The sequence below is a fragment of the Hymenobacter sp. AT01-02 genome (genome assembly GCF_000961955.2).
Lineage (GTDB): Bacteria > Bacteroidota > Bacteroidia > Cytophagales > Hymenobacteraceae > Hymenobacter > Hymenobacter mucosus.
The window spans coordinates 1-57671 of sequence record NZ_JZIR02000006.1 but is presented as its reverse complement, the minus strand read 5'-3'; the positions used below and the strand labels follow the sequence as shown (position 1 = coordinate 57671).

Below are 57671 nucleotides of genomic sequence, written 5' to 3'. Positions count from 1 at the left end.
GCTCCTTCGTGCGTTTCCGTACCATTCAACTGGGGTACACCATTCCGCGCAGCCTTACGGAGTCGTTTGGGGTAGGGGGCGTGCGCTTCTACGTCAATGCGTTCAACCCCTTCACCTTCACCAAGTACACGGGCTTCTCGCCCGAAGTGGGGGGCAACGATGCCGGCCGCGGCATTGAGCTGAACGTGGTGCCCGTGACGCGTTCCTACAACGCGGGTATCAATATTTCCCTGTAACAGTAAGCAGCGCTACCTCATGAAAGCGAAACATTATATCATTGCCCTGGCCAGCCTGTCGCTGACGCTGGCTACCAGCAGCTGTAAAGATTTCCTGGACACCGAACCCTTGGGCGAGGAGCTAAGCGAAAACTTCTTTGCTACCTCCGACGGCGCCGTGCAGGCCACCAACGCCGTGTACAACCAGCTGCGCGATTTCTCCGTGCACACCTTCTCCTTCGTGGGTATTGCGAGCGTGGCCTCCGATGACGCCGATAAAGGCAGCACCCCCGGCGACGCCCCGGCCATGGGCGAGCTGGACAACTTCACCGCTACCGCTTCCAACGGCCTGCTGGATGGGTTCTGGCAGGGGCACTACCTAGGCATTGCCCGGGCCAACCAGGTAATTCTGCGGGTGCCGCCCATTCAGATGGATGAAGCCCTGAAGACACGCCTGATTGGGGAAGCCCGGTTCCTGCGGGCCTACTACTATTTCAACCTAGTGCGCACGTTTGGGGGCGTACCTATTATTAATGAGTTGCCTCCCCGCGACGGTAGCAATTCCTCTAAGGCCCGTGCTACCCGGCAGGAAACCTACAACTTCATTATTGAGGACCTGAACGCGGCCATTGCGGCCCTGCCGGAACGCTCAGAATATGCCGCCGCCGACCTGGGCCGCGTAACCAAGGGTGCCGCCCAAGGCATGCTGGCCAAGGTGTACATGTACCAGAACAATTGGAGCCAAGTCCTGACGCTGACCGACCAGATTATTGCTTCCAATCAGTATAGCCTTTACAACGACTATGCTCGCCTGTTCACCCTGGATGGCGAAAATTCCAGCGAGTCTATTTTTGAGGTGCAAGCTGCCACGCTAGCCCAGGGTGGGGGCGGCTCGCAGTACTCCGAGGTGCAAAGCCCCCGGGCTCCAATCCCTACCGGTGGCTGGGGTTTCAATACGCCTTCTGAAAACTTGAACAACGCCTATGAGGCGGGTGATACGCGCCGCGACGCTACCATTATCTACGCCGGTGAAAACCTGGGTGACGGGGTCACCATTCCAACGGTGATTGACAACCCACGCTACAACCAGAAGGCCTACGTGCGCGCTACCGACCCCCGTTCGCCCAACGGCATGGGCGATGCTGGCAAGAACATCCGAATTCTGCGCTACGCCGATGTATTGCTGATGAATGCCGAAGCCGCCAACGAGCAAGGCCAGACCACCAAGGCCCTGACTAACCTCAACTTGGTACGCAAGCGGGCCCGGGGCACCAGCGCCACCGCCCTACCCGATGTTACGGTAACTGACCGTGTGGCCCTGCGCCAGGCTATCTGGCAAGACCGCCGGTTGGAGCTGGCCATGGAGCACGACCGATTCTGGGACCTGGTGCGCCAGGGCCGGGCCGGCACTGTGCTACGGGCCATTGGTAAAAACTTCGTGGATGGCAAAAACGAGGTGTTTCCCATTCCACAGGCCCGCATTGATGTTAGTGGCGGCCTCATCAGCCAAAACCCCGGCTACTAGGCCCAGCCGATGCAGGAGCGCCGGGGTGGCACATAGCCCCGGCGCTTTTTCGTTCTATTCCTCCCTTTCCCGCCCATGACGCATCGTTTTCTCTTTTCCTTTCTAGTCCTACTGCTGCCCGGCTTACTCTGGGCCCAGCAGAAGCCTGCTGCCAAGAAAGCCCCGGTTGCTACCGCTACCTTCAATCCTAAGCTGCGGCCCAAAAACCTCACCGACGAGCAATTGCTGGACTTGGTGCAGAAGCAAACCTTCCGCTACTTCTGGGATTTTGGGCACCCTGTATCGGGTATGGCGCGGGAGCGGAGCAACCGTTCCTTCGACTACGGCGACGAGGTAGTAACGACCGGCGGCACCGGCTTTGGCATCATGGCCATACTTGTGGCAGCGGAGCGTAAGTGGATTGCGCGGGAGGAAGCTGCTGCTCGCATCTTCAAAATCGTGAAGTTCCTGGAAAAGTCCGACTCGTTTCACGGTGTGTTTCCGCACTGGCTGAATGGCGCCACGGGGAAGGTAATTCGCTTTAGCCAGAAGGATGATGGGGCAGACCTGGTGGAAACCTCCTTTTTATTTGAAGGGCTGATTTGTGCCCGGCAATATTTCACCGGCACCAGCAAAACCGAACAGGACCTGCGCAACCATATTCTCTGGATGTGGGAAGGCGTGGAGTGGAACTGGCACACCCAGGGCGGCCAAAATGTGCTGTATTGGCACTGGAGCCCCAACAATGGCTGGAGCATGAACCACCAGATTCACGGCTGGAACGAGTGCCTGATTACCTACGTGCTGGCCGCGTCCTCGCCCAAGTACGCCATCGACAAGAAGGTATACGACCAAGGCTGGGCCATTGGCAATTACTTCAAGAACGGTAAGGAGTTCTACCAGACCAAGCTGCCCTTGGGGTTTGATTACGGCGGGCCCCTGTTTTTCTCGCACTACACCTTCCTCGGCCTCGACCCCCGCGGCCTCAAAGACCAGTACGCCGACTACTGGCAGCAAAATCAAGCCCACACCCGCATCAACTACGCCTACTGCGTGGAGAACCCCAAGAAGTACAAGGCTACGGGCCAAGCAGCTGGGGCCTCACCGCTTCTGACAGCTACCAGGGCTACGCCGCGCACTCGCCTACCGAAGACCTGGGCGTAATATCACCTACGGCGGCGCTGTCGGCTATGCCCTATGCTCCTAAGGAGTCGATGGCAGCGATGAAGCACTTCTATCACGATCTGGGGGATAAGATTTGGAGCGAGTACGGCTTTGTGGATGGCTTTAGCGAACAGCATAATTGGTACGCCAAGTCGCACCTGGCCATTGACCAGGGACCAATTGTGGGCATGATTGAAAACCACCGGACCGGCCTACTCTGGAAACTGTTCATGAGCAGCCCCGATGTACAGCGCGGCCTCACCAAGCTGGGTTTCGAGAGTCCCCAACTCAAGAAGTAAGCAGGCTTTCACTAGCTACAAGCGCGTGCTGACGTTGCAAGACTGACCGAACAGGCTGGACGAGCTGTCGCGGTGTTCGTCAGAACGCGCTTTTCCCATTCAACCCATGCGCTCATTTCTGCTCTTGTGCCTTGCCGCCTTGCTGAGGCTGGTCGTCCAGGCTCAGCCTACCGCCAGTGCTGGGGGGCAACGCACGTACTGCAACCCGCTCAACCTGGATTACGGCTATACGCCCATTCCCAACTTCGCCGAGGCTGGCAAGCACCGCGCCACCGCCGACCCCGTCATTACCTTATATAAGGGCGACTACTACCTGTTCAGCACCAACCAATGGGGATACTGGTGGAGCCACGATTTATACAGCTGGAAGTTTGTGCCCCGCCATTTTCTGAAGCCGGAGCACAAAGTGTACGATGACTTGTGTGCGCCGGCCGTGTTCGTGCTGGGCGACACGCTACTAGTGTATGGCTCTACCCAGGAGAAAAATTTCCCCATCTGGATGAGTACAAACCCCAAGGCCGCAGAGTGGAAGGAAGCCGTGAATCCTTTTCAGCTAGGAGCCTGGGACCCCGCCTTCTTTCTTGATGACGACGGCAAGCTCTACCTCTACTGGGGTAGCTCCAATGTGTACCCTCTCTACGGCCAGCAGATTAGCCGCCGCACTTTGCAACCCATTGGCGAGCGAAAAGAGATGTTTGGCCTCAACGACAAGCAGTTCGGCTGGCAGCGCTTCGGCGAATACTTAGATAACACGTTCCTCGACCCATTTATGGAGGGTGCCTGGATGAATAAGTATCAGGGAAAGTACTACTTACAGTATGGGGCGCCCGGTACGGAGTTTAGTGGCTATGCAGATGGCGTGCAGGTAAGTGACAAGCCCTTGGGGCCATTTACCCCGCAAAAGCATAACCCCTTCGCCTACAAGCCGGGTGGCTTTGCCCGCGGGGCGGGACATGGCAATACTTTTCAGGACACCTGGGGCAATTGGTGGCATTTGTCAACCATGGTTGTATCGGTAAAAAACAATTTTGAGCGACGCCTGGGGCTGTGGCCGGCCGGCTTCGATAAAGACGGGGTGCTGTATTCTACTACCGATTTTGGCGACTACCCGCACTACCTGCCTACGGGCCCCCAAGACCACCTCAAAAGTCGCTTTACGGGGTGGATGCTGCTGAACTACCAGAAACCTGTGCAGGCCTCTTCTACATTGGGTGGCTACCAGCCCAACTATGCGGTAGATGAAAGCATAAAAACCTATTGGAGCGCCAAAACAGGGAACAGAGGCGAGTACTTTCAAACCGATTTGGGCGAGGTAAGCACCGTACGCGCCATCCAAATAAACTACGCCGATCAGGATGCGGAGTTCCTCGGCAAGCAGTTAAATACCTACCATCAGTACAAACTATGGCACTCGAAAGATGGCAAGAACTGGAAGCTGCTGGTGGACAAAAGCCAGAATAAAACCGATGTGCCTCACGACTACATTGAGCTTGGTAAGCCTCTGCAAACTCGCTTCTTGAAACTTGAAAATATCCATATGCCCACGGGTAAGTTTGCCCTCAGTGGGCTACGAATTTTCGGGCAGGGGAGTGGTTTAGCGCCCAACCAAGTAAAAGGTTTTGTAGTATTGCGCACTGAGAAGGATAAGCGTAGCGCCTGGTTGAAATGGGCTCCTTCCGACGATGCGTACGCCTACAACATCCACGTAGGTACCGCTCCCGACAAGCTCTATAGCTGCATTATGGTGCACGGAGCCGCTGAATACTACTTCAAGGGCATGGACAAGGACCAGCCGTACTACTTTACCATCGAGGCCATCAACGAAAATGGTGTCTCCGCACGCCTCCCCGTGCTGGCGGCGCAGTAGGAGCAAGGCCCCACTGGGGCCTAACCGCGTTCCGCTAGCTGCGCCCTTTACTAGGGTGCGTTGGGCACGGGCCCTGCGCCCATACTCGTAGCGCGGTACGTAGGGCCGATCTGTTTGCCTTGTTTTCCCCTTCTGACTTTCCTATTAATTCCTTTCCCACATGAAAAGAGTTTTTCGTACCGCCCTGCTCATGTCGTTGGGGCTGCTTACACCTCAATTGCAAGCCCAGCAGTCTGCGGCTCCCACGGCTGCCCGCGTAGCCGCCCCCGATCCGAAGATGACCAAGTTCATCAACGACCTGATGCAGAAAATGACGCTGGAAGAGAAAATCGGCCAGCTAAATATGATTACGGTAGGGTTTGATGTTACGGGCCCGGTAGTAAGCAAAGACGTAGATGCCAGTATTCGCCGCGGAGCGGTGGGCTCGGTGCTGAACACCTTCACGCCCAAAGCAGCCCGCAAGCTGCAGGAAATGGCCGTGAAGGAAACGCGCCTGCACATTCCGCTCATTTTTGGCTACGATGTTATTCACGGCCACCGCACCATCTTCCCTATTGCGCTGGGCCTGGCTTCCAGCTGGGATTTGACGGCCATTGAGCGCAGCGCCCGCATTGCGGCCGAGGAAGCTTCAGCCGATGGCATCAACTGGGTGTACTCGCCCATGGTAGATATTGCCCGCGACCCACGCTGGGGGCGCATTTCCGAAGGCTCGGGTGAAGACCCCTACCTCGGTTCCCAGATTGCCCGCGTGATGGTGCGTGGCTACCAGGGCGACGACCTGATGAAGAACAATACGGTAATGGCCTGCGTGAAACACTTTGCCCTATATGGCGCCGCGGAAGCTGGCCGTGACTACAACACCACCGATATGAGCCTGGTGCGCATGTACAATGAGTACCTGCCACCCTATAAAGCGGCCGTTGATGCCGGTGCCGGCTCCATGATGTCGTCGTTCAACGACATCAACGGCGTACCCGCTACCGGCAATAAGTGGCTGATGACCGAGCTGCTGCGCAACCAGTGGGGTTTCGACGGTTTCGTTGCCACTGACTACACCGCCATCAATGAAATGACCGCCCACGGTATGGGCGACGATGCGCAGGTTTCGGCACTGGCGCTGAACGCAGGCATCGACCAAGACATGGTGGGCGAGATTTTTCTTAAGAATCTGGCTCAGAACTTGAAGGATGGCACCGTGAAGCAGGAGCAGATTGACCTGGCTTGCCGCCGCATTCTGGAAGCTAAGTGGAAGCTGGGCCTCTTCAAAGACCCCTACCTCTATACCAATGAGAAGCGGGCCAAGAACACCATTATGAAGAAGGAGTTTATTGCTGACGCCCGCGACATCTCCCGTAAGAGCATGGTGCTGTTGAAAAACAGCAATAACACCTTGCCGCTTAAAAAGTCGGGTACTATTGCTCTTATTGGGCCGTTGGCTACCCGGCAGCGCGACATGATTGGCTCCTGGAGCGGTGCCGGCGACTGGAAACAAGCCGTGTCGCTGGAACAGGGAATGAAAGATGCGGTAGGCAACTCGGTGAAGATTGTGACAGCCAAGGTGCCAACTTCACCGACGACCAGCAGATGATTGACCGCCTCAATGCCCACGGCGGTGAGCTAAACGTGGACAAGCGCAGCTCGGAGGAGATGATTCGCGAGGCGGTACAGGTAGCTCAAGGCGCCGACGTGATTGTGGCCGCCGTAGGTGAGTCGCAGGGCATGACAGGGGAGGCTGCTAGTCGCGCTGATATTGGGCTTCCAGGTCAGCAATTGGAACTGCTGAAGGCACTCAAGAAAACAGGCAAGCCCCTGGTGATTGTGCTAATGAGCGGCCGCCCCATGACGCTACCATGGGAAGACAAAAACGCCGATGCTATCCTGGAAACGTGGTTTGCCGGTACCCAAGCCGGCAACGCCATTGCCGATGTATTGTTTGGGGCTTATAACCCCTCGGGCAAGCTCACGGCTACCTTCCCACAGCATGTAGGTCAAGTTCCTATCTACTACAACCATAAAAACACTGGCCGTCCCTACGCTGGCGTTGCCCTCGATAAGTACAAGTCGCGCTACATGGATGTGAGCAACGACCCACTTTACCCGTTTGGCTTTGGCCTGAGCTACACTACTTTTCAGTACGGTAAGCCTGAGTTGAGCACAACCTCTTTACCCATGAACGGTACGCTGGAGGTAAAAGTAACGGTGCAAAACACCGGCAACTACGACGGCGAGGAAGTAGCTCAACTATACATCCGCGACATGGTAGGCTCCATTTCCCGACCCGTGAAAGAATTAAAGGGCTTCCAGAAAGTGATGCTCAAGAAAGGAGAGAGCCGTACGCTCACGTTCCGCCTCACGCCGGAAGATCTAAAGTTCTACAACACCGACCTGAAGTTTGTCGCCGAGCCTGGTGACTTCCAGGTATTCGTAGGAGGCAACTCCCGCGACGTGCAAACAGCCACCTTCAAGCTGGCGGCCCAGTAGCGAATGACTATACCTGCGCCTTGTGTGGGACAAGTGCGCGGGGGCTTCCGGAAACCAGAATGCTTTAGGGGAGCGGACTGAACTTCCGGAAGCCATATGTATTGTAGGTGTCAGAACGGCGGCCTTACTAAGGCCGCCGTTCTGTGTTTACGAATACACCCATGTAATGCACGAAGGCAAAGCATAAATAAGATGGGTAGACAACTCCTTATTGTGGTTGTTTCTTATCTGTACTTCTACTGATAGTGGATGTGAGCCAACGCGTGTATAGATATATTATAGGTGCGTTAGAAGTGTGATGTAAGTGTATACGCCCTGTGTTAAGTAGATGAAAAAGTAGCCATACCGTGTAGCAAAGGGGTTTTATGACCTTGTATTTTAAAAAACAACGCTGCTATATTTGGTGGCATATAGCTCGCTTTTCAGGAAGTACCATCCCTAGTGATTAGGTATGCTTCCGTACCAGACTACATGTTCCATTCTTAGGTAAGTCTGCCCATAAAGCACTGTACTGTCGCCACTGTTCTTGCTGCTATTGGTAGCAAATCTGCCCACTCCCACTATATCCTACCCACTTGAAAACTATCCTACTAAAGCCTTTCTCTAGGCCTCCATCGTCAGACTACGTCTATCAATAGTATCTAAGGATAGATTGTGCACCGTGTAGCCTGCTGTGGTGCAGTAGCTGGTCTTAGCATCTGAGCTATCAAAAAGCATCAAGTGGGCGATGAACGGACTACTTTGTTAGAAGTAGCGAAGCCCTATTAACTCCTGAGGTCAGTCTGTAATAGACTGCAAGCAATTTGTCGTGCATGCCTCTCTTCTAAGGAGTAAATGTATATAAGAAAAGTGCAAAAATGGCCGCGGCAACCGTCTTGTGGTGCCGCTAGTGCTGTTTTCTTATTTGCTGCCGTAGTGTCGCGCACTAGCCTCTGCTCAGCATAGTGCTACTTCCTCTCGTTCCGGTTTATGCTCTAGATCCATGTGGGAAGCATAATCAGCACACTACAGCTGAGTGAAGGGTAGGAATAATAGGAGTAGAGCAAAAGCTCTGTGCTCTGCATGTGCTTTTTAGTTGGGTATCATCCTAATTATCAGAACGTATGATTTGCCAAGAACAACACGCCGCCACTTGGCAGCTAGCAAGGGTGTGCACTATGGCCAGTGCCTTACTCGTGTCAGCAGGGCTACTTCTGCCCAACGCGCCACTAGCAGCCCAACAGATAAGCGCATTGCACGCGGCTGGTCCTAAAATAGTGGATGCCAATGGCAAAGAAGTGGTATTACGTGGCTTCAATGTAGGCGGCTGGCTACTGCAGGAAAGCTATATTTTGCAAACTGACACTCTGAATAGCCAGTGGCGCATTAAGCAAGGATTGCTGCGCACTATGCCGGAGGCGCAAATGGAAGAATTCTACCGGAAGTACCGGGCTAATTTTATTACAAAGGCGGATATTGATTTCCTTGCTAAACAAGGCTTTAACTGTGTGCGGTTGCCTTTTCACTATGATTTGTTCCTAACCGCCGCCCAGCGCCACGCCCGTAATCAAGCCCTACTTACCCCTCGAAACGTGACGGGTTACGTGGATAACCTAAGCACGTGGTACGACCAGGATCAGCTTTTTACCGAGAAAAACCTGGAAGGTTTCCGGTTGATTGATAACGTGCTCAACTGGTGTGCTGCAAACAAGTTATATGTAATTCTCGACCTGCATGCAGCTCCCGGTGGGCAAGGTACCGACCGTAATATCAACGACAACCTTGTGCCGTTAGATTTATGGAAGCGGCGCGATGCGAAAGGCCGGGCCATCTATCAAGACATTACGGTACGGCTATGGGAAAAGCTGGCGGCGCGCTACAAAAACGATTCGCGGGTGGCAATGTATGATCTTATCAATGAGCCCCATAACTTAAATGCGGCCAACGGTATGTCGGCTGATAATCAAGAGCTTAGTGCACTGTATGCGCGGCTGGTTGATGCCGTGCGGGCCCAGGGCGACCAGCACATTCTGTTACTTGAGGGCAATGGGTATGGCAATGAGTACACTAACCTCACGCCCGATAAGCTGCGGGTGCGCGACAAGCGGAACTTAGCGTACAACGCCCACCGCTACTGGTGTCCGAATACACCGGAAGCGGCAGATCCTAACCCTAATCAAATTAACTTAATTAAAAACCTAGCCGCTTTCCGCGACCGGTGGCAAGTGCCCGTGTGGGTAGGCGAGACGGGTGAAAACTCAAATGAGTGGTTTGGAGCGGCTGTAGAGGGATTGAACGCCCAAAATATTGGTTGGTGCCACTGGAATATCAAGCGCGTAGATAGCCCGGCCAGTCTGCTCCGAGTGAAACCGTATGGTAGCATTCTTACGCCCGAAGGTCGGACTGCCTTACTGCGCAATGTGCAGTTCGCCAACTGTACCCCCAACCGCGACGTGGCGGCGGCGCTTACCCAATCAGCTTCCTACTCTGCGCCTTTCGCACCTCTGGCTATTCCAGGTACAATTCCCGCCAGCAATTACGACTTAGGCCGGGCTGGCGTGGCTTATCAGGATGATTTCTCCGCGAAAGTTGACTACCGCGACAACACCTCCTGGAATCTAGGCGGCGCTTATCGAAATGATGGAGTGGATATTGTGTCAACTTCTGAAGTAGGAGGTAACACATTTGCAGTCAGTCATTTAAATGCCGGCGAGTGGCTGAATTATACTGTAGCCGTAACCTCCGCAGGGACTTATACTGTGCAACTGCGTGTGTTGCCAGATACTACACCAGGCCGTCTTACCCTCAAGCTTGGCACTGTTACCATTGGCTCAGTAGTCACCAACCAGCAGAGCCCCAGTGAAAAGTGGCAAACTCTGTCCTTCCAAGCGGCCCCGTTGCCAGTTGGCCGTCATACCCTCCGCTTAGTAGTAGAGCAACCCGTTAAACAATTGAGCTGGCTACGTTTTGCACCAGCCAGTAGCACGGGTGCTAGTGGCCAGTAGGTGGTCACTTACTAGGTTTTTGTATCTTAGTAACTCCTATGAGACCTATTCTACGCTATTTCTCGCCTAGTTTCCAGCATTTTTGCAACTATCTGCTGTTGAGCTTGCTGGTGGTAAGTCGGGGCTATGCAGCAGCTAATGCGAGCCCTGTGGCAGATACCATGCGCGTGCAGCCCAACCTAGAGGAGATATTTATTGATCCGGCTTACTATAGTGTGTTGCAAGATCCTACGGGGCAGCTAAGTTTGGCTGATGTGCAACTGCCGCGCTATGCTGCTCAGTTTCAGCGCGGTGATAGTATTCCAACCAATATGGAAAATCCTGGCGCCGCTTACTGGCTACGGTTGGTAGTGCACGCCGAAGGGCCTCTAGCTCAGCATTGGTACCTGGAGTTGTTTGATTCTCACATCAACGATATTCTCTTCTATCCCGCCACCAACACAGAGCGGGGAGCTATCCATACGGGGGCCGACCAGCGACTTACCTCGCGTAAGTTTCCTTACAAGAACTTCCTGTTTCGGTTGCCGCTCGATTCTAACCGCACCCATACCTTTTACCTACGGCTTACCTCTAATTCCAAAACTAGCTTTATTAGCCGCTTGCGCACCGAGCAGCCCCTTGCAGTCCACTTCCAAACGGAATACGGCTTGCTGGGGGGCTTTTATGGGGTGCTGCTGATTATGGTGGTGTACAACCTGTGTCTCTACCTTTTCATTGGCGAGCAAACCTACTTGCGCTACGTGGTCTATGTGCTTAGCTGCAGCCTCGTGTTCTTATCGGAAGATGGGTTGGGGTTTCAATATCTTTGGCCTGATTACCCGGCTCTAAATCAGTTGGTTATTGCTGCATCCCCAATTCTGCTGCTGCTCACGTTCAGCTACTACGCTCGTCAGTTTTTAGATGCTCCCCAGCGCCTGCCCCACTACGACCCCATCGTACGTAGTGTAGTGCTTCTAAGTGTAGGGGTGCTGCTGGTGGATACCTTGTGGTTGCACTCTGGTTGGGGCTTCTGGTTTTACCTGCTGCCCTACGGAATGCTGTATTACGCTGCCATTCAGGTATGGCGGCGAGGATTTCGGCCCGCCAGGTTCTTCCTATTAGCGCATGCGTTAGTAGCCATCAGCGTGTGCTTTCTTATTCTGCGCAAGCTGGGTATCAACAACTTCACCAATACGGCCACCGTGTATAGCATGAACGTGGCTTTTGTGATTGAAGTGGTGGTGCTTTCCTATGCCCTAGGCGAAAAGATTAAGGGCATTAAGGATGCTACCATTAGGGCCCAAGACAAGTTAGTGAAGCAGTTGCGCAAAAAGCACCAGGCTCAGGATATGCTGGTGGAGCAATTGCGGCAAAATCAGGAGCTCAAAGACCAACTGAACACTGAGCTTGAAAACCTGGTGACCCGTCGCACAGAGGAACTACGGCAGCAAAGCGAAACTATTGCTGCTCAGAACCGGGAACTGCTGCAAGCCAATGGCTTACTGGCCTTACAATCGGCGGCCATTGAAAAGCTGAACCTAGACTTGGAACGCGACCTGCACGCCGCTAAAGCTGCCCGTGTCCTATCCAAAGAAGTTGATTTTGGGGAGTTCAGCCAAATCTATCCCGATAAGGATGCCTGCCTGACGTACTTGGCCAACCTGAAGTGGGCCGACGGCTACCAGTGCCGTAAGTGCGGCCACGAAAAATTCTGTGACGGACGCGAGCCGCATTCCCGCCGTTGTACCAAGTGTCGCTACGTAGAATCGGCTACTGCATACACCCTGTTGCAGAAATGTAAGTTCTCTATCATCAAAGCTTTTTACGCTGTGTTCCTGATCTACACTCACAAGGGTAGTTATTCATCGCAGGAGCTTTCCCGGGTACTTGATCTACGCCAGGGCACGTGTTGGAGCTTTAGCCAGAAGGTAACGGAAGCCATGCGCCGTCGTCGGCAGGCTGTTGATTTTGACGAAAACGAAGGCTGGACGCACGTACTGCTAGATGCTACGGGCGCAAGCGAAGAAGAGAATATGCTGGACGATGGGGCTACTGTAGTTCGGCTGGAGAAGTGAGTAAGTGAGTAAAGGCTTACGAGAATAAATTATTTAAAATTATTACTCGTAGAAGACCATTTTCTTGATTGTTTTTTACCTGATAGGTATCAAGTCAACTAGTGCGCTCTAAACGAAATAGAGCCTATAATAGCGAGTTTTGTTTGTGTAGTAAGTGTATAGGAATCTTGTTAGCAAGATGAAAAAAAGGCTTTTTAGAACAGTAGGGGCAGTTTTTGCTATTGCATTTCCGAAACAAGGCCGAATATATTTGGGTGTCCCTTTCGGCCAGGTATGCATTGCTGCTCTGTAGTAGTACTCTGGTTCCAATATTCCACTCCCTTTTTCTAGTGCATTCGATCTAATCTCGTAGTGCTTCCACTACTGAGTTTCGTCAACAGCTTGCTGGTCTTGGTAACCAAACACTCATTAGTAATGGAGGCAAGCGTATAGGCAGGTGTCTGTACTTGGCGCCCCGATCTACTACCCCTACTGAAGTAGAGCCAAGAAAGGGATAGGTACGGCCCTAGCTTTCTTGTATGCAGTGCCAGCTAGCAAGCTGAGCAACCATCCTCTTCGCTACTCTACATGTCGCCATTTTCCCAACTAGCGGCTATTCATTATCACTCATTCCCACCATTCCCACATTCATGAACCAATACCTCTACACTCAGACCCTGTTGCGGCGGGCCTTGTGGCTGGCTGCTTGCGGTGGTCCCGTGCTGGCTGCGCCGCTTGCGGCAAATGCCTCCACTACCCCAGATGAAGGCGTTACGCGTCGTGCTGCAGTGGCCGACGTGACTATTTCGGGTCGCGTAACGCAGGAAAATGGTGACCCACTACCGGGTGTCACAATTATTGTGAAGGGTACTACCCTTGGTACTTCTTCTAACTCCGACGGTGGCTTTACTCTTACTGCGCCTGAAGGCTCAACGCTGATCTTTAGCTACGTAGCTTTGCCCGCAAAGAAGTGCCCATTACGGGTGCTACTTCCAACTTAAGCGTGAGCCTGATTGAGGACACGCGGGCCTTGAGCGAAGTAGTAGTAGTAGGCTACGGTACCCAGGAGAGAGGTAGCGTAACGGGTGCCGTATCCTCGGTATCGGCGCGGGAAATTGCCTCGCAACCCGTGGCAGATGCTACTCAGGCTCTGCAAGGGCGCGCCGCCGGTGTTACGGTAACCTCCAATGGAGGTGCCCCGGGTGGTGCCGCGGGCACATCTATTCGGGTACGGGGTATTACGTCGGCGGGCAACAACAACCCCCTCTACGTGGTGGACGGTTTCCCCCTGCCCGATGGTGGTGAAAACCAGCTGAACGCCATCAGCCCCAATGATATCGAAACTATCGATATTCTGAAGGATGCTTCGGCGACGGCTATTTACGGGGTGCGTGCTGCGAACGGGGTAGTAATTATCACTACCAAGCGCGGCAAGGCCGGTACCTCTACCATCAACCTGGACGTGTACCGGGGGGTGCAGCAGGTATGGCGCAAGCTTGACCTGCTTAATTCCCGGGAGTACGCTGTCATTAACAACGAGAACCGTATAGCTAATGGCGAGCCAATCGTAGTAGACCGTTTGCGCGATCCGCAAGCCCTGGGTGAAGGCACCGACTGGCAGGATGAAGTATTCCGCCGGGCTGCCATCCAGAACTACTCCCTCTCGGCTACGGGTGGTAGCGAAAAGGCACGCTTTGCCGTGTCGGGCAGCTACTTCCAGCAGGACGGTACCATTGTGGGGTCCAACTTTGAGCGCTTTACCATCCGGGCCAACGGCGACGTGCAGGTAAACAAGATTCTGAAGCTAGGTAACAGCATCTCGCTCACGCACCTCAGCGACCGGCAGATTACGTCCAACAGCGGTGAGTACGGTACGGTGCAGCAAACACTGCGTATCCCGGCCATTATTCCGGTGTACCGCCCCGATGGCTACTACTACGAGCCCCGTGGTCTGCAAGACAACTTCGTGGAGGAGAACCCTATTGCTGCTGCCACGCTAAACAACCAACGGTTTACGCGTAACCGTGCCCTGACTACCCTGTTTGCTGAGTTGGAGCCCGTAAAAGGCCTGCGCTTCCGTACGAACGTGGGTGCTGACTTCATCTTTGATAACTACAATGCGTTCCGACCTACGGTGCCCGAACTGCGCGTAGGCAGTGACGTGTACTCAACGCGCTACAACCTGGCAGGCTCTTCGGCTACGTCGTCGTACGCGCCGAGCTACCTCATCGAAAACACCATTACCTACGACCACCTGTTTGCCGACAAGCACCAGTTTACCTTGCTGGTAGGCCAATCGGCTCAGGAGTTCAACTACAGCAACGTGGAGGCTTACCGGACGGGCTACCTGCGCAACGACTTGCAGGTAATCAACTCGGGCCCCATTAACACCCAACTGGCCAACGCCGGTACTATCAACCCACCGTCGCGCCTGGCCAGCTATTTTGGTCGTGTCAATTACGAGTTTGCGGGTAAGTACCTATTCCAGGCGACGGCTCGCTACGACGGCTCCGGCAACTTCCCGCCCGGCGACAAGTTTGGCTTCTTCCCCGGCGTATCGGCAGGCTGGCGCATCTCGGAGGAGGACTTCTTGAAGGGCAACAGCGTCCTGAGCAACCTCAAACTGCGCGTGGGCTACGGCAAAGTGGGCAACCCCAACAACGCTGGCCGCTTCGCTTACCTGTTTGCCGTTAACTCGGGTATTCAGTATCCCTTCGGTCCCACGGGTGCCCTGCAGATTGGGGCGGCGCCTACGCGCCAGTCGAACCCTGAGCTTCGCTGGGAAACAAACAACCAGACCAACATTGGTATTGACTTAGGCTTCCTGGAAAACCGCTTCGAGGCCACCATTGACCTCTACAACCGGAACTCCCCGAACCTGATTGCTCCCGTGCCGGTATCGTTGGTGTCGGGTACGTACCAGGATGTGAACCGGAACGCTGCCTCAGCCTACAACCGCGGTATCGACTTCTCCTTCACGTCGCACAACGTGCAGGGCACGGGCCGCGCCTTAAACTGGACGACCACCCTGAATATGTCGGTCTTCAAGACGGAGTTGGAGTCACTGGGGGTAGGGCAGCCTTACAACGGCCTGGGCGCTCTGAGCGGCACCATTGTCCGCTACGACGTAGGTCAGCCCTTCGGCTCCTTCTACGGGTACGTGGCCGATGGCCTGTTCCAAACTCAGGAAGATATTGACAACCACGCTACGCAGAGTGGTGCTGCCCCTGGCGACATTCGCTTCAAGGACCTGAACAACGACGGCGCTATCAATGCCTTGGACCGCAAGTTTATCGGCAACCCTAACCCCGACTTTACCTACGGTCTGAACAACACCCTGACCTGGGGTGGCTTTGATCTGAACGTGTTTGTGCAGGGCTCGCAGGGCAATGACATCTACAACCAGAACCGCTACATTCTGGAAAGCCCGCTCTACGGCAACAGCAGTGGTAGTACCCGCGTGCTGGGCCGCTGGACTGGCCCCGGTACTAGCAACGACGTGCCCCGCGCCATTGCAGGCGACCCCAACCAGAACCTGCGGGTGAGCTCCTATTTCCTAGAAGACGGCTCCTACCTGCGCGTTAAAACCCTCACCCTAGGCTATGCCCTTCCCGCGGGCCTAACCGAGCGCATTGCTGCTAAGCAACTGCGCGTGTACGTGAGTGCCCAAAACCTATTGACGCTAACCAAATACACCGGCTACGACCCCGAAGTGGGCTCCCGCGGTGTGGACCTGGGGATATATCCTCAGCCACGAGTATTCCTGGCTGGCCTCAACATCGGTTTCTAATCCCCTAACTACTTCCCACAATGCTACCCACTAAAAAATACAAATACGTCTGCGGAGCTTGGCTACTGACTTTGGGCCTGCTTTCCAGCTGCGGCGAAGAATTCCTGGCCGAATCTCCCACTGACCAGGTAACGGATGCAAACTTCTACAAAACGGCTACTGATGCCATTCAGGCAACCAATGCCGTGTATGGCGAGCTAATTACGGCGGGCCAGTACAACGCCGCGCTATGGGGCGTAGGCGACATTTTCTCGGATCTTTCCAACACCGGCGGCGGCGGCGGCGGCGATGGTATTGAGTACCAGCAGCTTGATAACTTCAACATCCCTACCACCAATCCCGTAGTAAACCGCCTGTGGGGTAGCTGCTACGTGGGCATTGGCCGCGCCAACATTGTGTTGCAGAAGGTGCCCGCCATGAGCATTGACCCCGCCCTGCAAAAGCGCTGCCTCGGCGAAGCTCAGTTCTTGCGCGCCAAGTACTACTTTGACCTGGTGCGCGCCTACGGTGATGTGCCCCTACTGACTACTCCACCTGCAACGCTAGCGGAAGTAAACGTGCCGCGCACGCCCGCCGCCCAGGTATACGCCCAAATTGAAAAGGACCTGACCGATGCCATCGGCAACCTGCCTCCGTCCTACAGCGGCGACGACATTGGGCGGGCCACGAAATGGGCTGCTACCGGCCTGCTGGCCAAGGTGTACCTCACCGAGAACAAAATGACGGAAGCGGGCCAGCGCGCCCGAGAAGTAATTTCGGGTAGCGGCAAAGCCCTGTGGGACAACTATGCCGACAACTTCAAGGTAGCCAACGAGAACGGCAAGGAGTCGTTGTTTGAAGCCCAGTTCATTTCGGGACGTAACCAGTACACCCAGGATGGTCCCGGCTTTAGTGGCAACGAGTTCTTTGGCCCTCGCGGCCAGGGTATTGTGCCCCAGGGCGGCTATGGCTTCAACATTCCCGAGCCTGACTTTGTGGCGGGCTACGAAGCCGGCGACTTGCGCCGCGACGCCACCATCTGGAAACCCGGCGACGTTTATCCTGACGGCCGCACCCAGCCCGCTTCGCTGCCTGGCTCACCGAACGGCTACGGCGTAAAGAAGTGGTTTGTAGGCAAAGCGAACACCAACATCTGGGATTCTGAGCTGAATATTCCGGTGCTGCGCCTAGCCGAGATGTACCTGATTCAGGCTGAAGCAGAAGGCCCCACGGCTACCGGCCTGGAAGCCATTAACAAGGTGCGACGCCGCGCCTTTGGCCTGCCCATCAATACGGCTAGCGCCAAGGACATTGCTGCCGGTATTAGTGCGGCTGCTTTCAAAACGGCCGTTATCCGGGAGCGGAAGTATGAGTTGGCATTTGAGATGGACCGCTGGTTTGATATGAAGCGTACAGGCACGCTGCTGACTTCGCCTCAGCTGATTGCCAAGGGTATCAAGCCCTTCAACGTAGTGCTGCCCATTCCGCAGACGGAGCGCGATTTGAACCCCAACTTGGCGCAAAACCCCGGCTACTAATTGTTTGCCCGCCCGAAGATGCACTCCGGGCGGGCCTACTAGCCTCCCATCTCCTTATTGCCCCCTGAATTCCCATGAAAAATTCTATACTACGCCTAGCTGTATTAGGCTTATTATCAGCCCCGCTGCTGTTCTCTTCCTGTAAGATAGAAGACGACTACGAGCTGGAAGGCTCCGTGCCCCAGTCTAGCTTCACCTTTCAGGCCAATACCACGGAGTTTCCCACGGTAGTTACCTTCACCAGCACCAGCCAAGACGGGTTCCTGTACCAGTGGAACTTTGGCGACAACTCTCGTGCCTCCGGCAATACCGTGCAGCACACCTACACCCGGCCCGGCTCTTACCAAGTAGAGTTGATCACGGCCGGTAAAGGCGGTACTAGCTTCTCAGCTAAGCAAACGGTAGTAGTAGCCGATGCCTGCAACAATGCTGCCTTCAGCAAATTGGTAGATTGCGCCGGCAGCGGCACGCGCGTGTGGTCCTTCCTGGATGCGCCCGGCTCTATCGTGCGCGAGTCGGCTACTGGGGCCGTACTTTCTAGCTCTACTACCTTGCCTGCTTGCCAACTCGACGACCAGTTTTCGTTTAGCAACGGCTTCACGCTCAACTACGAAAGTGGAGGCCAAACCTACCAGAATGGCGCCTGTGGTACCTCGCGCGTGAACTCCGGCGACTTTATCTTCCGGCCCAACGGTAGCGGCAATCCGCAAATTGTGTTGAAAGGGAAGGGCGCTTTCATTGGCCTGCCCGATTCCGTATCAAACAAGACCTACGACATCCTGGAAGCTACCGACACGCGTCTGCGGTTGCGTGGCACTAACCCCGACGGCACCCGTACGGTAATAACGCTTGCTCCCTTCGATGCTACGGCGCCTATCAAGCTGCTACTAACCGGTGGCTCCTCCAAAACCTGGATGTTGGACAACACCGCCGATGCTCCCATTACGGTAGGTACTGAGGCTTCGCCTTCTACCTATTTCGCAGGGGTAAAGCCTGGCGAACTACCCGGCTGCCAGTCCGATGATGAGTTCACGTTCAGCATGGCCAACCTGTTTACTTATGATGCTAAGGCGGAAACGTTCTTTGCTGATAAGACTAACTATACCTGCCAAGCGCCTTTGTCGGGCACTTCGCCCTTCGTGTTTGGTCCGGCTGCGGGGGCTGGCTTAGCACAGTTTACTCTCACGCGCGCTGGTGCCTTCATTGGCGCCGTAGATGCATCCGTGACGGAACGGGTTTACCGCATTCTTTCCATCGACGAGAAGAAAATGACTATCCGGGCGGGTAGCGGCCAAGCCGGTGGAACGGTATTCACCATTAAGATGGTTGCCAAATAGGTGAGCATACGCTCACTTTCTCGCTCTTATTTTTGCTTCATGACTATTCAATCCTCCTTCGGGTGGCGGAAACTTCGGTTTGGGGTCGGCTTTATGCTGACCCTGAGCTTGATGTCCTGCACTGAAAAGAAAACCAAGGACGTTCCGGCTCCCGCGCCACCAACTCCCACTACGCCAGCGGTAAACGAAGAAGCGCGCGACTACAATCAGTACACGGAACTCAAGTGGAGCGACGAGTTTGACACCGGCAGCCTCGACCAAAGCAAGTGGGTGTATGAGCAAGGTGGCGGTGGCTGGGGCAACAATGAGTTGCAGAACTATACCAACTCCACCGATAACACTTTTTTGAGCGGCGGCAACCTCGTTATCCAAGCCCGTCAGCAGCAGTCGGGGAACAATGCCTACACCTCAGCGCGCCTCATTACCAAAGGCAAGCAGAGCTTCCAGTTTGGCCGCATTGATGTGCGCGCCAAAGTGCCCAAAGGCAAAGGGGTATGGCCCGCCATCTGGATGCTGGGCGACAACATCGACCAGAATAACTGGCCCCTGTGTGGTGAAATTGATATTCTGGAGCTGCGCGGCAGCCGGCCCATGGAACTGCTCTCCACCATGCACTTTGGCAACAGCGTAGCCGACCACCGCTTCAAGGGCACTACCCAAACGCTGGCCATCGACCTCTCCGAGGACTTTCATACCTACAGCGTAGTGCGAAGCAAGGACCTGCTGCGGTTCTATTTAGATGGGGCCGCTACCCCGTACTACACCTTCACTAGCTCCGATGCTAGTCCTTTTCCGTTCAACAACCCGTTCTTCCTAATTCTGAACGTGGCCGTGGGCGGCAACTTTGACGGTAACCCCGACGGAACGGCGGTGTTTCCGAAGCAAATGCAAGTAGACTACGTGCGCTACTACCAGTATAAATAAGCGACTCGCGGCGGGTGCTTGCGCATTTCGGTGGGACTTTTGGGGATTAGCCCTACCGGACCGGGCGGCAACTGCACCTGGTTGACAACAACCGGGTGCAGTTGCCTTCGAAGGGCACTACTGCGGATGCCCAGCCAAGCAACTTATTCGGGTAGCTATTTCTGGGCCGGCACTACACTAGTCCGGTTCATTGGAGGGTCGGTTTGCCTGTTAGGGGGGCAGGCCGGCCCTTTGCGCGTTCACGGGGCTTGGGCCCGATTTGGTATGCAAAATGCCGCAAGGTCCCGGCGAAAACGCTAATTTCAGGCCCTAAATCTCATTTGTTCGCATGATACAACACGCAGTACGCCATGTGGGCGTAGCAGCAGGGCTTTTGCTGTGCTCGGCCACTCTCACGCTGGCGCAGGGCAATGCTACCCAGTGGACCAAGGACGGCAACGGCTACGTGCGCGTCCAGCAAGACGAAATCGTTCAGCTCGATGCGCGCGACGCTAGTAAGTCGCTCACCCTCATCAGCAAGCAGCAGCTCACACCCCAGGGACAGAGCGCCCCGCTGAAAGTGCGCCGCTTCATCTTCTCCGACGATGGCCGTCAGGTGCTGCTCAATACCAACACCAAGAAAGTGTGGCGCTACGACACCCGCGGCGACTACTGGGTATACAACCTGGCCAGCAAGCAGCTCACCCAGCTAGGTAAGGGCCGCCCAGAGTCGTCGCTGATGTTTGCCAAATTCTCGCCCGATGGTAGCAAGGTGGCCTACGTGAGTGAGCATAACCTTTACGTAGAAAACCTAGCCGATAACCGCATCACCGCCCTCACTACCGACGGCACAGACCGCCTCATCAACGGCACCTTCGACTGGGTGTATGAGGAAGAGCTGGACTGCCGCGACGGGTTTCGCTGGGCCCCCGATGGGCAGAGCATTGCCTATTGGCAGCTAGACGCTACCAAGACGCGCAACTACCTCATGATGAACACCACGGATGCTCTGTATCCATTCACCATTCCGGTAGAGTACCCCGTAGTGGGCGAGGACCCCAGCCGCTGCCGCGTGGGCGTGGTACCCGTAGCGGGCGGGGAAACCCGCTGGATGAACGTGCCCGGCGACGCCGTGCAGCACTACATTCCGCGCATGGAGTGGGCCGGCAACGGCGAACTGATTCTGCAGCAACTCAACCGCCGCCAGAACGAGAGCAAGCTTATGCTCTGTACTACCGCTACCGGTGCCGTAAAGCCTATCTATACCGACACCGACAAGGCCTGGGTGGATGCCAAGGCGGAAGCCGTGGGCTGGAACTGGATAGAGGGGGGAAAGAGCTTTGTGTGGAGCAGCGAGAAAGACGCTGGCGCCACCTCTATACCATTGACCGCAAAGGCAAGGAGAAGCTTCTTACCAAGGGCAACTTCGACGTTATCAGTCTGGAGTCTATTAACGAGAAGGAGGGAACCATCTACTTCATGGCTTCCCCCACCAATGCTACTCAAACTTACCTGTACAAAGTGGCTCTGAAAGGCGGCTCGGCCCAGCGCGTGACGCCCCAAAACCTGCCGGGCTCGCACAGCTATGAGATTTCGCCCAACGGCAAGCTGGCCCTCCACACGTACTCCAGCAGCACGGTGTACCCCGTGTCGGACGTGGTGGCCCTGCCGAATCATCAGCGCCTGAGCGGGGGCGAAACGCCCGCGCAGGCCAAGAACCTGAAGCTACCCACGCCTGAGTTCTTCCAGGTGAAAACCGTAGATGGTGTGACCTTAGACGGCTGGATGGTGAAGCCTGCCAACTTCGACCCCAACAAGAAATACCCCATCGTATTCTACGTGTACGGGGAGCCCGCCAGCCAAACCGTCACGGACCGCTTCGGCACCGGCTCCAACCGCCTCTACCAGGGTAGCATGGCCGAAGATGGCTACATCTACGCCTCCCTGGAAAACCGCGGTGCCCCGGCTCCGCGCGGGCGCGAGTTCCGCAAGGCCATCTACCACAACATTGGCAGCCTCAACATCCGTGACCAAGCCATGGGTGCTAAAGAAGTGCTGAAAAACAGCTTCGTAGACACCAGCCGCGTGGCCGTGTGGGGCTGGAGCGGTGGTGGCTCCTCTACGCTCAACCTGCTGTTTCAGTACCCGCAGATCTACAAAACCGGTATCTCAATTGCGGCCGTTGATAACCAGCTCAACTACGACAACATCTACCAGGAGCGCTACATGGGCTTGGTGCCCGAGGATAAGCACTATTTCGTAGACAACTCACCCTTGGCGCACGCCAAAAATCTGCGAGGCAACCTGCTGCTCATTCATGGTACCGGCGACGACAACGTGCACTACAACAATGCCGAACAGATGATTAACGAGCTGGTACGCAATAATAAAGTGTTCCAGCTGATGTCCTACCCCAACCGCTCGCACAGCATTTCCGAAGGCGAGGGTACCAGCCGCCACCTGGCTGCTACCTTCACCAAATTTCTGAAGGAAAACTGCCCGCCCGGCGGCCGGTAGGGCCTACGGACTAGTTGACAATGAAGGTGCCATAACCGCTTGACAACTGACAACCACAAAACACGAGGCCCTGGGAGCGACAACGTTGTTGCTCCCGGGGCCTCGTGTTTTACACCTAGGACTGTGGCTAGAACTGTAGATGCTGGTTGAAGAACGGCAGTAGTTTCTGGTAAATCCGGCCGTCGCGGCCCATGATGCGGCTGCCGTGGTTGCCCTCGTAGCTCTCGGCCGAATGTGGAATGCCGTAGGCGGAAAGCTGCACATCGAGCATGCGGCAGGCCGCTGGGATATGGCGGAACTGGTCCTGTTCGCCCCAGTCGAAGGCCAAGCCGCGCAGTAGGCGCAGGCTGGCTAAGTGCGTGGGCAACAGGGCCAGGGGCGAGGCTGCACCCCATTGCGCCAGCACAGCGTCGCGGCGAGCCAGGCTATCGGGACCAAAAAAGCGAGGCAGGGCCGCGCCGAAAGCACCCTTGCCTGGGGCAGGTGAAAAAGCGCGGGCTGTAGCCACGATGCGGATAGCGTTGAAATCGTTTTTGAGGGCGGCACGGGAGGTAGCGCGGCTTGCCAGGTCGCTGGTTCGGGCGGCCATCCATTCGGGATGAGGCGCTACAAATCCGGGACTTAGAGCGTAGGCAGCGGCATAGGCGCCCGGTACTCCATCGCCAACCGCAAGGTGCCATTGCCGCCCATGGAGTGGCCGGCTAGCCCACGGCTGCTGGGCCGGGCCAGGGTACGGAAGTTCTTATCCACAAAGCTCACCAACTCTTTGGCGGTGAAGTCGGCCCAGGGGCCATTGGTAGCGGAGTTGGTGTAGAAGCTGCCCTGGAACAAAGTTTGCTCGTTGGGTGCCACCACAATTAGGGGGCGGATTTGGCCCTCGGCAATAGCTTGGTCCAAGAGGGTGCCGAGGCCGTCGGCGTGGAACAGCAGACTGTCGCTCCAGCTGAAGCCATGGAGGTAGTACAGCACTGGGTAGCGCTGGCCGGGGTTGGCATCGTAGCCGGCCGGCAGGTACACGCTCACCCGGCGCCGTGGGTTTTCGCCGCCGAGGTTGTCGCGCAGCAGTTTCGAGTCAAGGTACGTGACTACCACGCGCCCGCTGGCAGGTGCCTGGGCCGTGGCCGGCAGGCGCCACAGCAGCGCTAGTACGAGCAGTAGAGAAGCTAGAATACGCATCGAGAAGCAAGGTTGTGTGTTCGGCCGGGCCGCCAAAAACAACGTCATGCTACGCTTGTTGAAGTACGCTTCGTTCTCGGAAAAAATGAGAGAGGGAAGCGTATTTCAACAGGTGCAGCATGACGGTTATTTAATCGTTGGCTAACGAAGGAAACGGCTTAGTTTACTACCATTGTCATGATAGAGTGGGGGCGGCTCGTGGTTTGGGCGGCTTGGCCTTTCATCCAGAGTTGAAAGGGCTGCTCTTTATCGGTTTGGTTCATGACTACCACGGCTACTTTGCCGTCCGTGTTGAGGAAGGCGGTGGTTTGCAGTACGTCGCGGCTGGAGGCCGTGGCAATGCGCTTGGCGCCGGGGCGCACAAACTTCGAGAAGTGGCCGATATAGTAATAGATGTTGGTGTAGATGAGCTTGCCACTGCGGGTATCACCAATGACGGGGGCGTAGCAGAAGTTGCCGACGTGGTTGGGGCCGCCGGTTTCGTCCAGCAGAATGTTCCAATCCGTCCAGGCCACGGTGCCCGCATTAAAGTCACTGATGAGGGAGTTTCCGTACCGCTCGCCCAGCTTCCAATCGCCTATGTTATCAAACTTGAAGTTCTCCACGCAGCCTTCCGTGAACACCAGGTTTTTGCCGGGGTAGGTTTCGTGCACGCGGCGCAGGTTGTCGAACTGCATGCCGCTGCCAGTCCAGGTTTCGTACCAGTGGTAGCCTAGGCCCCAAAAGTACTGGCTAGCCTCGGGGTCATCGAAGAGAGTGGCGGCGCGCTGAAACATCAGGTCGCGGTTGTGGTCCCAGCCAATCAGCTTTTTGTCGCTGAGGCCCCCTTTTTTGAGGGTGGGCCCGAGGTAGCCCTTCACAAAGTCGCGTTCCTCTTCGGCAGTGAAAATGCAGGACTCCCACTTTTGCTTGGCCATAGGCTCGTTCTGCACCGTGAGGCCCCAGATGGGGATGCCGGCCTTCTCGTAGGCATTGATAAATTTCACGTAGTAGTTGGCCCAGCTCTGGCGGAACTCGGGCAGCAGCTTGCCGCCCTGCAGCATGTTTTTGGTGTCCTTCATCCAGGCCGGGGGGCTCCAGGGGCTCACGTACATCGTCAGCTTGCCGCCGGCCGCCGCCGTCGCCTGCTTGATGAAGGGCATTTTATACTTCTCGTCGTGCTTAATGCTGAAGGTTTTGAGTTCCTTGTCGCCATCCGCTACGTAGGTGTAAGTGTCGGTAGAGAAGTCGCAGCTGTTGATGTTGGTGCGTCCCAGGGTGTAGCCAATACCGGCGGTAGGACTAAAGTAAGCCTGCATAAACTCCTGCTGCTGGGCCTTGGGCAGCTTGGCAAAGGTTTCGGCCGAGGCATCGGTGAGGGCGCCGCCAATACCCACAATGGTTTGGAAGGTGTGCGTGGGGTCTACAAACACCGTAGGCTGGGTTTCTAAAGGCTGGCCCACTTCTTTGAAACTCAGCTTGTCGGTGGCGGCAAGGCGTAGCTGGGAGTTGTCGGCGGTGGTGTACACCTGTACTTGCTTGCCCGTGGCCGAGTACGCTTTGGCGGCCGTAGTGGCTTTCTGGGCGGAAACCGGGGCGCTAACACAAGAAGCCACCAGCGCGGCAATAAAGGTTTTTTGCATGCTATTCAGTTGTTGAGTATTCAGAAGGGGGATGCAGGAAGCCAGTAGCCCCGCTGTAGGCGCAAGGGCAGGGGCTAGCTGGTAGGGCTGTAGGTGCAGCGCAGTAGGAGGTACAAAGTGGTTGAGCCTATGCCTACTTCCTACCACAAGCAAGGCCAAGGAGAGGCAGAGTAGCTACCACACGTAGGTGCCCGTGGAGCCCCCGGCCAGCGTGGTAGTTACAGCTTTGCCGCGGTATCCAATGTCGAACGTTTGGGAGGCCGCGCCAGTATTGAGCACGATGAGCACTTTTTTGCCGTCAGGGTTCTTAAAGGCTACGTTTTGCAAGCTGCCAGGCACGTTGGTGGCAATGCGCACCGAGCCGGGCCGCACAAACTTGGCCGCGTGGGCTACCGTGTAGTAGCTACGTTGCGCGTCACCGTATTGCCATTGATAGTCACGGCGCCCAGGCAGGTAGAGCATCCACCGGGCGTGTGAGGCCCAAAATTCTGGTCGGAGGCTAGGTTCCACTCCAGTACATTTTTGCTCCAGTTGCGCGTCGCGCCAATGATGAGGTTGTTCACGTGCCAGCCAAAGTCGCCAGCGAAATTGTTGCTGCGGCCATCTACCCACTGCTCCGTGAAGTACACGTTCTTACTCGGGAAGGCATTGCGCACCTGGCTCATGGTAGAGATGGTGCCGTCGTAGAGGTGGAAAGCCGAACCATCCACGTACTGGCTAGCCTCGGGGTCGCGCAGGATCGTAAGCGGGTATTCGGGATGGTCGAGGTTATGGTCGTAGAGGATGATTTTGGTGGCTAGCCCGGCGGTGCGGAAAGCAGGCCCCACAAAGTCGCGGATGAAGGTCGCCTGTTCGGCAGCCGTCATTACCATGCTGGGCTCGTTACCACCGTGCAGAGGCTCATTTTGCAGGGTCACCGCATCCAATCGGATGCCCTCGGCTTGCATGGCCTGCAGGTATTTCACGAAATATTGGGCGTACACTGGGTAATATTCCGCCTTCAGAGAGCCCCCAATGTAGCTGTTGTTGGTTTTCATCCAGGTAGGCGCCGTCCAGGGGGAGCCCAGGATTTTGATGTTGGGATTGATAGCCAAGATTTCCTTGAGCACCGGAATCAGGTTGACGCGGTCCGGGGCAATGCTAAACTGCGCCAGGGTCGGGTCGGGCTGCGCGGCATCGTCGTAGGTAAACACCCTGGCGTCCAAGTCGGAGGCGCCGATGCTGACGCGTAGGTAGCTGGTGCCAATATTGCTTCCGTCGGTAGCGAATAACTCTTTGAGCAAGGCTGCCCGCGTCGGCGCACTCATCTGATTGAGCAGCTGGGCGCTACCACCCGTGAGGGTGTAGCCAAAGCCATCAATAGTCTGGTAGGTTTGGGTAGTGTCTACGGCAATAGTTGGGTTCTGACCCGCCGCGGAGCCAAAATTGAGGGCCTGCGGAGACTTGAAGAAGCGCGTCGATGCGTCGGAGGGAGCCGTGAGCCACAGCGCCATTTGGGAGACCGCAGTAGGCCCTGGGGTTGGGGGTAAGGGAGGGGTAGGAGTGGGGTCGGAGCCACCGTCGCTGCCCCCGCACCCTACCAGTAGGCTGCTGCCCAGCAGCGTGCTCAGGATTGCACGGGAAAGATTACCAGAGAATTTCATAGTATGGGGAAGGATAAAGCAGCGGAACGAGAAGGGGAGAAGCTGGGGGAGCTAGCGCGGCCAGATATCGGAGCGGAAGGGCGAAGCAGGAAGGCCCTCTTGGTTGTAGAGGGTAGCGGGGCGGTTGTTGCCCCAGGCGTAGCGCACGGCCACCGGGTTTGGTACCCCATCGGCCTGCAGAACAATGGTAGTGCCGCTTACCTCCGCCCGAGCCCACACAAAGTGCCGGTCGGGGCCGGCCACGGCAAAGGGGGGCGTAGCGCCCGGTTTCAGCACCAGCCCGCGGCCTGTATTGCCGAAGGTGAGGGTAAGGCGGTTGCCGGTAGTAGTAAGCTTCTCGAAAGTAGGCCCCGAGGCTACGACGGCAGTTTCGCCATAAGCCACCCGGCGGGCAACCAGGGCTAGGCGGTGCCCCACATCCAGCTTATTACGCGGGTGGATGTCGTCGGCATTGCCCAGGTCGAGGGCTACGGCCATGCCGGTTTTCGGAACGGAGAGGCTAGTGAAGCGTTGCGCCTCACGCAGCTCCGCCCAGGCGGTAGTAGCCGGCTGAGCCTCGTCGTACATGTAGCCCGCCAGTTGCACAAACAGGAACGGCAGGGGGCCCTGCTGCCAACGTGCGCGCCAGTCCTGTATTAGGGCGGGAAACAAGGTGCGGTACTGCGTAGCACGGTCGGCGTTGCTTTCCCCCTGGTACCAAAGCACGCCTTTCAAGGCAAAAGGAATGAGGGGCGCAATCATGCCATTGAACAATGCTGTAGGCGTGTTCTGCACCCCGCCAGGATATGGAGCCCGCGGCCGGGCGGCCGGGTCGAAAGCCGGCCGGTAGTACCACGCTCCCGCCAGCGGCACCGCTTGGCCCGCCACCATAGCCGACATATCTGCTGCCTTGCCCCAGATGCCGCCACCACCGCCGTTGTCCGTCACGCGCACTGCCACTACGTTGCGGCCGGCCTGCACCAGGCTGGCGGGCACGGTATAGCGGCGCAGCTTGTCGTAGCCCCGGGTACCTCCCACGACTACGCCGTTGAAGAACGTACTGTCCTGGTCGTCTACCTGCCCGAGGCTAAGCGTGAGGGGCTGGTTGGCGGCCGTAGGAGGAAGCATAATCTCGCGCCGGAGCCACACGATACCGTCAAAGTCACGCAGCTCGGGCGTTTGGCCTTCCCACAAGCCGGGCAGCTGCATAGTGCTCCAAGTAGCCGTGGAGGTGGCCGCGTCGGCCCAGGTAGGTTGGCCCGGCAGCAAGCCATGGTCTTGGCCAGCGGGGCTCTGCTGCCACTCCCGCAGGCGGGTGACATAGGCCGCTTCCTGGTCGGCAAATGAGCTGGTTTGGGCGCTGAGCAATGCTAGAGGAGCCCGAAAGTCGGGTAGCTGGCGCAGGGCTTCGGCGCTGGTCCAGGCTTCGGCCACGGTGCCGCCCCATTCCGCCGCAATCAGCCCTACCGGCACCTTGTATTGCTGCTGCACATCGCGCCCGAAGAAGTAGGCCACGGCGGAAAAGCCTGCTGCCGACTGGGGCGTACACACTTGCCACTCGCCCCCGGCTAGCTCTGCCTGGGGAAGGTGTTCAGCCCGGTTGGGCACTGCAAATAAACGGAGGGTAGGGTAGCTAGCGGCGGCCGTTTCTTCGGGGCCGCGGGCGGCATCGCGCAAGGGCCACTCCATGTTCGACTGGCCTGAGGCTAGCCACACGTCGCCCACTAGCACATCGGTTAGCCGAATCGTATTGGTGCCCTGCACTTCCAGCACAAAAGGGCCGCCGGCCTGCTGCGCCGGTAAGGAGAGCGTCCAGCGCCCGTCGGCACCCGCTTTCGTCTGAACTTTGCTCCCCCGGAACGTTATGCGCACCGCCTCGCCAGGAGCCGCCCAGCCCCACAGCGGTAGCTTCACGTTGCGCTGCAATACCATGTGCGAGCTTACCAGCCGCGGCAACCGCACCGTAGCGCGGGCCGGCGCCGCTAGCAGCGCTAAGGCTACAAACGCGGGAAGGGGTAGGGAAGAGAAGTTCATGTTAGTAGCAGGCAATACTGTGGGAGGGAGGCTGTCGCAGGGAAGTAATGTGGAAATTCAGCGGCGCGGGATTAGCTAGGAAATAGTGCGGGGTTTGGGAAGAGTAAGTAGAGGTAGGACAATAGGCAAAGCGAAAAACCGGCTCCGGAATTTCCGGAGCCGGCAGGTTCAACATTACTGAGCAATTACTACGCGGCGTACCAACATGCCCTCAGCGGTATCCACTTGCAGCAGATACACACCGGCCCGCAGCCCGGTTACGGGTAGGGTAAGGCGGTTTTCACCCAACGTCACCGCCCGGTTGGGCTGGTTGCTTACCACGCGGCCAGCCAAGTCCACCAGGCGCAGGTTGAGCTGCTGCCCAGCCGTGGCTGTGTACTGAACGTTCAGGTTAGTAGCTGCCACGGTAGGGTACACTTGCAGGCGCCCATCGGCCACCGAGCCGGCAGCGGCCAGCGCAACCCGAGCCGCCCCCTGGTCGGAGAACCACCAGCGCTGATTGTCGCCGCCCCCGTAGGTCCATTGGTGTACGGCCGCGCCGTCGGCGGTAGAGTTGTTCTGCACATCAAGGGCCTTGCCACTGTACTTGTTGATGATGCGGTACGTACCATCCCCATTGCCAATGATCTGCCAGTATTGGCTATCCTGGCTCAACCAATCCCACTGGTGGGCCAGGGCGCCGTCGGCGGTGCTGGGGCCGGCAATATCCAGGCTCTTGTTGCTGTTCAGGTTTACAATGCGCACGTAGCCCCCGCCAGCGTCGACCAGCTTCCACTTCTGGCTGGCCGCGCCTACCCAACCCCACTGCTGCACCCGGCCGCCGTTCACCTGGGAGTTGTTCGACACTTCCAGCGCCTTGCCCCCGTTTTTGGAACTGATTTCGTAAATGCGCCCAATGGCGGGCCCGCTCGGCGTAGCGGCAGTGCCATTGTAGTTGCCGCCGCCGGGGTAGTTGACGATGCCGTTCTGGTTGGGCGACACGGCCGCCACGGTGGTGTTGGGCACGCAGTTGGCAAACTGAATGTTAGTCAGCACCTGGTTCAGGCCAGCAGGGCCATCTACCACGTAGGGCGGGTTGATGTGCATAAAGGCCGGGTTGCTGCGGTCCTCGAAGCGCTTGTAGGTCCAGTGGCACCAGCCAATGCCCACGGAGTTGAGGTTTTTAGCCGCGTCGCGCATCCAGGTGTCGGAGTTTTCGCCAGTTTCTCCAATCCAGATGGGCACGTTATGGGTAGTGCGGAAGTTGCGCAGGTTGCCAATAAAGCGCAGGTCGTTGGGGCCGCCGCCGGTGGAGTTCACCCCATTGTCCATCTCGTAGCCCGTGCCGCTGTAGCGGTGCGAGTTGTACACCAAGTTGGTGCGGTTGGAGAAGGTAAACGGCTCCATATAGTTGTAGTCGTTGCCCCAGCCGTTGCCTTCCACCAAAATCAGGTGGTTGTCGCCCTGATTCCGGATGGTCGTAATCAGGCGCTGAAATACGTCGTGAATCTTCTGGTTGCTGGGGTAGTTATTCGGCTCGTTAATCAAGTCGTACATGGCTACCCGGGCGTCGTTCTTGTACCGGTTCGAGATAAACGACCACAGCCGGTTAAGCACGTCCTGGTTGATCTGGCGGTTCCAGAGGTCATTGGCCACAATCTGGTCGGCAATGTTGGCGTCAGTGCCTTGGGAGCCGGGCACGGCGTGCATGTCCAGCACCACGTACATATTGTTGGCCTGGGCCCACGCCAGGGTGTTGTCAATCATGCGCAGCGCCGCCATGTTGTTGGGGTCGGTGAAAAGCTGATTGGCATTGTACCAACTGGTGAGCTGGCTCACGTAGGAGTCGTAGGAAACGGTGCCGCGCATCACGCTGTTGCGCACGGCCCGCTGCGCGGGCGTCAGAAACAGCTCGTAGTGCAGGGGCAGGCGCACGCAGTTAAAGCCCTTGGAGGCAATGTAGTCGATGTCGGGCTTGGTGATAAAGTTGTCCCGGTAGTTCTGATAGAAGGTTTCAACGGCCGCGTCGCTCATGCCCGCGTTGTAGAGCGTCTTTTTCACCTTGCCCTGGGTTTGCTTGCCGTCGAGGCCGGGCCAGCCTACTTTCATCATGTAGCCTTCCTGCACGGCCCAGTTGCCCAGGTTCATGCCATTCAGGATAACCTCCTGGTTGCTGGCGTTTACAATGCGAGTGCCGTCGGCGCGCAAAAAGCTTTGGGCGGCGCCCGATTCGGCCAGGCCTAAGCCAACTGCTAGCAGGGGCAGGAAACGCAGCCAGTGCCGTCTTCTGGCGGGGGTGGGCGATAAGGTAGTGGTGTTCATGGTGGTGGGGTTTTGGTTGTGATAAAAAACAAGCACTAACAGGCCTTGGGAGCCGGAAAGTCAGTAAGAAGCGGAGTAGGTGGCTCCGCGTAGGGCGCGGCTCCTTGCTCTTGCTAGTAGCGGAGAGAAAGGAGGTATTCAGGTTAGAGAAACCCGCCGCCTACTAGGTCAGGAGTAGGCGGCGGATAGCAACGTGCTACCACACGTAGGTGCCGGCAGCACCAGGGTTGAGCGTGGTGCTGAGCGTTTTGCCTTGGTAGCGCAGGTTGAAGGTTTGGGGGGCTTTGGCGTTGTTTTGCACCACCACTACCTTCTGCCCGCTAGGCGTCTTAAAGGCCACGTTGGGCAGATCCTTGGAGGTGGTAGAGGCAATGCGCACCGAGCCGGGCCGCACAAACTTGGCCGCATGGGCAATGATGTAGTAGGCGTCTTCCCGGGTTACCTGGTTGCCGTCTATAGTAATAGCGCCGCGGCACTCAGTGCAGCCGCCCGGCGTGTGCGGGTTTTGCTGGGGGTCGGCGGCCAGGTTCCACTCCAGCACGGTGCGGGCCCAGTTGCGGGTAGCCCCGATCAGCAGGGTGCGGACGTGCCAGGGGAAGTTCTCCTCAAACTTGCTTTTCGAGCCTACCCACTGCTCCGTGAAGTACACGTTCTTGTCGGGGTGAGCATCATGCACCTTGCTCAGGGCGTCAATAGGTCCAGCGTACAGGTGGAAAGCCGAGCCATCCACGTACTGCTTGGCTTCGGGGTCGTTGAGGATGGTGAGGGGGTAGTCCGGGCGGTCGGCGTTGTGGTCGTACACGATAATCTTCGTGTCCAGCTTTGCCGCTTTAAAGGTGGGCCCCAAGTTTTTCTTCACAAACTCGGCCTGCTGCTCCGGCAGCATAAGCAGGCTCGGGTTGTTGCCAGGGTGGAGGGGCTCGTTCTGCACTGTAATGGCGTCAATGCGGATGCCCGCCGCCTTCATGCCCTCAATGTACTTCACAAAGTAGCGCGCGTAGGCATCGTAAAACTCTGGCTTTAGCGAGCCGCCTTTGGAGTTCCCGTTGGTTTTCATCCAAGTAGGCGGCGACCAGGGGGAGCCCAGGATTTTGATATTGGGATTGATGGCCAAGATTTCCTTAAGCACCGGGATTAAGTGCGCCTGATCGGGCGCCAGGCTGAACTTGGCTAGCGTCGGGTCGGTCTGCCCGGCAGGTAAGTCATCGTAGCTGAACACCGTAGCATCCAAGTCAGAAGCGCCAATGCTTAGGCGCAGGTAGCTCACGCCAATGTTGTTGCCATCGGTAGCAAATAGCTCCTTCAGAATAGCTTGGCGAGCCTCCGGTGCCATGGCGTGCAGCAGCTCCGCACTACCGCCAGTCAGGCAGTACCCGAAGCCATCGATGGTCTGGAAGCTTGCTTTTCATCTATTTCAATAACAGCTGCGCCCGCCGCCGGAGCCGCCGTAGTCCAGGCCAGCGCTGTTTGGGCTTGGAATAGCACCGACTTGTCGGGGTTGGTAAGCCAGAAAGCAGCCGTGCCCTTCGCCGGGGCGGAGGCAGAGCCAGCTTGGGGAAGCCGCTGGCAGCCAGCGCTTACCCCCAGAGCCAGGAGCAATGCGAAGGCGCAAGTAGTAGTAGGATAGGACATGAGAAGCAACAGGAAAAGCAAGGGAAGGGCCGGTACGCACCTAATGCTGCGTACTGCCCGCTGTGAGTCAGTTTGTTGTGAATTATAAAAGAAGCAGGGCCTACCTGCTTACGCTTCGGCTTGCTTATGGCCTTTCAGACCGTACCACATGATATAGGCGTAGCATAAAACCGGTAGAAAAAAGGCCCAGCGGAGCGTGCTAGCATCGGCCACCAGCCCAAAAAGCAGGGGCACAAGCGCACCGCCCACAATGCCTACATTGAGCAGCCCCGATGCTTCTTCAGTATGACGACCCAAGCCTGCAACGGCCAGGGTAAAGATGGTCGCAAACATGATAGAGTTCATCAGCCCCACGGCTAGCAGGCTCCACATAGCTATTTCTCCGGTGGAGACTACCGAAATCAGCACCAGCACAACGGCTCCGAGGGAGTTGAAAGCCAGCAGTCGGCCCGGGTTGAACTTATTGAGTAGGTAAGCGCCCAGAAAGCGTCCTACCATGGCCCCGCCCCAGTAGTAGGCTACCTTGTCGCCGGCTACCTTGGGGGAGAGGCCCATCACATCCGGCAAGTGCAAATAGCTCACAATGTGCGAGCCAATGGCTACCTCACCTCCCACGTAAGCGAAAATGCCAATCACTCCGAATACCAAGTGGCGGTAGTGCCAGGCGCGGCGGTTGGGGTCTTCCTCGCTTTGAGTGTGCGCAATTACGGGTAGCTTGAGCAGGCCCAGCAGGATGCTAATCACAATCAGCACGGCCCCAATGCAGAGGTACGGAATCTGCACGGCTTTCACGTCGATAGCTGCCGCGGAGGCCGGCGTATCCAAGTCGGGCAGATTAGACAGAATCAGGCCGAGCCCAGTAGGGGCGCCACTGTAGTACCCAAGGAGTTAAAGGCCTGAGTAAGCGTGAGACGGGCCGGCGCCGATTTGGCGGGCCCCAGAATAGCCACGTAGGGGTTGCCGGCTACCTGCAGCAGCACAACGCCCGTAGCCAACACAAACAGCGCCCCCAGGAATAGGCTATACGCGCGGCTCTCGGCAGCCGGGTAAAACAGAAAGGCGCCAAGCGCGGCTACCAGAAAGCCCACGAGCATGCCACCTTTATACCCAATGCGCTGCACTAGCTTGCCCGCCGGAATACCCATCACGAAGTAGGCCCCGAAAAAGCAGAGGTTGATGAGGTTGGCCTGGGTATAGCTCAGGTTGAAAATGGCTTTCAAGTACGGTATCAGGATGTCGTTCAAACAGGTGATAAAGCCCATCATGAAGAACAAGACCGTGAGCGAAGCTAGGGCGGAGGTGTAGCGTGGGGTTTCGCCACCTACGCTAGAGGCAGAAGCAGTAGGCGGAGACTGAGAAATGGGAACGGCCATGAAATGGAAGGAATGAGGGATACAATGTGACGAAATGGAAAAATGGGTGCCATGATCGTCAGAAACCCAGAAGGGCCGGTCCGCTCCCCTATTAGCAAACCGGCCCCGGGGTGCCTCACCAGTCTAGCGAAACGGATGAGGTAAGACTACGTCACTGCTACTTCGTGATGAGGTTGAGAAGTAGTAGCACCTGCGAGTAGAAACTATCTCTTAAGCCAGACAATGTTTTCGCCCGTCAGTAGGCTGAATTGTAGTACAGCTTGGGCAGGTCGTTAGGACTAGCGCACCAAATATATTCGCCCATCTACAGAGAAAACAAACGGTAAAAACACGGTTTCTAGGCTGATTTTACCTATTTATACGCCTACAGCACACGTGCAACCAGCGGTTTTGAAAGGGTGGGTTAGCGCTATAAGTGTGCACTCACTATGTGGTAAGCAGATAAGAAACAATGAAAAATTGCGCCTTAACTGCTCAAGTACTCTACAGTACGGCTTCCGGCTTCGATGGCTCGGAGCCGGAAGCCGGTACTGTAGGCCGTCTAGTAGCCTGGGTTTTGCTGTAGTTGTGCGTTGTTGTTAATTTCTGCTTGCGGTAAAGGAAACAGCAAGTAGTTAACGTCGCTCCGATTTAGATTCTGTTGAATTAGGTTCAGGGCAGTTACTGCGTGAGCACCGGGTTCGGCTTGGTTATGGCGGGCATAGCGGAGCAGGTCATACCAACGCTCTCCTTCAAATGCTAGCTCCAAACGACGCTGGCGGTCAATCTCATCGCGCATTGCCTTCTTACTAGCGTATTGCGGCGATGTAGTTGTAAGTGCTTCTAGTCCGGCACGGGTACGGATTAAGTTTAGCTTTGCTAATACATCAGCTGAAGGACCGCTTTGCTCGTTAGCAGCTTCTGCATACATCAGTAGTACGTCGGCATACCGCAAAATGTAGGTATTATCGGGGCTGTTAAACGCATTTGGAGCGCCGGGCCACTTGTATACAAAGGGGCCATTGTCGTTTGCGTTGCTGTTAGTGCTGTATACAAAGCTGGCATAGTCCCGACCGGCATTGGTACGACCTACTAACGTCCAACGTTTGTCGGCATTGAGTTTACGCCCACCACCCGCTAAGAACGACGACGTATCGGCATACTGGAGTAGCTCCGCGGTAGGAATATTGAACTTAGGAAAGGAGTAGGTAGCCGGAGGCGAGGGCAAGATCAGGTCAGGCAGAATGTTGTTGCCGTCAGCATTGCCTTGGTTCTGCACTTCCAGAATAGTCTCAGGTGCCTTATTCTCGGCCGGGAAAAGACCTTTGAAGCTAGGCAACAACGAATATGTACCACTGTTGATTACCTTATTGGCAGCCGTTACGGCTTCTCCCCACTGCCGTTGCGTCAGGTGTACCTTGGTTAGCAGAGCATTTACCGCCCCTTTCGTGATGCGATTGGGGTTAGATGCAGGAGCTAAACCATCGGCAGTGTTCAGATCAGCAACAATCTGGGCGTACACCGCTTCGGATGAAGTGCGCGGTAGGGCAATAACCGATGGATCACCAGTTTCAGTTGGGGCTAAGCGAAGCGGTACGGCACCGTAAAGTCTTACCAGGTTGTAATAGTGCAGAGAGCGTAGAAAATAAGCCTCCCCCAGAATCTGGTTTTTACGCTCGGTTGGCATTGATACGTTTGGGACGTACTTAAGAATGGCATTCGCCCGGTTGATACCCAGGTAGGAGTCGCGCCAGATGTTGCCTACTTGGCTCGTCGTAGGCGTCCAGTTAATGCGGTCCAGTGTGGTTACGTCGCCGTTGGTGCTAGTGCAGTTATCGGAGGGCATCTCGCCCACAGTAATTAGGTCTTGGCTGTAAAGGCCAGTGGCTTGCAGAGCATCATACGCTGCAGTAAGGGCTGCCTCCGCATCATCGGCGCTCTGAAAGAAGTTTTCGGGCGCAATAGTAGGAAGCGGTTGTTTATCAAGTACGTCGCAGCTGCTCAGCAGAGCAAGAGCAAAAACGGGGATGAGTATCTTTTTCATGGGATGAGAGAGGCTCGGCTTAGAAAGAAGCGTTTAAGCCAATGGTGTAGGTGCGGGACTGAGGATACACGCCAAAATCACGGCCGAAGCCAGTGGAAGAGAAGGGGTCAGCACTTACTTCGGGGTCGTAGCCAGTGTAGTCGGTCCAGGTGATTAGATTCTGGCCGCTTACGTAGATGCGGAGGCTGCTAACACGCACTTTATTAATTAGGCTTGTGGGTAGTGTATAACCCAGTGTCACGTTTTTAAGGCGAACATAGCTGCCATCCTCAATCCAGCGCGAAGAAAGGCGTCCGTTGCCATTAGGGTCGTTAAATACAGCCCGTGGAATGTCCGTATTAGTGTTGGTCGGCGTCCAGCGGTCCAGCACTGTAGTGAGTTGGTTTACTGGGCCAGTGAGCGACTCCAGCGCCTGACGGTTGGCGTTATAAATGTCGTTGCCAAAGCTGCCTTGGAAGAACACACTCAGGTCTATGCCCTTAAAAGCAAAGGTGTTGGTGACGCCGCCTTGAGCCTTTGGGTTCGGATTGCCGATGATGGTGCGGTCGTCGTTGTTGATCTTGTTGTCACCATTCACATCCACGAAGCGAATGTCGCCGGGCTGAGGGTTGCCGGGTTGCGCAGGAGCAGCTGCAATTTCATCCGCAGACTGAAAAATTCCCTGCACCTTATGGCCGTAAAATACCCCTAGTGGTTGTCCTACCTGGGTTATGCTGCTACCATTGATAATAGTGCGCGAAACCTGCTGGTTTTGATCATTAGCGAGCGTGCCTAGGTCCAGCACCTTGTTGCGGTTCATGGACAGGTTTAGGTTGGTATTCCACGAGAATCCGCCATTCTGCCCTTCTACGTTGACCGTGTTGAGCGCAAACTCAAGACCTTTATTTTCTACCGACCCAACGTTCTGAATGATATCGAGCACTTGTGCACCTGTGCTCTGCGGGAGGGGTACGCTCAGCAGCAGATCATTGGAGCGCTTGCGGTAAGCGTCAACGTTGAGTGTTAGCCTGTCGTTGAACAGGCCAAAGTCAACGCCCACATTGTATTGATTTGACGTTTCCCACTTCAAATCACGGTTACCAATGCGGTCAGGACGAATACCCCCCTGAATTGTGCCGGCGCTACCCGTGTAGTTAGACCCTACACTGTAGGAGCTAAACGTTTGGTAGGTATACCCTAACTCCTGGTTGCCGTTGATACCGAAGCTGCCTCTCAGTTTCAAGTCTGAAACTGGACCAGATTGAGGGAAGAAGCTTTCCTTGGAGATGCGCCAGCCCAACGCTACGGCCGGGAAGTACCCGAAATGATCGGCAAAGCGGCTAGTACCATCTCTACGCACGCTCAGCGTGGCTAAGTAACGCTCGTCGAAATTGTAGATAGCTCGGGCAAAGAGGCTAGTCAGACCCCATTCTTCCTCGTAGCTGCTCGTGCCCAAACGCTCCGTGCCGCCCGATAGGTAAGGAACTGCGTTCGATGCGTATCCGCGTACGGAGGCGTTCGAGGCGAAACGGTTGGACTCTTGCACCGACTGTCCCGCCAGTAATTGTAGGTTGTGCCTATCCCCTAGTGAGGGGTTGTAGGTCACGGTATTTTCCCAGAGCCAAATGGCCTGCTGAGTGGTACCAGTGCGGCCGCTTCCGCGTGTAGAAGCATCTGCGCGGGAAGTGCCGGGGTAGTCGCGGGTAATAAACTCGTTTTCCAGCTGTGTGCGGAAATCGAGACCTAACGATGACCGGAATTTTAGGTTCTTGAGAATGTCATATTCGCCATACAAGTTGCCAATCACTTGGTAGATAAGCGCCTTGTTACTGGTTTCCAGCAGGTTGCCAACGGGGTTGTCGGACAGTGAGAATGGGTTGAGACCATACGCACCATTGGCATCCCGCACCGGAATAGTTGGAATCTGAGCCAGTGTGCCAAGTACTGTGCCGGAGTTACCAAGGCCCAGTTCGCTACGCACGCTACCGTTGGTGTTGGTGCGACTCATATTCACATTGGTACCAACTCTCAATTTGGTGCCTGCCTGCTGATCAAAGTTTAGTTTGAAGTTAAAGCGGTCAAAGCCCGAGTTTTGGATGATGCCATCCTGCTTGAAGTAGCCGCCTCCCACATAGTAATGGGTTTTGTCGGTGCCGCCACTGATGTTCAACTGGTAGTTCTGAATAGCAGCCGAGCGGTACACTTCGTCCTGCCAATTTGTATCGTACGGGGGCAGATCATTTAGGTCAGGATAGCCAGGAGCAGCGCCTCCGTTGATTTGCGACTCATTATAGTATTCTGCAAACTGGCGCGCGTTCAGCACGTCCAGTTTCTTTCGAATCTGCTGAACTCCGTAGTAGGCATTGAAACCCACTTGAGGCTTGCCCGTACGGCCTCGCTTCGTGGTGATAACTACTACGCCATTTGCTGCCCGGACCCCATAAATAGCAGCAGCAGCACCATCCTTCAGGATATCAATCGACTCAATATCGGCTGGGTTAAGAGCATTGAGGGGGTTAGGCTTCTGGTTGCCTACACTCAGCTCTCGGTCGTAGGTGGGCAGTACAGGTACGCCATCAATGACGTAGAGAGGCGAGTTGCCACCTGTAATGGAGCTGTTGCCACGGATTTGAATGTTGATACCTGCACCGGGAGCACCGGAAGGAGCAACTACCTGAACACCAGTTGCCTGACCCTGTAGAGCTTGGTCAAAGCCAGCTACTCTCTGCCGCTCAATTTGTTCTGACTTTACCGAAGCTACTGAGGTAGTTACCTCCTGGCGAGATAAGGTGCCGTAGCCTACAACGACTACTTCACTGAGCGCTTTAGCATCCGTCTCCAGGTTAACAGTTAGGCCACTTGTTGCGCCTGTGACGGGAACCTCGCGGCTTTGGAAGCCGATGGAGCTGAACACGAGCGTGCTGCCCTCTGGTACATTGAGGGAGAAGGTGCCATCACCCGCCGTAGACGTACCAATGGTGGTGCCCTTCACTACTACCGTTACGCCTGGCAGGCCTTCGCCACCCGAGGTTACGCGGCCCGAAACGGTAACGTCGGCCAGGGCTTGGGTGCCGGCTGCGGCCCGCGGACTAGCGGTAGCCTGCCCCATTAGCACGTAATAGTTTGGGCGCAGCTTCTTGAACGTTAACTCTGCCTGGGGCAATACTTGCGTGAGCTTCTGATCGAGCAGCGCCGCGCCCGTTTGGGGCAGCACGCGTTTGCTACCTACTAGGTCGCTTTCATAGAAGATAGTTACGCCGTATTCGGCTTCCCAGCGGCCCAGTAAGTCTTTCAGCAGTACCGATTCTACTGGGGAGGTAGTAGTAGACTGATGAGCGACGGCATTGACGGCTAGGAGTTGTGCGGAAGCAGCAGGTGCCGGCAGCAGGAGCACTGCAGCCGATAGGGCCGTAGTGCAAGCCAAGCCGCCGCCCAAACGGGTAGGGGTGTTGTCCATGGTTAGGGTTGGTGGGAAAAAGTGTGAAACCCGGGGTAGCACGGTGGGAAACCAGCTAGCGGGTTGGTGAAGCAGAAAGGATCAGGCGGTTTTCTTGGCGCTCAGCTTTCAAGTGGAAGGTTTCTTCTAGCGCAGCTAGTAGAATTGTAAGGTCTGCCACGGGCACCGTGCCCGTCATGCGGCGCTGGCGCAACTCGGGTGTGGCAACCTCTACTTCCAGGCCATAAGTATCGTGGAGGCGGGTGGCTAGCTCCTCCATGGTGGTCTCGTTCAGCACCAGCCGGTCGTCTTTCCAGGCCGAGTAGGTGTCGGGCTGCACGGGTTTGTGCACTAGCTTGGTGGGGGTGGCATCGTAGGTTTCTACCAGTTCGCCCGGTTTCATTAGCACGTCGGGCCGCTGGTCAGCAAAGTCTACCCGCACCTTGCCCGAGAGGAGTACCACGCGCGCCTGCTCATGGCGGCGGTACACCGTAAACTTGGTGCCTAGCACTTCCACCTGCAGGCCGGCCGAAGTATGCACAATAAACCGTTGGTTGTTAGGCTGGTGATGCACGGAGAAATAGGCCTCTCCATCCAGCCATACCTCCCGCGGCTGTTCCTGCGACGATGGGGCAGTATAACGCATTGTAGAGTGCGCGTTTAAGGTCACCACCGAGCCATCAGGTAAGTGTATGGTGCGGGTCTGGCCGTAGGGGGTTGCGTATTCAGCCGCCGGAGCAGGAGAAAGGTGGGCCTGCTGCCACCACAGAGCGCCACCCGCTAATGTAGCCACCGTAGCTGCGGCAGCAGCCCAGTTGCGCCACCGGAAGCCACCACGAAGCGGCTCGGCTGAAGCTTCTTCGTCCTCGAAGCCCAACTGCTGATGCAGGCGTTGTAACAGGGCTTCGTAGTTGGGTTCTGGTAGGGCTGTGGGCGCGGGAGCGTGGTCCAGCGTATCCCAATGTTCGCGCATCCAGTATTCTGCCACCAACTGATTAGCAGGCGTCAGGAGCCAACTCTGTACCGCCGCAGCTTCTGCGGGAGTTACTTCGTTGTTTAGGTAGCGAGTAAACGTGTTTTTATCAATAGCAGGCAGCGACATGAACAGTGGCTGAGTAGAGCAGCTGGTGAGTAATACACTCTACTCGCCGGCTACCCTGATTGGGGAATGAAAAAAAGTGGCGGAAAAATGAAAAAAGGGCTCTGGCGTGTGCCTAGAGCCCTTTTAAAAGCAAAATATTTTTGCGGTGAGCAATTACTAACGGCCTATCTTAGCTTGCTGGTCTGCTCTCACCGGTAGATTTCAGGAAACGCCAATAAACTAGACGTAGTCCAGGTGAGCAAGAGGGTACTACTTCGTCAGAGTACCAAAAGAAGTAGGGGAACTACAACTAAGAGCGTGCCGTGGGTCTGGAAATACTGGCGCAGGAAATGTAAGGCCTGGGCCATTTGGGTCTCTACCGTCTTTACTGAGATGTTTAGCTCCTGGGCTATTTCTGCGTACGAAAGTCCCTGCTGCCGACTGAGCGTGAAAATGTGCCGCCGCTTAGGCGGTAGCTTATCTAGCGCCGATAGGTACAGCGTTTCCAACTCAGCAAAGGCCACGTCGGTTTCCGTGCCTTGGGCAGTAGGGCGACCTGCCAGCATTGCATACTCCTGGTATACTAGCTGGTGCCGAGCGTGGCGCAACTGGTTCAGAATGGCATGGTGAGCCACCGTAAACAGGTAGCCTTTCAGGGGTACGTCCTCGCGCAGGTCATAGCGCTTTTCCCAGATTTTCAGGAAACACTCCTGTACAATCTCCTCCGCCTCCGGGCCCGACTTTAAGTAGCCGTAGGCAAAGCGATACACCCGGCTGCTGTACTGCCGAAAAAGGGCATCGAATGCCCGGCTATCGTCTTGTTTAAGGCGGTGCAGCCAGTCTAGCTCAGAAGAATGGTCCCGGGCAACTTGCAACGGCGGAGAACTTAGAATAAGAACTAAATATACGGTTTTTGGCTAAGTACAGAGTTAGAAACCAATTGGCTGTAGCACCAGAACCAAGTGCCTACTACTGGCAGGACGATGCCTCTAAAGCAAAGGCAGATGTTCTCGTAGCCTTTCCCGTAGCAATTCTACTAAGACATGATCAAGAAATTGAAATTTATCGGGAATCCGCAACGTAACCACAGCCTTACCGGCTAGCTCCGAGCCATACTTTTGCCGCAAGATGTCGGCATGCTTGCGCTCCATTACAAATACGACATCGGCCCAGCCTAAATGGCCCGCCGTAACGCGCACCCGTGCTCCAGGCTCTGTACCTGCCGAGCGGGCTACGTAGTGGGCATGGCCGTCGAACAGGCGCTCGGCCGTGAGACTGCGCCAGCGGTTCTGGCTACAGATGAACAGAAGTTGCTGGGTAGATTGCATAAGTATTACTAGGGGTAAATGCTAAGCAGCCGACTGGGTAGCCCCGCCAATGACAGGTGCCACACAACCGGCTGCTTATAGCAGTGGTGCACAGAGCACCTCTATTCTACCAAGGACACGCGCACCTTGCGACCCTTAATTTTGGCTCCTGTTACACGCTGGGCCACTTCTTGAGCCTGAGGGCGCGGTACGGCTACGTAGCTGTAGTGGTCGAATACCTCAATGTGACCAACGGCCTCGCGCTCTAAGCCGCCGTGGGCCACAAACGTACCCACCAAATCGTGGGCGCTGACCTTGTCCTTGCGTCCTGCCGATACGTGTAGGGTTACGTTCTCGGGGCGAGGAGCCTTGGGCGCGGCGGGAGGAAGCTTGGGGGCGTGCATCGCCTTCCACTGAATGCCCGCTGCTACGGGCCACTTCTTCACTAGCGCCTGCTCTTTCTCCGTGGCTAGGATGTGGGCAGTACCTTCGGCCCCGGCGCGGGCGGTGCGGCCGGCCCGGTGCTGAAAAGCATCAGCTTTGTCAGGTACATCGTATTGCACCACCGTATCGAGTTCCGTTACGTCGATGCCGCGCGCGGCTACGTCGGTAGCTACTAGTACTTGGCTAGAGCCGTTGCGCAGCTTCATAAGAGATTTGTCGCGCTCTGGCTGGGGCATTTTGCCGTGCAGCACTTCGGCGGCTACTCCGCGGCCCTGCAGGAAGCGGGCCAGTTCGGTACACCGCTCCCGCGTGTTGCAGAAAATAAGGGCGCGGCCAGTTTCAGGCTTCTGCAGGATGTGAAGCAACGCGGCGGGTTTCTTCTCCACCGGGCCCGTGTGGCCCAATAGCGTCAGGTTTTCGGGTAGCTCATCGGTATCTTCGCCAGCGTTAACCACGCGGGGGCGAGTCAGGTTTTTCCGTATCAGTTCCACCACTTTGTCTGACATCGTAGCCGAGAAGAGCAGTGTTTGGCGACGACGGGGCAGGCGCTTTACAATTTCAACCAACTCGTCCTGAAAGCCCAATTCCAACAGCTTATCTGCCTCGTCCAAAATCAGCACTTTTAGCTGATTGGGAATGATGGTGCGGCGCTCAAAGTGGTCGAGCAAGCGGCCGGGAGTGGCCACTACAATGTGAGGAGCCTGCTGGAGAGAGGCCGCCTCGTCGCGGAAGGCGTGACCACCATAGAAAGCTGCCACGCGCAGGTTGGGTAGGAATTTGCCTAGCTTCTTGAGGGCGTCGCGCACCTGCAGGGCTAGTTCGCGGGCTGGTACCAGTACCAGAATCTGCATGGCATCGAGCTTCACGTCCACTTGGTGCAGCACGGACAGGCCATAGGCGGCCGTTTTGCCCGAGCCAGTGGGTGCCTGACCTACCACATCCTGTCCGGCCAGTGCCATTGGGATTACCTGCTCTTGCACGGGGGTAGGAGCGGCAAATTGCAGCTCATCCAGGGCTTGCAGGAGTTCAGGGGCTAGGCCCAGAGAGGTGAAGGTAACAGCAGTCGAAGTCATAACGCGGTGTATTTCCCACAAAGGTAGCGGTAATGTGGGAGCAGACCACGCCGCGCCCGTAGGAGGTAACCGTGGTAGCGCCCGCTCCGCACGGAGCCGCCGTTTATGCAGGGCCAGTAGTGGTATCGTAAAGCGTTGTGCGCGGCCCAGCCCCTAGTGCTCTTCTTCAATATCAACCAGCCGGTAGCGTACTGCTGATTTCTTGGGCCGGATGTCCATGCCCACAAAGTGTGCATAGGCTTTGGTAAAGCAGGCACCGAAGTAGAAAATCATGGCCGAGTAAAATACAAACAGCAGCACTAGTACAATGCTGGAAGCCGGACCGTAAATAGGCCCCAGGTTGCGGGGTACCAGCAGAAGCCCCAGCACGTTTTCACCCAAATCGATTAGTACGGCCGTGAGGAGGGCCCCGCGTAGCACGGCAGGGCGGGGTACCTTAGCACTACTAAGGTTGCGAAACGTAACCCCAAACCAGGCGGCCAGAATCAGCAACGACATGATTTGGTTGATGACACGAAACAAGTAAAAGCCAAACGTCGCATCAAAGTCGCGCACGTAGTCGGCCAGGAAAGCCAGAGCGGCGTCCGAGAGAAAGGCAAACATGGACAGAACCGCCGTGGCTAGCAGTACCCCCAAGGAGCGAGTACGTTCCTTCAGCAGCTTGGCAAAGCGGCCGGTGCTGCGCCGGGGCCGAATCTGCCAGAGCTGGTTCAGAGAATTTTGAATGACCCCAAACAGCGTGGTGGCAATAAAGAGCAGGAACACAAAGCCCAGCCAGGTAACTAAGCGGCTACGCTGCACATTGGTCACATTTTGCAAAATCTGCTCTACCAAACCCGCTGCCGGAGCGCCCAGCAAGTCAGAAAGCTTGGTAAGCAGCCGCCCGCGCACCGCCGTTTGGGTATAGAGTACCCCCAGCACCTGCACGAAAATGATGACGATGGGAGGCAGCGCAAACGTGGTGAAGAACGCCGTAGCCGCACCCAGCCGTAGCGGGTCATTGGCCCCAAACTCGCGGGCCGCGCGGCGCAGAAGAATTAGCAATTCCGTCCAGACGGTACGGCGGGGGTGGGCCGACTCGTGTACTTTTGTCATCGGGGGCACGTACTACCTGCGGTGCAGCACCGGGGCGTTACGAAGGTACTACCCCGCACCGGTATACTGGCTACCCTTGCCCTTACTTTCCTGCTTCCGTGTCTCAACCGCCCGTGCCCCCGCCCGTTTCTGCACCCTCGCCCAACTGGTTCCGCCGCCGGATAGTTGACCCACTGCGGGGCCTGCTGCGCCAAGGGCTAACCCCGCACCAGCTGGCTCTCACTATTGTGCTTGGCTCGGCGTTTGGAGTAGTACCCGTGCTAGGGATTACTACCCTGCTCGCCACGGCTACCGCCGTGCGGCTGCGCCTGAATGTGGCGGCCACTCTGCTAATTGCGCACCTGTGGAGCCCGGTGCAGCTGCTGCTGATTATTCCATTAATGCAGCTGGGTGCCCGCCTGTGGGGGGGCAGTGCTGAGCCACAGTTGTCGTTAGAGAAGCTCCGCTACTTATTTGCCCACGATGGTATGGGTGCCGTGCGTCTGCTCTGGCAGGCCATCGTAGGCGGGTTAGCGGTATGGGCCGTGGTAGCCGTACCGGTGGGGGTGGCTCTGTACTTCGTGCTGCGCCCCATCCTGAGCCGGGTGATGGCTCGGAAGGCGGCGCTACCCCAGGATGAATAACGATACGGCTTGCTCTACCATGCAAAAGCCCCCACACCCTTGGTAAGTGCGGAGGCTTTTTGTACTACGTGTGCAGCTGCAACGTGCCAGGGCTAGGCGCGCTGGTACACGGGCTCAGTAGAAAGAAGATACTGAATAAGAGGCTCCTCCGAGTTGGGATCAATCAGCATTAGGTCCACAAACTGGGCTTCACCAATGTTGCCCTGAATGATGGGGCCAAGCTCTTGCAGGAAAGCTGGGTCTTGTTCCTCCGTGTGGAAGGCCAGCAACAAACGGCGCTCCGCCGGGTTTTGCTGCATCTGCATCTCCGCTAGGTAGATAGCCTGGATATGCGAATTGCCAGCGGCGTAGGTGCGTAGACCCTCTTTCAGGGCTACGGGTTCCTCAGCGGGCTGGTTGAGGGCCACCTGCATGTCTTGGGGAGCAGGAGCATCAAACAACTGGCCTGCCAGCAGCGCATTGATTTCATCGGCGGCTAGCAGCTTGCCAGCTTGGGAGAAGGGGTTCAGCGCGCACTCAGCGCCTTGCACCATGGTAAAGAAATCATGGCCGCGCAGGCGCATGTATGTTACGCTACCCTCGGGCACGGCTCCACTATCAAAGATACGCTCCACGGCCGTGAACACCGGAATTTTACCGTCGTTGAGCACTTGCAGCTGAATCTCCATACCTTCGGTAGGAGTGATTTCGCCGGGCTCCATATCCTCCTTGGGGGCCATTACTACTACCACCTCTTCGCCTAGCAAGGCCTGGTAGAAAGGGCTACGGAACTGGGGCTCGGTAGCAGCTTGGAGCAGCAGTTGTTCCAGGATGTTCTGGGGCTGGAAAGCCGAGAAATCGGGCTGCGGGGGCATGGGGATGGGCGGCGACTGAGGCAGTGGCGGCACGGGTGCCGGCGCGGGAGGCGCTGGCATTTGGTAATTGGAGCCCTTGTAGCGCGGACCGCTCGACTTGTCGTCGGTAGTAGGCGCCGCAGCGGCAGGGGTAGGAGTGGCAGAAGAAACTGCGGGGGCGGGAGTAGGGGTAGGAGCAGGGGCCGCGGCAGCGTCCTCGGGTTTCTTTTTCAGGAAGTCAAACAGACCCATAACAAAACATACAGATGAAGGTGCAAGCTAAAAAGGTTTGCCGGAAGATGCATAGCCTGATGACTGCAGATCTACCATACTCATAAGAAAACCCAGGCGGCAGGGCCAGAATGTTGCCGCACCACCTGAGTTTGTCGCCCGCTCAGGAGCAGCTACTGCCCGTCGGAGCCATTGCAGCTTTGCAGCAGCTCGGAGGCTTCCCGGATAGTGTAGGACTTATTTTTATTGCCCCAGTTCTGCTGCACAAAGTTGAGCAGGTTGGTGATCTGGGAGTCCGTCAGGTCGTCGTGACCAGGCATGACCTGGTTGTAATCTACTCCGTTGACCACGAGCGGACCTTTTTGGCCTTTCCGAATTAGGCAGGGCAGCTCGGCGCGGTGCTGGGCGATATAGTCGGCGCCAGCTACGGGCGGAATGAGGCGCTCAAGGCCCTGCCCCTGGTCGCCGTGGCAGCTAGCGCAGTGGGTGGCGTAGAGCTGGGCGCCTTCGTTGCGGCGCTCCGTGAAGCAGCCACTCAGCCCCAGCCCAACGCCTACGCAGGCCACGGCTGCTACTACGCTACGCCCCAGAAGCAGCGGCCAGCGGTTCATTTAGCGGCTACGTTTTGCTGGGTTTGCTCTTCGCGCAGCAGCTTCGGCAAGTCGGCAATTAGGCGGTCAACTTGCTCTTTCACCATGCCATCATATACGCCCCGCACGCGGCGGTGCGAGTCAATCAGGGCAAAGGCGCCATCGTGCGAGTAGCCACCCGCCGCCTGCTTGTCTATCTGGGCTCCCGACATGTAAGCGTGAGCGAGGTGAAAAACGGTGTCTTGCGGGGCCGTGGCAAAATGCCAGCGCGACGCGTCCTTGATGCCCAACCGCTCGGCGTAGTCGCGCAGCACCGAGATAGAGTCGTGGCCTGGGTCGATGGTGTGGCTTAGAAAGAGCACGTTGGGGTTGCCCTCAAAGGCTTTATACACGCGCAGCATCTCGCTTTGCATCTTGGGGCAGATGCTTGGGCAGGTAGTGAAGAAGAAGTCGGTAACGTAGACCTTTCCCGCGAAGGTTTGGTTATTGATGGGCTGTCCCATCTGGTTGGTTAGCTGAAAGTTCGGAACTGGGTCCGGGAGGGTATCCGTAGGAGAAGTAGGCTCTGAGTGCCTGATGCCCAGAATAGGCAGGCGCTCTGCCTCCTCCGCTTTCTTGGAAGAACAGGCAAAAGGAACCAAGCTGCCGGCCGCCAGCAAGGCGCCGAGAGCCAGGGTGCGCAGGGAAGTTGAGGCTGAAAGGGTAATACGCATTAGCGGGGTGATGAAGTGGAAGGAGCTGCTTCGAGCAGGCGGCGGGCCGAGTCGAGACTGGTGCGAAACAGGTGCCCAACGGAGTCGATGCGCTGCTGCTGAGCGGCATAGTAAGCGAGGCGTCGGTCTACCGTCACGGAGTCGGCCGGTTTGCGATACTGGTGCATCCAGTCTAGCATGCCCGCATTGGCCGCTACCAGAGCGCGGCGGTGTCGGCCGGCCGCTACGGTGTCGGCGCCGGGCGTTTTTTGCAGCTGCTGGCGAAGCGCATAGACTTGGTCCATCTGTGCCATTAGCTCGTCGTGGCGAGCTAGCAGCGCTTTTTCGGCCGCTTCGGCTTTTTGCTCTTCACTTTGCAGGGAGAGGCAGCCTGGTAGCGTTGAGGCCAGTAGCACGGCTGCTAGTGGCAGGAAAAGGAGGCGGGATACTTTCACGGCGCAAAGGTACGGCCCGAAGCGTGATGCGCCCATGAAGCGCAACAGGAATTGCTAGTGTACCAGCATCGCTTGCCCATCGGTAGACACGAGGGTGGTGCCGATAAGCCGGCGGCCCAGCAGCAGAATGCCCAGGGCCAGCACGGCCGAGGTAGCCATGATTGCCACCATGGGTACAGCCGTGTTGGTGTTGAACAGGCTGACGCCCAAGGAAGCCAGGCGCCCACGGCCATTTGGGTGGCACCCATGAGTGCAGCCGCACTACCCGCATTTTTGGAGAAAGGAGCAATAGACAGGGCCGCTGCATTGGGGTTGGCCAGACCCATACAGCATAGAAACAGGAAGAGCATGACAATGGTGCCCGTTACGCCGAACCACCCTTGGCTAGCGCCCAGTAGAAATACCAGCCCAATAACCGATTGGCAGGCAATGGCAACTAGCACAATTTGCTCGCTGCGGTAGAAGCGTAGCAGCACGTGTTCACTTGGCTAGCCCCAATGAAGCCCACGGAAAGGCCCGCGAAAATCCAGCCGTATACCTGGCCACTCACCCGGAAAATATCCATGAATACCAGCGGAGAGCCCGATACGTAGGCCAGTAGCCCGCCAAAGGTCATGGCCCCGGTGAGGGCGTAGGTGAAAAATTGGGGCTCTCGCAGCACACTGAAGAACGTAGTCAGGATGGGGCGAGGATGCAGGGAATAGGTAGGGTCGGGCGCGTAGCTTTCGGGAAGCCAGAAAACGGCCGCTACCAGCAGCAGCGCCCCCATGGCAAACAGGGCCACAAACACCGACTGCCAGCCGAATCCCGCCACTAAGTAGCCGCCCACCGTGGGTGCCAGCATGGGCGACACGCTAATGACTAGCATCAGCAGGGAAAATACCTTGGGGCTATCCTGCACCGGAAACAGGTCGCGCACCATGGCTACTGCCGCCACCGTGGCAGCGCAGCTACCCAGGGCTTGCAACAGGCGTAAGGCAATCAGGCGTCGATGCTGTGGGCCAGGTAGCAGCCTGCCGACGCTACCACGTACAGCACAAGGCCCACGTACAGGGGCTTTTTCCGGCCAAAACGGTCGAGTAAGGGGCCGTATAGTAGCTGACCTGCCGAGACGCCTACGAAGAAGCTAGACAACGATAAGGCCACCCGGGCTACCGTGGTATGCAAGTCTTTTGCAATAGCCGGGAAGCCCGGCAAGTACATGTCAATGGAGAAGGGACCCAGCGCCGATAGGGAGCCGAGAATCAGAATGAGGAAGAAGTACCGCTGTTTGGTCATGCGTGTTAAGTAGCTCCGGCCCGCGTGGACGTAGCTCCTACAAGCCGTAGCCGGGGAAATGTTGGAAACCCAGGCAGAAATTTTTTCTGACGGGCCTACTGCCGAGCTACCTCAACTGAACACTAGGACGCAAGCTAGTGCTACTGCCGCCGCCCGGGCCGCTGCGACGATTCCCGGATAAGTAAGTCGGGCTGGAGCACTACGCGGCGGGGCGAAAAGGCGCTGCTTGTCTCGTCGCGCATTTCCAGAAACAGGCGCACCGCCGACTGCCCCATCTGCTCGCACCGCTGGTCGACGGAGGTGAGCATGGGCTCGGTGAGGGAGGTAAAGGTTTCGTTGCTGAAGCCTACCAACGCTATATCGGTGGGCACGCGCAAATGGTGGCGCTTCAGCTCCTGCAAGGCGCCCACCACGGAAAAGTCGCTGGATGAGAATACAGCGTCGGGGCGCTGGCGTAGGGCCAGCATCTGCTGCATGCCCCGTACGCCGTCCTCCTGGGTCATGTCGCAGTAGAAAACCAGTTCTTCCTCTACCGGGAGGCCAGCCTCCAACAGAGCATCAATGTAGCCCTGGCGGCGGTGCTTGTAAATGTTCAGGTATTGGGGCCCGCCAAAGTGGGCAATCCGACGGTAGCCTTGCTGAATTAAGTGCTTGGTAGCTTGGTAGCCGCCTTCTCGGTCATCAATCACCACGGCACTTACGTCCAGTCCGTCCAGCACCCGGTCGAAAAATACTAGCGGAATCTCTTGCTTGCGGACTTTCTCAAAGTGCTTGAAGTCGCGCGTGGTGCGCGCCAGCGACACCAAAATGCCCTCTACCTGGGCGCTGAGCAGGGTTTCAATGTTTTTGCGCTCGTGTGCCACGTCTTCATTCGACTGGCAGATCATCACGTTGAACCCCGCCTTGGAGGCCACGGTCTCAATGCCCTTCACCACCATCGTAAAAAAGTGCCCGTCGATGTGGGGCACCATTACCCCCAGCAAATTGCTGCGGCCCTTGCGCAATCCAGCGGCCAAATGATTGGCTGGTAGTGCAATTCTTTGGCTAGCTTCCACACCTTCTTCTTGGTAGCGTCGCTGATGCTGGCTTTATCGCTCAGGGCGCGCGAAACGGTAGAAACGGACACGCCCAATTGGCGGGCCAGGTCGGAAATGGAAGCTTTGTTGCGTGACAAATTCGTGGGGGTTAGCAGAACATGAGAGCACAACTGCTTGCGCAAATAGTGTGCAACTATTTGCGCAAACGTACGCATAGATTTCGAGGTAGGGCGGGGCAGGTACAGTAGCCAGGGTGCCGCCCTACCTCGAAATGCAACCCGCGGCTTTAGGGGAGAGGCTGCGGCGTGTAGGTAGGGCCTTGGCAGCGAGGGCCCTGGGCCGTCCAGGCTAGCTTATCAATGCACAACTGCCGCTCTTTCATACCAGTATCCCAGGCGTGGTACACCAAGTATTCAGTTTTTCCATCGGGGCTGAGTACGTGCGAGTGGTGGCCGGGGCCGCGTACATGGCCTGCTACCGCGTGCAATACCCGGGGGCCTTTCTCCGCGCCAGCATCAGAGTAGGGGCCTAAGATGGAGTTCGCAACGCAGTAGTCTACGCCGTAACGCGGGGTTAGGAAGTTGGCCCCGCTGTAAAAGCAGTAGTACTTACCGCCGTGTTTGCGCACGAAGGGGCCTTCCAGCGTATGCCACTCCGCAAAGGTTTTGTTGTCGTAGAGGGGCATGGTCCGGTTCTTCTCAAATACCGTCCAGTCGTGGCGGGCCCGCATTACCGTGCGGCTTTCGCCTGCCAGCCGGGTCATGTCGAGGAGGCGGTCCACTACAAGGCCGGTTCCGGGGCGGTACCCGTTGTCGGTGTCAATGAAGTCGCGGGCGTAAAACAGGTACCATTGCCCATCGGTATCCTGGAAGGGATGGGCATCAATGGTAAACTTGCTGGCAGGTACATCCATCAGGGCTACTTGTTGGTAGGGCCCCTGGGGCGTTTTGCTGGTAGCCACGTGCAGGCGGTGGCCCACGCTGGCTCCAATGGCACCGCCACCCATAGAGTAGTACATGTAAAATGTGCCATCGTGGTATACCACTTCCGGAGCCCAGAAATCGGCTCCTTCGGCGCCGGCAGGAGGCGTTAGGGCTCCGCCAGCCGGTTTCCAGTCTACTAGGTTGCTGGAGGTGAGCACAGTAAAGATACGGCCATCGGTGGTGCGGCCCTGGCCGGTGGTGCCGAAGGCATAATAGCGGCCTTGGTGGCGCAGCACAAACGGGTCGGGAAACTGGCCGGCGTATACTGGGTTGGTGTAGGTGCGGGCGGCAGCGCAGGCGGCTTGGTTAAGGAGGGCAAGGGAGGCAAGCCCCGCAGTGGCCTGCTGCAAAAAATGACGACGAGAAGGCATGGTGATGGGAGAGTTGACGAGAAGATAGGCGAGGTCTGGGGCGAATGGGCCACGCCTGGGATACTAGGTAGGGGATGGCAGTGCTGAGCGGCAATGATTCTACTGTTAGCTTTCCAGTGACAGTGCAAGGAAGCGGTAGAGCTGCTCTGGCTGTGCTTAGCAAGACTGTCTTTTCGGGTTGTGGTGACAGCTTACGGCTTGGGCTGCTTTGCCAAGTGGGCATCCAGCATCTTGATGAAATAGCCGCCTACCACTGAGCGAGCTTGAAACCCCGACTGGCGGGCGTCGGTGGTTTCGTGCCAGTCGGTAAGGGGTACGCGGCTGGGTGAGTCGTTGGCGAATTGCCAAACGGGATTCACTAGAGCCTGGAAGTCGGCCGGGTTGTCGGCTAGCGTGGCCGTCCAGATTATCCAGTCAGATTTGGTATAGGTGCGACGGCTGTCTAAGGGCAGGCCATAGCGCTGCTGATGGTTGAGGTAGAAGGCCATCTCCTGGCGCACCACTTCTGGGGGAAAGACATTAAGCCCCAGTAGCTTGTCCCATACCAAGTTGTACTTCTGGCTCCAAGAGCCGGCGGGTTTGTCGAACGTGAGAGCATAGTGGTTTCCATCCTGGGCCATGGTTTGCCAGCGCCGGGCCATGTCGCGAGCTAGCGCTAGGTATTCGGTAGCCGTTTTTTCGTCGCCGAGTTGCCGCGCTAGCTGCCCATAGCTGGCAATACCCATGATGGCCTTCACCGAGAGGTTGGTGTTGCGGGCTAAGTGGCCGGCAAAATCGTCGGTGCTGAGCTGGTTGGCGGGGTCGAACCGTCCCGCTTCAGAAAGCCTACCCATTTGGTGAGCGTGGGCCAGTGCTGACGGGCAAAATCGGGCTTGCCATCTACTTTCACCACAGCGGCGGTCAGGATGAGCATGTTGCCGGCCTCCTCCACGGGCATGTCTTCCCCGTAGGTTTGGCCGTTGGCTAAGGGGTAGGTGCCCACGTCGTGAGCCGGGAAGTCTTTTTTCCAGCGCCCCGATTCACTGTAATCGAAGATGAAGCGCAGCAGGCCCTTGGCCAACTCGTTGTTGTAGCGCAAAAACAGGGGCGCCGATGGATACGTGACATCAACGGTGCCAATGGAGCCGTTGCTGAAGTTTTCCTTCGATAAGAACAGCACTTCGCCTTTGGGGCCGGCCACAATTTTATGAGCGGCAATGGCCTGGCGGTAGGCTAGTTGACACAGGTCGGCGTATTGCTTCCCTCCGGCGGCCAGAGCTTCGGCATACAGGCTTTTGTCGAAGGCGGTGCATTTCTGGCGCAGGCGGGAATAGTCGGCCTCAGCCGCCAGCAGGGTTTTTTCCATGGTCATGCCGGGGGCACGGCGCCACCAGCCCCGTAGGTTCTGCCCGAAATACTGCACGGCGTATTGGTCGTCGTAGCCGAGTAGCAGGTGGCGCTCCACGGCTTTACTAGCGGTGCCGAGGTCTAATACTGCGCCTAAGGCCACGCGCTGGGCGGGGCCGCTGGTGGGTTTGGTAGCAGCAGGTAAGGTGCCCGTTTTCAGGAAGGCCGTCTTCAGGTCGGGAGCTAGGCCGGTTGTGAGGCGGGTGGCGCCGGGAGCAGCCAAGTAGGCTTGGCCCCAGTCGATGCGCACGTTGTCGCCGGCCTTGCCTAGTACGGGTTGGGCCGTGGTACCTACTGCCTGCCAGCCCAGCGTGGTGGTGCGTCCCGCCTGGGTGGTTACGGCTTGGTAAGGGGTATTGCTAGCCATTGTACCCGCTTCGGTAAGCAGCATTTGCACGGCGTGGGCGCGGCCATCGGTGGGGGTGGCCGTCAGGGTTACGTAGCTGACGGGGCGGGCTACCGTTTCTAGCTCATCGAGCAGCAGCGGCGAAAGAAAGTTCAGCGTGAGCCGTACTGGGCCTGCCTCGAAGGAATAGGTAGTTTGGGTGGCCGTAACGGTTGCGCCGGTTTGGCGCGCCGCGGGCAGGTAGGGCTGGGGCAATTCCTCGTATAATCCCGCATCCAGGTGTTCGCCCCCCTGGGGGCTGGTGCAGTGCATGGCCAGCAGGTTTTCACCCTGGCGCAACGCCCCCCGGGCCGCCTCCGAAAGGGCGAAGTATTCGTAGGAGCCGTTGTAGTTTTTCTGTCTCGTGAGCAGAATGCCGTTGAGGTACACCTCCACATCATCGTCGTGCCAAAGCTGCAAGGCAAGTTTGCCCTTGGGGAGCGGGCCAGCTACTGTTACGGTACGGCGCACCCAAATATCACCTTCCGACCACGCCGTGCCTTGCAGGGTTTTGTTATCGGTGAAGGGAGCAGCGCCGGTCTTCCAGCTACTGGCGCCCGCAAAATTGGGCTTTTCCCAGCCCGCCGCCGGGGCGGTGGTGACGTACTGGGCCGTATAGGGCTTTTCCTGAACCGTGGGAATGATAGCGCGGTACTCCGGGGCGGTGCGCCCCAGCAACTGGTAGGCTTTGCCATCTACGCGTACTACGCCTTCCAGGGCCTGTGGTTCACCGGTCCAGTGGCGGGTGGGCGCCGCGGCTAGCGTATCCTGAAACGACCAAAGGCTAAAGTAGGGGTCGTGGGTGACGAGGGGGTAGGCCGGTGGGCGCAGTTGTTGGGCTTCGCTTACTACAGCAGTACAAGCCAGCAGGGCCGTCGTGCTCAGGCCAGCTAGCCGCAACCAGCCAATGCGGAAAGGAGAGAAACGCATGCGGAGTGAAAGGGGGGGATGAAAAGAGCGAGGGAAAGGAATACCCGGTTAGCGGGCCGGGCCCAGATTTACTTCTAGGTCATCTTTGGAAGGCAGGGCCGGAAAGGGAGCATGGGGCTCGGTCTGGTACCAATAGGCTACGGAAGCTACGTCGTCCTGCAAAGGGAGGTAGCGGCCGTTGTAGCGCCAGCCCAGGGCTTGAATAGTTACCCGCAAATCGGAAGCGAAGCGAATGGGGTCCGGAATGTGCCAGCGGTACATGCCAAAGCGCTGGTTGGCGCGGTAGAGGCCATCGGGCCGAATAACCTGGTGCAGGCCCGCGTAGGGCGTAGAGTATTCCTGGTATTGGCGGGTCTTTTTGTCCTCGAAATTGTAGGAGCCCAGGAAGTAGTCCTCGGTACCCGTGCCGTTGATGGTAGGAAACTGCCCATCGCCATCCAGGAAAAACTTGATTTCGCCCTCACCCCACCAGTCGTTGCTGTTTACACCCCAGGCGATATAGGTGCCCACGTATTGCCCTCGGCCCTTCACCCCGTCCAGAATAGTATAAGGTACCTTGTATTTGGTTGGGTTTTGGCGCCGAAACTGAGCGTGAAAGTACGCGGCATCATTGGGCACCTCCGTCAGCGTATAGTCTACTTGGTAGTACAGAAACATGTCCTTCTCATCAATATTCTCCAGCGTAATGCGGCACTTCTTGCGGAAAGGCATCTGCCAGTAGCAGTTGAAGGCGCTGCCCGGATTTACCGTCACGGGAATGGAGTTGAGCAACGCCGTTTCGCCCCAGCCCTGCCCGAAGAAGTCGCCTACTGGTACTTCTACCGAGGGGGTCTTCTCATCGTCCCAATACATGCGCAGAATGGCAAAGCGCCAAATGCCGGTTGGGGTGAGCCAGATGTGCTGAATGGCACCAGACCCGTCGATTTCGGCCACCACGGCGGTTTGGCCAGCTTTGATGATGATGCTTGGGCTCACCTTCCAGCCCAGGCCTAGGTCGCGGGAAGCGTTCTGGCCCGTGCCCGTAGTAGCCCGCCCGCCCTGGCCTTTGGCTCCAGTGAAATTTTCCGGGCTGATAGAGCGGGTCTTGGCGTCGGAGAGGCGGTAGAGGTTGCTCAAGTCGGAACCTAGCCCATTAAAGGTAGTTCGTTGGGCGTGGCTGAGACACGGTAAGCCCAGTAAGACCAGTAAACACAAGGTGCGTACGAGCAGCGGCATAACGGGTGGGCGGTAGGTGGGACGGATCGAGTGCGGGAATGCGTGGGCCAAGATGCAGAGAAAAATGCAAACGTTTGCATAAGTAATCCTGTAAAGTTAGCTTGCAGCGTTACTCCCGTTCTAGTATTTCTGAGTTCCGTGCTAGTAGTAGGTACTTTGCATAGGGTAAGCGCTGCTTCGTTGCCTTAGATTTGCTAACCTAGAGCGTGATGAATCTAGAACCACACTTGAAATCCTGCTTTTCAAATGTGGAAATAGTTATATACTTTGTTTGCATACACCGGCTTATGTCGCTGATTTTCTCTCTGAGAAAATATTCCTGGTACCAACTGCTTACACAATTGCAAACGATTGCATAGGTGGTAGAAACGTATTAGGTAGAGCTAGTTTTAAGTCACTGGCTTGTTGTTTTAGTTCTATTTGCCCGTCCCCCATATCCCATCCCACCATGAGAAAGTACTTACTATTTTTTCGATTGATCTTTGTGCTGCTTCTGGCCCGGCCAGTTGGCGCTCAAACCAGTACTAACCCCGTCCTGGCAGGCTACCACGCCGATCCGGAAATGAATTATTTTAATGGACGCTATTACATCTACCCCACGAGCAACGAGGGTACCGGCGGCCAAGATTTTCACGCTTTCTCTTCTGCTGACCTCACTAGCTGGCGTGATGAGGGCGTAATTTTTGACGTGGGCCCCAATGCGCCTGGGCAGATTACAACGGCTGGGCGCCCTCCGTGGTAGCCCGCAACGGCAAATACTATTTCTACTACTCAGCCGAAGTGAAAATTGGGGTGGCCGTAGGTAACAGTCCTATTGGCCCGTTCACGGACTTGGGGCGAGCTCTCATCGGCTCCGACCCCTACACCGTCGACATCATTGACCCCCACGTGTTTGTGGATGACGATGGGCAGGCCTACATCTACTACGGAGGGTCAAACGGTAGCCGGCTGGTAGCCCGCAAACTGAACCCCGACATGGTCAGCTTCACGCCGGATGCTCCGCGCGACATCACGCCCCAGAACTATACCGAAGGGCCGTATATCGTGAAGCGCAACGGCACCTATTACATGACTTACTCGAACGGCTCCTGGACCAATGCTAGCTACAACGTACAGTATGCCACCAGCACGTCGCCGCTGGGCCCCTGGACTTACCGCGGGTCAGTGCTGTCGTCGGATGCGCAGAACCAGGGAGCGGGTCACCATTCCATTACCAAAATTGCCGGCTGCGACGAGTACTACATTACCTACCACCGCTACCAAAACAACAACTTCTCGACCCGCTACGTGGCCATCGACCGGCTGTACTTCGCCGCCGATGGCGCTATCCAAAAGGTGAATATGACCAATTACGGGGTGGCTCCGCGCGTGCCCGGCGGTACCTGCCCAATCAATAATTTGGTATCGGGAGGGACGTACAAGCTCACGCATAAGGGCACTAATCAATGCCTAGAAGTAGCAGACAATAGTTCTGCGGCCGGTGCCAACGTGCAGCAGTACACCGATAACGGCACTGACGCCCAGCGTTGGGTAGTGACTTTGCAGGCGGATGGATACTATAAACTCACCCACCGCGGTACCAGCCAGTGCTTGGACGTAGCAGGCAACAGCGTCAGTCCTAACGCCAACGTGCAGCAGTACACCGACAATGGCAACGACGCCCAGCGCTGGCGCATGGAGGCCGTAGATGGCGGGTTTTACAAGCTCACGCACAAGGGCACCAACCAATGCTTGGACGTGGCTGCTAATAGCCCCAGCCCCGGCGCCAATGTGGCCCAGTACACCGATAATGGCAATGATGCACAACGTTGGAAATTGACGTTGACTAACTTGGATATCGTATTCGGGGGAAC

At 56.8% G+C, this 57671-nt stretch carries 42 protein-coding genes and 5 pseudogenes (1 of these 47 running past the window's edge); 18 read left to right on the top strand and 29 right to left on the bottom strand.

Annotated features, from left to right (window positions below):
- The 15 genes and pseudogenes from VI25_RS02595 to VI25_RS28765 form a co-directional block, all read left to right on the top strand.
- Positions 1-236, top strand: the final stretch of a protein-coding gene (locus VI25_RS02595) for a SusC/RagA family TonB-linked outer membrane protein (RefSeq protein WP_055562237.1). Its footprint begins 3067 nt before the window's first position; the window shows 236 of its 3303 coding nt (coding positions 3068-3303); its start codon lies off the left edge, out of view; the stop codon is at positions 234-236.
- A 19-nt stretch (positions 237-255) separates the two neighbouring features.
- Positions 256-1740, top strand: coding sequence for a RagB/SusD family nutrient uptake outer membrane protein (locus VI25_RS02590; protein ID WP_055562236.1), 1485 nt, complete (start codon positions 256-258; stop codon positions 1738-1740).
- A 75-nt stretch (positions 1741-1815) separates the two neighbouring features.
- Positions 1816-3182, top strand: a pseudogene (locus VI25_RS02585) (glucoamylase family protein).
- Between the two features lie 106 nt (positions 3183-3288).
- A complete protein-coding gene (locus VI25_RS02580) occupies positions 3289-5049 on the top strand; it encodes a family 43 glycosylhydrolase (protein ID WP_082455372.1) in 1761 nt (586 codons plus the stop codon).
- A 160-nt stretch (positions 5050-5209) separates the two neighbouring features.
- The gene (locus VI25_RS26370) at positions 5210-6637 is read left to right on the top strand and encodes a glycoside hydrolase family 3 N-terminal domain-containing protein (RefSeq protein ID WP_236704846.1); all 1428 of its coding nucleotides are present in this window, start codon (positions 5210-5212) and stop codon (positions 6635-6637) included.
- Positions 6634-7530, top strand: coding sequence for a glycoside hydrolase family 3 C-terminal domain-containing protein (locus tag VI25_RS26365; RefSeq protein WP_236704845.1), 897 nt, complete (start codon positions 6634-6636; stop codon positions 7528-7530). Before VI25_RS26370 ends, VI25_RS26365 begins: the two co-directional genes overlap by 4 nt.
- A 1103-nt stretch (positions 7531-8633) precedes the next feature.
- Complete coding sequence (locus tag VI25_RS02570; RefSeq protein ID WP_236704844.1) at positions 8634-10514, top strand: cellulase family glycosylhydrolase; 1881 nt, start codon at positions 8634-8636, stop codon at positions 10512-10514.
- Between the two features lie 38 nt (positions 10515-10552).
- Positions 10553-12568 carry a 7TM diverse intracellular signaling domain-containing protein gene (locus tag VI25_RS02565; RefSeq protein WP_045690161.1) on the top strand — a complete coding sequence of 672 codons (2016 nt, stop codon included), beginning with the start codon at positions 10553-10555 and terminating at the stop codon, positions 12566-12568.
- Positions 12569-13197: 629 nt separating this feature from the next.
- Positions 13198-13548 (top strand): carboxypeptidase-like regulatory domain-containing protein, encoded by a 351-nt coding sequence (locus tag VI25_RS02560; RefSeq protein ID WP_052695568.1) that lies wholly within the window; start codon positions 13198-13200, stop codon positions 13546-13548.
- Entirely contained in the window at positions 13518-16337 is a 2820-nt protein-coding gene (locus VI25_RS02555; RefSeq protein ID WP_055562233.1) for a SusC/RagA family TonB-linked outer membrane protein, read from the top strand. The genes VI25_RS02560 and VI25_RS02555 overlap by 31 nt, the downstream gene beginning before the upstream one ends.
- A 20-nt stretch (positions 16338-16357) precedes the next feature.
- Entirely contained in the window at positions 16358-17854 is a 1497-nt protein-coding gene (locus VI25_RS02550) for a RagB/SusD family nutrient uptake outer membrane protein (protein WP_045687450.1), read from the top strand.
- A gap of 74 nt (positions 17855-17928) precedes the next feature.
- On the top strand, positions 17929-19191 hold the full coding sequence (locus VI25_RS02545; protein WP_045687451.1) for a PKD domain-containing protein: 1263 nt from the start codon (positions 17929-17931) through the stop codon (positions 19189-19191).
- A gap of 39 nt (positions 19192-19230) precedes the next feature.
- The gene (locus VI25_RS02540; RefSeq protein WP_052694998.1) at positions 19231-20115 is read left to right on the top strand and encodes a family 16 glycosylhydrolase; all 885 of its coding nucleotides are present in this window, start codon (positions 19231-19233) and stop codon (positions 20113-20115) included.
- 328 nt (positions 20116-20443) lie between these two features.
- A pseudogene (locus tag VI25_RS28220) lies at positions 20444-21675 on the top strand (DPP IV N-terminal domain-containing protein); the annotation flags it as partial.
- 204 nt (positions 21676-21879) lie between these two features.
- Entirely contained in the window at positions 21880-22611 is a 732-nt protein-coding gene (locus tag VI25_RS28765) for an alpha/beta hydrolase family protein (protein ID WP_410503420.1), read from the top strand.
- 127 nt (positions 22612-22738) lie between these two features.
- On the opposite strand, the gene VI25_RS23845 is transcribed toward VI25_RS28765, so the two are convergent.
- From VI25_RS23845 to VI25_RS02455, 17 genes and pseudogenes are all read right to left on the bottom strand, one after another.
- On the bottom strand, positions 22739-23200 hold the full coding sequence (locus VI25_RS23845) for a hypothetical protein (protein WP_052694999.1): 462 nt from the start codon (positions 23198-23200) through the stop codon (positions 22739-22741).
- Positions 23201-23232: 32 nt separating this feature from the next.
- Complete coding sequence (locus VI25_RS23840) at positions 23233-23787, bottom strand: alpha/beta hydrolase (RefSeq protein WP_052695000.1); 555 nt, start codon at positions 23785-23787, stop codon at positions 23233-23235.
- Positions 23788-23945: 158 nt separating this feature from the next.
- Positions 23946-25409: a glycoside hydrolase family 30 protein gene (locus VI25_RS02520; RefSeq protein WP_045687457.1), complete on the bottom strand. Its 1464-nt coding sequence runs from the start codon at positions 25407-25409 to the stop codon at positions 23946-23948.
- Between the two features lie 174 nt (positions 25410-25583).
- Positions 25584-25871 (bottom strand): glycoside hydrolase family 30 beta sandwich domain-containing protein, encoded by a 288-nt coding sequence (locus VI25_RS28210; RefSeq protein ID WP_316934239.1) that lies wholly within the window; start codon positions 25869-25871, stop codon positions 25584-25586.
- Positions 25799-27052 carry a glycoside hydrolase family 30 protein gene (locus VI25_RS02510; protein ID WP_052695002.1) on the bottom strand — a complete coding sequence of 418 codons (1254 nt, stop codon included), beginning with the start codon at positions 27050-27052 and terminating at the stop codon, positions 25799-25801. Before VI25_RS02510 ends, VI25_RS28210 begins: the two co-directional genes overlap by 73 nt.
- Before the next feature lie 51 nt (positions 27053-27103).
- Entirely contained in the window at positions 27104-29065 is a 1962-nt protein-coding gene (locus VI25_RS02505) for a sialate O-acetylesterase (protein WP_045687452.1), read from the bottom strand.
- Between the two features lie 174 nt (positions 29066-29239).
- Positions 29240-31366 carry an RICIN domain-containing protein gene (locus tag VI25_RS02500; protein ID WP_089332623.1) on the bottom strand — a complete coding sequence of 709 codons (2127 nt, stop codon included), beginning with the start codon at positions 31364-31366 and terminating at the stop codon, positions 29240-29242.
- Positions 31367-31562: 196 nt separating this feature from the next.
- A pseudogene (locus VI25_RS02495) lies at positions 31563-32998 on the bottom strand (glycoside hydrolase family 30 protein).
- Positions 32999-33106: 108 nt separating this feature from the next.
- Positions 33107-33823 carry a glucose/galactose MFS transporter gene (gluP, locus tag VI25_RS26360; RefSeq protein ID WP_236704843.1) on the bottom strand — a complete coding sequence of 239 codons (717 nt, stop codon included), beginning with the start codon at positions 33821-33823 and terminating at the stop codon, positions 33107-33109.
- A 20-nt stretch (positions 33824-33843) separates the two neighbouring features.
- Positions 33844-34371, bottom strand: coding sequence for an MFS transporter (locus VI25_RS26355; protein ID WP_236704842.1), 528 nt, complete (start codon positions 34369-34371; stop codon positions 33844-33846).
- A 541-nt stretch (positions 34372-34912) separates the two neighbouring features.
- Positions 34913-36394 carry a RagB/SusD family nutrient uptake outer membrane protein gene (locus VI25_RS02485; RefSeq protein WP_045687455.1) on the bottom strand — a complete coding sequence of 494 codons (1482 nt, stop codon included), beginning with the start codon at positions 36392-36394 and terminating at the stop codon, positions 34913-34915.
- Positions 36395-36413: 19 nt separating this feature from the next.
- Positions 36414-39830 carry a SusC/RagA family TonB-linked outer membrane protein gene (locus tag VI25_RS02480; RefSeq protein WP_052695004.1) on the bottom strand — a complete coding sequence of 1139 codons (3417 nt, stop codon included), beginning with the start codon at positions 39828-39830 and terminating at the stop codon, positions 36414-36416.
- Positions 39831-39885: 55 nt separating this feature from the next.
- Complete coding sequence (locus tag VI25_RS02475) at positions 39886-40911, bottom strand: FecR family protein (protein ID WP_052695005.1); 1026 nt, start codon at positions 40909-40911, stop codon at positions 39886-39888.
- A 257-nt stretch (positions 40912-41168) separates the two neighbouring features.
- Positions 41169-41765 (bottom strand): RNA polymerase sigma-70 factor, encoded by a 597-nt coding sequence (locus VI25_RS02470; RefSeq protein ID WP_045688713.1) that lies wholly within the window; start codon positions 41763-41765, stop codon positions 41169-41171.
- Between the two features lie 114 nt (positions 41766-41879).
- Positions 41880-42218, bottom strand: a complete 339-nt coding sequence (locus tag VI25_RS02465; protein ID WP_045688712.1) for a low molecular weight protein tyrosine phosphatase family protein — start codon at positions 42216-42218, stop codon at positions 41880-41882.
- Between the two features lie 101 nt (positions 42219-42319).
- Positions 42320-43714 (bottom strand): DEAD/DEAH box helicase, encoded by a 1395-nt coding sequence (locus tag VI25_RS02460; protein ID WP_045688711.1) that lies wholly within the window; start codon positions 43712-43714, stop codon positions 42320-42322.
- A 153-nt stretch (positions 43715-43867) separates the two neighbouring features.
- The gene (locus VI25_RS02455; RefSeq protein WP_052695232.1) at positions 43868-44809 is read right to left on the bottom strand and encodes a YihY/virulence factor BrkB family protein; all 942 of its coding nucleotides are present in this window, start codon (positions 44807-44809) and stop codon (positions 43868-43870) included.
- A gap of 98 nt (positions 44810-44907) precedes the next feature.
- Here VI25_RS02455 and VI25_RS02450 point away from each other — a divergent pair, with 98 nt between their 5' ends.
- Positions 44908-45432 (top strand): DUF2062 domain-containing protein, encoded by a 525-nt coding sequence (locus VI25_RS02450; protein ID WP_161806860.1) that lies wholly within the window; start codon positions 44908-44910, stop codon positions 45430-45432.
- Positions 45433-45524: 92 nt separating this feature from the next.
- Here VI25_RS02450 and VI25_RS02445 read toward each other — a convergent pair whose 3' ends face one another.
- From VI25_RS02445 to VI25_RS02400, 12 genes and pseudogenes are all read right to left on the bottom strand, one after another.
- Positions 45525-46517 (bottom strand): enhanced serine sensitivity protein SseB C-terminal domain-containing protein, encoded by a 993-nt coding sequence (locus VI25_RS02445; RefSeq protein WP_045688710.1) that lies wholly within the window; start codon positions 46515-46517, stop codon positions 45525-45527.
- 152 nt (positions 46518-46669) lie between these two features.
- Positions 46670-47107, bottom strand: coding sequence for a c-type cytochrome (locus VI25_RS02440; protein ID WP_082455367.1), 438 nt, complete (start codon positions 47105-47107; stop codon positions 46670-46672).
- Positions 47104-47799: an SCO family protein gene (locus VI25_RS02435; protein WP_052695230.1), complete on the bottom strand. Its 696-nt coding sequence runs from the start codon at positions 47797-47799 to the stop codon at positions 47104-47106. Before VI25_RS02435 ends, VI25_RS02440 begins: the two co-directional genes overlap by 4 nt.
- The gene (locus VI25_RS02430; RefSeq protein ID WP_045688709.1) at positions 47799-48233 is read right to left on the bottom strand and encodes a hypothetical protein; all 435 of its coding nucleotides are present in this window, start codon (positions 48231-48233) and stop codon (positions 47799-47801) included. Before VI25_RS02430 ends, VI25_RS02435 begins: the two co-directional genes overlap by 1 nt.
- A 54-nt stretch (positions 48234-48287) precedes the next feature.
- A complete protein-coding gene (locus VI25_RS28205; protein WP_316934238.1) occupies positions 48288-48443 on the bottom strand; it encodes a hypothetical protein in 156 nt (51 codons plus the stop codon).
- 226 nt (positions 48444-48669) lie between these two features.
- Entirely contained in the window at positions 48670-49200 is a 531-nt protein-coding gene (locus tag VI25_RS28200; protein WP_316934237.1) for an MFS transporter, read from the bottom strand.
- Between the two features lie 14 nt (positions 49201-49214).
- Positions 49215-49511 (bottom strand): MFS transporter, encoded by a 297-nt coding sequence (locus VI25_RS28195; RefSeq protein WP_316934236.1) that lies wholly within the window; start codon positions 49509-49511, stop codon positions 49215-49217.
- Positions 49512-49651: 140 nt separating this feature from the next.
- On the bottom strand, positions 49652-50527 hold the full coding sequence (locus VI25_RS02420) for a LacI family DNA-binding transcriptional regulator (protein ID WP_152981463.1): 876 nt from the start codon (positions 50525-50527) through the stop codon (positions 49652-49654).
- On the bottom strand, positions 50482-50685 hold the full coding sequence (locus tag VI25_RS23835; protein ID WP_161806859.1) for a LacI family DNA-binding transcriptional regulator: 204 nt from the start codon (positions 50683-50685) through the stop codon (positions 50482-50484). Before VI25_RS23835 ends, VI25_RS02420 begins: the two co-directional genes overlap by 46 nt.
- A 149-nt stretch (positions 50686-50834) precedes the next feature.
- Positions 50835-51902: a glycoside hydrolase family 43 protein gene (locus tag VI25_RS02410; protein WP_045688708.1), complete on the bottom strand. Its 1068-nt coding sequence runs from the start codon at positions 51900-51902 to the stop codon at positions 50835-50837.
- Between the two features lie 191 nt (positions 51903-52093).
- Positions 52094-54603 (bottom strand): annotated as a pseudogene (locus tag VI25_RS02405) (glutaminase domain-containing protein).
- Between the two features lie 48 nt (positions 54604-54651).
- Positions 54652-55818 (bottom strand): glycoside hydrolase family 172 protein, encoded by a 1167-nt coding sequence (locus VI25_RS02400; protein ID WP_045688707.1) that lies wholly within the window; start codon positions 55816-55818, stop codon positions 54652-54654.
- A gap of 448 nt (positions 55819-56266) precedes the next feature.
- Between VI25_RS02400 and VI25_RS28760 the strand changes: the two are divergent.
- Both VI25_RS28760 and VI25_RS28755 read left to right on the top strand, forming a co-directional pair.
- Positions 56267-57084 (top strand): annotated as a pseudogene (locus tag VI25_RS28760) (family 43 glycosylhydrolase); the annotation flags it as partial.
- Positions 57085-57159: 75 nt separating this feature from the next.
- Positions 57160-57671 (top strand): RICIN domain-containing protein (locus tag VI25_RS28755; protein ID WP_236704850.1); only part of this gene is annotated, 512 nt, incomplete at its 3' end.

Coding starts and splice junctions, on each gene's coding strand:
- VI25_RS02590 (WP_055562236.1), top strand. CDS start 256: ATGAAAGCGAAACATTATATCATTGCCCTGGCCAGCCTGTCGCTGACG.
- VI25_RS02580 (WP_082455372.1), top strand. CDS start 3,289: ATGCGCTCATTTCTGCTCTTGTGCCTTGCCGCCTTGCTGAGGCTGGTC.
- VI25_RS26370 (WP_236704846.1), top strand. CDS start 5,210: ATGAAAAGAGTTTTTCGTACCGCCCTGCTCATGTCGTTGGGGCTGCTT.
- VI25_RS26365 (WP_236704845.1), top strand. CDS start 6,634: ATGATTGACCGCCTCAATGCCCACGGCGGTGAGCTAAACGTGGACAAG.
- VI25_RS02570 (WP_236704844.1), top strand. CDS start 8,634: ATGATTTGCCAAGAACAACACGCCGCCACTTGGCAGCTAGCAAGGGTG.
- VI25_RS02565 (WP_045690161.1), top strand. CDS start 10,553: ATGAGACCTATTCTACGCTATTTCTCGCCTAGTTTCCAGCATTTTTGC.
- VI25_RS02560 (WP_052695568.1), top strand. CDS start 13,198: ATGAACCAATACCTCTACACTCAGACCCTGTTGCGGCGGGCCTTGTGG.
- VI25_RS02550 (WP_045687450.1), top strand. CDS start 16,358: ATGCTACCCACTAAAAAATACAAATACGTCTGCGGAGCTTGGCTACTG.
- VI25_RS02545 (WP_045687451.1), top strand. CDS start 17,929: ATGAAAAATTCTATACTACGCCTAGCTGTATTAGGCTTATTATCAGCC.
- VI25_RS02540 (WP_052694998.1), top strand. CDS start 19,231: ATGACTATTCAATCCTCCTTCGGGTGGCGGAAACTTCGGTTTGGGGTC.
- VI25_RS28765 (WP_410503420.1), top strand. CDS start 21,880: ATGGTGAAGCCTGCCAACTTCGACCCCAACAAGAAATACCCCATCGTA.
- VI25_RS23845 (WP_052694999.1), bottom strand. CDS start 23,200: ATGGCCGCCCGAACCAGCGACCTGGCAAGCCGCGCTACCTCCCGTGCC.
- VI25_RS23840 (WP_052695000.1), bottom strand. CDS start 23,787: ATGCGTATTCTAGCTTCTCTACTGCTCGTACTAGCGCTGCTGTGGCGC.
- VI25_RS02520 (WP_045687457.1), bottom strand. CDS start 25,409: ATGCAAAAAACCTTTATTGCCGCGCTGGTGGCTTCTTGTGTTAGCGCC.
- VI25_RS28210 (WP_316934239.1), bottom strand. CDS start 25,871: ATGCTCTACCTGCCTGGGCGCCGTGACTATCAATGGCAATACGGTGAC.
- VI25_RS02510 (WP_052695002.1), bottom strand. CDS start 27,052: ATGAAATTCTCTGGTAATCTTTCCCGTGCAATCCTGAGCACGCTGCTG.
- VI25_RS02505 (WP_045687452.1), bottom strand. CDS start 29,065: ATGAACTTCTCTTCCCTACCCCTTCCCGCGTTTGTAGCCTTAGCGCTG.
- VI25_RS02500 (WP_089332623.1), bottom strand. CDS start 31,366: ATGAACACCACTACCTTATCGCCCACCCCCGCCAGAAGACGGCACTGG.
- VI25_RS26355 (WP_236704842.1), bottom strand. CDS start 34,371: ATGGCCGTTCCCATTTCTCAGTCTCCGCCTACTGCTTCTGCCTCTAGC.
- VI25_RS02485 (WP_045687455.1), bottom strand. CDS start 36,394: ATGAAAAAGATACTCATCCCCGTTTTTGCTCTTGCTCTGCTGAGCAGC.
- VI25_RS02480 (WP_052695004.1), bottom strand. CDS start 39,830: ATGGACAACACCCCTACCCGTTTGGGCGGCGGCTTGGCTTGCACTACG.
- VI25_RS02475 (WP_052695005.1), bottom strand. CDS start 40,911: ATGTCGCTGCCTGCTATTGATAAAAACACGTTTACTCGCTACCTAAAC.
- VI25_RS02465 (WP_045688712.1), bottom strand. CDS start 42,218: ATGCAATCTACCCAGCAACTTCTGTTCATCTGTAGCCAGAACCGCTGG.
- VI25_RS02460 (WP_045688711.1), bottom strand. CDS start 43,714: ATGACTTCGACTGCTGTTACCTTCACCTCTCTGGGCCTAGCCCCTGAA.
- VI25_RS02455 (WP_052695232.1), bottom strand. CDS start 44,809: ATGACAAAAGTACACGAGTCGGCCCACCCCCGCCGTACCGTCTGGACG.
- VI25_RS02445 (WP_045688710.1), bottom strand. CDS start 46,517: ATGGGTCTGTTTGACTTCCTGAAAAAGAAACCCGAGGACGCTGCCGCG.
- VI25_RS02440 (WP_082455367.1), bottom strand. CDS start 47,107: ATGAACCGCTGGCCGCTGCTTCTGGGGCGTAGCGTAGTAGCAGCCGTG.
- VI25_RS02435 (WP_052695230.1), bottom strand. CDS start 47,799: ATGCGTATTACCCTTTCAGCCTCAACTTCCCTGCGCACCCTGGCTCTC.
- VI25_RS28195 (WP_316934236.1), bottom strand. CDS start 49,511: ATGACCAAACAGCGGTACTTCTTCCTCATTCTGATTCTCGGCTCCCTA.
- VI25_RS02410 (WP_045688708.1), bottom strand. CDS start 51,902: ATGCCTTCTCGTCGTCATTTTTTGCAGCAGGCCACTGCGGGGCTTGCC.
- VI25_RS02400 (WP_045688707.1), bottom strand. CDS start 55,818: ATGCCGCTGCTCGTACGCACCTTGTGTTTACTGGTCTTACTGGGCTTA.